This window comes from Pantoea sp. BL1 (genome assembly GCF_000963985.1).
Lineage (GTDB): Bacteria > Pseudomonadota > Gammaproteobacteria > Enterobacterales > Enterobacteriaceae > Pantoea > Pantoea rwandensis_B.
In genome coordinates this window covers 1-40,429 of the sequence record NZ_JZRH01000063.1, presented here as the reverse complement: position 1 = coordinate 40,429, position 40,429 = coordinate 1, and the positions used below count along the sequence as shown (strand labels likewise).

33 protein-coding genes are annotated in these 40,429 nt (G+C 54.0%); 14 read left to right on the top strand and 19 right to left on the bottom strand.

The window, feature by feature from the left end; genetic code table 11:
* Window positions 1-38: 38 nt before the first annotated feature.
* Complete coding sequence (locus tag VH86_RS23560) at window positions 39-764, bottom strand: pirin family protein (RefSeq protein ID WP_045834296.1); 726 nt, start codon at window positions 762-764, stop codon at window positions 39-41.
* A gap of 122 nt (window positions 765-886) precedes the next feature.
* Here VH86_RS23560 and VH86_RS23555 point away from each other — a divergent pair, with 122 nt between their 5' ends.
* Window positions 887-1,765 (top strand): LysR family transcriptional regulator, encoded by an 879-nt coding sequence (locus VH86_RS23555; RefSeq protein ID WP_045834295.1) that lies wholly within the window; start codon window positions 887-889, stop codon window positions 1,763-1,765.
* A 296-nt stretch (window positions 1,766-2,061) separates the two neighbouring features.
* Here the strand turns inward: VH86_RS23555 and VH86_RS23550 are convergent, their stop codons facing one another.
* From VH86_RS23550 to VH86_RS23530, 5 genes are all read right to left on the bottom strand, one after another.
* The gene (locus VH86_RS23550) at window positions 2,062-3,297 is read right to left on the bottom strand and encodes an MFS transporter (protein ID WP_045816148.1); all 1,236 of its coding nucleotides are present in this window, start codon (window positions 3,295-3,297) and stop codon (window positions 2,062-2,064) included.
* Between the two features lie 228 nt (window positions 3,298-3,525).
* A complete protein-coding gene (locus VH86_RS23545) occupies window positions 3,526-4,461 on the bottom strand; it encodes an ROK family protein (RefSeq protein WP_045834294.1) in 936 nt (311 codons plus the stop codon).
* Complete coding sequence (locus tag VH86_RS23540; protein WP_045834293.1) at window positions 4,458-5,324, bottom strand: ABC transporter permease; 867 nt, start codon at window positions 5,322-5,324, stop codon at window positions 4,458-4,460. Before VH86_RS23540 ends, VH86_RS23545 begins: the two co-directional genes overlap by 4 nt.
* Window positions 5,324-6,244: an ABC transporter permease gene (locus VH86_RS23535; protein WP_045816151.1), complete on the bottom strand. Its 921-nt coding sequence runs from the start codon at window positions 6,242-6,244 to the stop codon at window positions 5,324-5,326. Before VH86_RS23535 ends, VH86_RS23540 begins: the two co-directional genes overlap by 1 nt.
* A gap of 3 nt (window positions 6,245-6,247) precedes the next feature.
* On the bottom strand, window positions 6,248-7,783 hold the full coding sequence (locus tag VH86_RS23530; RefSeq protein WP_045834292.1) for an ABC transporter substrate-binding protein: 1,536 nt from the start codon (window positions 7,781-7,783) through the stop codon (window positions 6,248-6,250).
* A gap of 201 nt (window positions 7,784-7,984) precedes the next feature.
* Here VH86_RS23530 and VH86_RS23525 point away from each other — a divergent pair, with 201 nt between their 5' ends.
* From VH86_RS23525 to VH86_RS23515, 3 genes are read left to right on the top strand one after another with little or no spacing between them, the layout of a single operon-like run.
* Entirely contained in the window at window positions 7,985-9,118 is a 1,134-nt protein-coding gene (locus VH86_RS23525; RefSeq protein WP_045816153.1) for an ROK family transcriptional regulator, read from the top strand.
* 10 nt (window positions 9,119-9,128) lie between these two features.
* On the top strand, window positions 9,129-10,571 hold the full coding sequence (locus VH86_RS23520; RefSeq protein WP_045834291.1) for a M81 family metallopeptidase: 1,443 nt from the start codon (window positions 9,129-9,131) through the stop codon (window positions 10,569-10,571).
* Window positions 10,568-12,358 (top strand): ABC transporter ATP-binding protein, encoded by a 1,791-nt coding sequence (locus tag VH86_RS23515; protein ID WP_045834290.1) that lies wholly within the window; start codon window positions 10,568-10,570, stop codon window positions 12,356-12,358. The genes VH86_RS23520 and VH86_RS23515 overlap by 4 nt, the downstream gene beginning before the upstream one ends.
* Window positions 12,359-12,404: 46 nt before the next feature.
* Here the strand turns inward: VH86_RS23515 and VH86_RS23510 are convergent, their stop codons facing one another.
* The 3 genes from VH86_RS23510 to VH86_RS23500 form a co-directional block, all read right to left on the bottom strand.
* Window positions 12,405-12,980 carry a PIN domain-containing protein gene (locus tag VH86_RS23510; protein WP_045834289.1) on the bottom strand — a complete coding sequence of 192 codons (576 nt, stop codon included), beginning with the start codon at window positions 12,978-12,980 and terminating at the stop codon, window positions 12,405-12,407.
* The gene (locus tag VH86_RS23505; RefSeq protein ID WP_045834288.1) at window positions 12,980-13,441 is read right to left on the bottom strand and encodes a helix-turn-helix domain-containing protein; all 462 of its coding nucleotides are present in this window, start codon (window positions 13,439-13,441) and stop codon (window positions 12,980-12,982) included. The genes VH86_RS23510 and VH86_RS23505 overlap by 1 nt, the downstream gene beginning before the upstream one ends.
* 166 nt (window positions 13,442-13,607) lie before the next feature.
* Window positions 13,608-14,066, bottom strand: a complete 459-nt coding sequence (locus VH86_RS23500; protein WP_045834287.1) for an acyltransferase — start codon at window positions 14,064-14,066, stop codon at window positions 13,608-13,610.
* Between the two features lie 188 nt (window positions 14,067-14,254).
* Here VH86_RS23500 and VH86_RS23495 point away from each other — a divergent pair, with 188 nt between their 5' ends.
* Window positions 14,255-14,956, top strand: a complete 702-nt coding sequence (locus VH86_RS23495; protein ID WP_045834286.1) for a GNAT family N-acetyltransferase — start codon at window positions 14,255-14,257, stop codon at window positions 14,954-14,956.
* A 127-nt stretch (window positions 14,957-15,083) separates the two neighbouring features.
* On the opposite strand, the gene VH86_RS23490 is transcribed toward VH86_RS23495, so the two are convergent.
* Entirely contained in the window at window positions 15,084-16,253 is a 1,170-nt protein-coding gene (locus VH86_RS23490; RefSeq protein WP_045834285.1) for an ROK family transcriptional regulator, read from the bottom strand.
* A 261-nt stretch (window positions 16,254-16,514) separates the two neighbouring features.
* Here VH86_RS23490 and VH86_RS23485 point away from each other — a divergent pair, with 261 nt between their 5' ends.
* Genes VH86_RS23485 through VH86_RS23465 form a run of 5 tightly spaced genes read left to right on the top strand, consistent with a single transcriptional unit; the run spans window position 16,515 to window position 21,545 of the window.
* Window positions 16,515-17,762, top strand: coding sequence for an extracellular solute-binding protein (locus VH86_RS23485; protein ID WP_045834284.1), 1,248 nt, complete (start codon window positions 16,515-16,517; stop codon window positions 17,760-17,762).
* Window positions 17,763-17,771: 9 nt separating this feature from the next.
* On the top strand, window positions 17,772-18,680 hold the full coding sequence (locus VH86_RS23480; RefSeq protein ID WP_045816160.1) for a carbohydrate ABC transporter permease: 909 nt from the start codon (window positions 17,772-17,774) through the stop codon (window positions 18,678-18,680).
* A complete protein-coding gene (locus tag VH86_RS23475; RefSeq protein WP_045834283.1) occupies window positions 18,670-19,509 on the top strand; it encodes a carbohydrate ABC transporter permease in 840 nt (279 codons plus the stop codon). Before VH86_RS23480 ends, VH86_RS23475 begins: the two co-directional genes overlap by 11 nt.
* An 8-nt stretch (window positions 19,510-19,517) precedes the next feature.
* Window positions 19,518-20,459 carry a carbohydrate kinase family protein gene (locus tag VH86_RS23470; protein ID WP_045834299.1) on the top strand — a complete coding sequence of 314 codons (942 nt, stop codon included), beginning with the start codon at window positions 19,518-19,520 and terminating at the stop codon, window positions 20,457-20,459.
* 3 nt (window positions 20,460-20,462) lie between these two features.
* Complete coding sequence (locus tag VH86_RS23465) at window positions 20,463-21,545, top strand: ABC transporter ATP-binding protein (RefSeq protein ID WP_045834282.1); 1,083 nt, start codon at window positions 20,463-20,465, stop codon at window positions 21,543-21,545.
* 189 nt (window positions 21,546-21,734) lie between these two features.
* Here the strand turns inward: VH86_RS23465 and bamA are convergent, their stop codons facing one another.
* The gene (gene bamA / locus VH86_RS23460; RefSeq protein ID WP_045834281.1) at window positions 21,735-24,173 is read right to left on the bottom strand and encodes an outer membrane protein assembly factor BamA; all 2,439 of its coding nucleotides are present in this window, start codon (window positions 24,171-24,173) and stop codon (window positions 21,735-21,737) included.
* Window positions 24,174-24,378: 205 nt separating this feature from the next.
* A complete protein-coding gene (locus VH86_RS23455; RefSeq protein ID WP_045834280.1) occupies window positions 24,379-25,788 on the bottom strand; it encodes an MFS transporter in 1,410 nt (469 codons plus the stop codon).
* Between the two features lie 116 nt (window positions 25,789-25,904).
* Here VH86_RS23455 and VH86_RS23450 point away from each other — a divergent pair, with 116 nt between their 5' ends.
* Entirely contained in the window at window positions 25,905-26,759 is an 855-nt protein-coding gene (locus VH86_RS23450) for a helix-turn-helix transcriptional regulator (RefSeq protein WP_045834279.1), read from the top strand.
* Window positions 26,760-26,866: 107 nt separating this feature from the next.
* Here VH86_RS23450 and VH86_RS23445 read toward each other — a convergent pair whose 3' ends face one another.
* Window positions 26,867-27,769: a LysR family transcriptional regulator gene (locus VH86_RS23445; RefSeq protein ID WP_045834278.1), complete on the bottom strand. Its 903-nt coding sequence runs from the start codon at window positions 27,767-27,769 to the stop codon at window positions 26,867-26,869.
* A gap of 95 nt (window positions 27,770-27,864) precedes the next feature.
* Here VH86_RS23445 and VH86_RS23440 point away from each other — a divergent pair, with 95 nt between their 5' ends.
* A complete protein-coding gene (locus VH86_RS23440) occupies window positions 27,865-28,872 on the top strand; it encodes an NAD(P)-dependent alcohol dehydrogenase (RefSeq protein ID WP_045834277.1) in 1,008 nt (335 codons plus the stop codon).
* A gap of 230 nt (window positions 28,873-29,102) precedes the next feature.
* Here VH86_RS23440 and VH86_RS24745 read toward each other — a convergent pair whose 3' ends face one another.
* The 4 genes from VH86_RS24745 to VH86_RS23420 all read right to left on the bottom strand — a co-directional run bounded on the left by VH86_RS24745 (window position 29,103) and on the right by VH86_RS23420 (window position 33,937).
* The gene (locus VH86_RS24745; RefSeq protein WP_052696644.1) at window positions 29,103-30,113 is read right to left on the bottom strand and encodes a fimbrial protein; all 1,011 of its coding nucleotides are present in this window, start codon (window positions 30,111-30,113) and stop codon (window positions 29,103-29,105) included.
* Between the two features lie 17 nt (window positions 30,114-30,130).
* Window positions 30,131-32,647, bottom strand: a complete 2,517-nt coding sequence (locus VH86_RS23430) for a fimbria/pilus outer membrane usher protein (RefSeq protein ID WP_052696643.1) — start codon at window positions 32,645-32,647, stop codon at window positions 30,131-30,133.
* A 22-nt stretch (window positions 32,648-32,669) separates the two neighbouring features.
* Entirely contained in the window at window positions 32,670-33,350 is a 681-nt protein-coding gene (locus VH86_RS23425; RefSeq protein WP_045834276.1) for a molecular chaperone, read from the bottom strand.
* A gap of 71 nt (window positions 33,351-33,421) precedes the next feature.
* Entirely contained in the window at window positions 33,422-33,937 is a 516-nt protein-coding gene (locus tag VH86_RS23420) for a fimbrial protein (protein WP_045834275.1), read from the bottom strand.
* Window positions 33,938-34,450: 513 nt separating this feature from the next.
* On the opposite strand from VH86_RS23420, the gene VH86_RS23415 reads away from it, so the two are divergent.
* Entirely contained in the window at window positions 34,451-35,062 is a 612-nt protein-coding gene (locus tag VH86_RS23415) for a LuxR C-terminal-related transcriptional regulator (RefSeq protein WP_045834274.1), read from the top strand.
* 20 nt (window positions 35,063-35,082) lie between these two features.
* Here VH86_RS23415 and VH86_RS23410 read toward each other — a convergent pair whose 3' ends face one another.
* Window positions 35,083-38,703, bottom strand: a complete 3,621-nt coding sequence (locus tag VH86_RS23410; RefSeq protein ID WP_045834273.1) for a transporter substrate-binding domain-containing protein — start codon at window positions 38,701-38,703, stop codon at window positions 35,083-35,085.
* Window positions 38,704-38,706: 3 nt separating this feature from the next.
* Entirely contained in the window at window positions 38,707-39,330 is a 624-nt protein-coding gene (locus VH86_RS23405) for a response regulator transcription factor (protein WP_045834272.1), read from the bottom strand.
* 622 nt (window positions 39,331-39,952) lie between these two features.
* On the opposite strand from VH86_RS23405, the gene VH86_RS23400 reads away from it, so the two are divergent.
* A complete protein-coding gene (locus VH86_RS23400; protein WP_045834271.1) occupies window positions 39,953-40,267 on the top strand; it encodes a hypothetical protein in 315 nt (104 codons plus the stop codon).
* Window positions 40,268-40,429 lie beyond the last annotated feature (162 nt).

Here is a 40,429-nt window from a genome sequence, read left to right as displayed (position 1 = left end):
TTAAGGGGTTCACTTCATTTAAGACGCCCTGACTTTAATTAACGCTGTGGATGATTCACTTCGAGCGGACGCAGATCAAACAGTAATACTTCGGCATCATCACCTTTGCTGAACTGCAGTGCCGTTTCGTTACGCACGCGCGCACCGTCACCTTGTTTGAATTTTACGCCGTTCACTTCGATGCTGCCGCGTGCCACATGAATATAGGCATAGCGATCGGTATCCAGCGCGAAAGTCTGCTGCTCTTCACCGTCAAAGAATCCTGCATAAATGCGAATATCCTGACGTACGCTCAAGCTGCCCTCTTCCCCTTCTGGCGAGATAATCAAACGCAACTGGCCGCGTTTCTCACGCTCTGGCACGGAAATCTGCTGGTAACCCGGCTGAGTGTTGCGCTCGCCTGGAACAATCCAGATCTGCAGGAAGTGCACGTTATCGCTTTTCGAGTGGTTGAACTCGCTGTGCGTGACGCCGCTGCCCGCGCTCATTAACTGCACATCACCCGGGACGATCACCGAACCGGTGCCCATCGAATCTTTGTGCTCCAGCGCCCCTTCCAGCACATAGGAGATGATCTCCATATTATTGTGCGGATGCGCACCAAAGCCACGTCCCGGAGCAACACGATCATCGTTGATAACCAGCAAATCGGAGAAGCCCGTTTGTTTTGGATCCCAATAGTTGGCGAAAGAAAAAGTGTGATGCGAATTCAGCCAACCGTGGTCACCCACTCCGCGTTGTTCTGACAGACGTTGTTCAATCATGGTTTGCTCCTCAAATATGCTGTGGTAGGCGTTTGCCCTTCCGAATGAGGATCAGTATACGTAAACTGATTTGCTCAACAATGCGCTAACCTGACAATGACTGTCACCAATAAGTGGACAATATGCAGATAGAAGATCTTCGGATTTATGTCGCTGTAATCCAGGCCGGCAACTTTACCGCCGCCGCCGAGCAACTGATGCTGTCGAAGCAGTACGTTAGCCGTCGTATTGCTGCAATGGAAGAATCCCTCGACGCACGCCTTTTGAATCGCAACACACGCAAGCTATCGGTCACCGACAACGGTCAGGTGTTTGCCCAGCACGCGCAACGCATTCTTGATGATGTGCAGGAAGCCGAACTGGCGGTGTCCGGGCGGCGCCAGGTGTTGCAAGGCAGCTTCCGACTCAGCGTGCCGATGTCGTTTGGTATCAGCCATTTGTCGCCCTATATCGCTGAATTCCTTAGTCAGCATCCCGGATTGCAGTTTCAGGTGGAGTTGGCGGACCGCTACGTCGATATGGTCGGTGAAGGCTTTGATATGGCAATCCGCATTGGCACCCTGCCCGACTCCAGCCTGATCGCCAAACGCCTCGGCGTATTTCGCCGCGTGATCTGCGGCAGCCCGTCATACATTCAGGGCGCGGGCGCACCACGTGAACCGGAGGATCTGCTCAATCACGCCTGTTTACGCTATGGGCGTGAAAGCCAGACCGGTTGGGAACTGTTTAACGGCGACAAGCGCAAGGTGATGGCGGTGCAAGGCCCGATGGTGAGCAACAATGGCGAGATGTTGCGTGATGCGGCGGTGGCCGGATTAGGCTTGATTCTGCTGCCGGAGTTTATTGTGGCACCAGCCTTAGCCAGCGGTGAGCTGATGACGGTGCTGGATGAGTGGCAGCCTTCCTCACTCAACCTGAACGCGCTCTATCCACAGCATCGACAGCGCAGCGAAGTGAACAGAGTTTTTATGGCGTTTCTGCAGGAAAAGTTGGCAGGATGAAGCAGCTTTAACCCCAACCTGCTGAAAAGCACAATGACGTGATGTTAAAAATGGCACCCTGCTTATGGCTGGAGCCCCTCTGCGGCTGCCGGGCTATCCGCAGCGCAGAGGCTTTTACGTTGGGCCAGGAGACAGTCGCAGGGATGCGACTGTCAGTTCGGGTTGGCCAGGACGGCCTTACCCGGACGATCCGTCGGAACGGCGTGGAAGGTGATGGCACCGCGTCAGCGGCGCGAGGACGCCCGCTAGCCGCAGAGGGGCTACGGGCCCACGTTCAAGCCTACCTAGAAGGGCCGTTAAACCCCGCCCTCATGCGCAAACGTAATCGACTTTCTCCGTGCATCGCGCACGGCGACACCGTGGATCAGCAAACCCAACACCGCCAGAATCGCACCGACCCAACCCGTAGACTGCCAGCCAAGGCCCGCTGAGATGGTCACGCCGCCCAGCCATGCGCCGAGCGCATTCGCCAGGTTAAACGCGGAATGATTCAACGCCGCCGCCATGGTTTGCGCATCGCCTGCGACATCCATCAAACGGATCTGCAGTACGCTCGCCAGTGCCACCATGGTGCCGACCAGCATCACATTCAGTGAACCGGCAAACGCATAGTGCGCGGTGAACACAAAGGCGCTCAGCACCAACACCGACCAGATCAGCACCATACGAATGGTTTTCTCCAGCCCGCGATCAGCCAGACGCCCCCCCACTACGTTACCGATGATCATGCCGAGGCCAAACAGCGCCAGCACCGCCGGGATCCAACTCACCGGCATCTGCGCCAGCTCAGTCAGCGTGGGTTTAACGTAGCTGAACACGGAGAACAGGCCACCGCTGCCGATGGCGCCAATCGCCAGCGTCAGCAGTACCTGCTTACGCGTCAGCGCCGACAGCTCTCGCAGCGGACTGGCCGTTTTATCACCGGCCACGTTTGGCACCCACAGGCCCACCAGCACCATGGTCAACAGCGCTAACACGCCAACAATCGCGAACGCTTCACGCCAGCCAAAAACCTGCCCAATGGCTGTCACGGCGGGCACGCCGAGCAAATTCGCGATGGTCAATCCAAACAGCACCATCGACACCGCCTGGGCACGCTTTTTGCGCTCCACCAGTCCGGCCGCCACCAGCGCCGCCACGCCAAAGAAAGTGCCATGTGGGAAGCCAGCGAGGAAACGTGCCAGCAGCATTGAGTAGTAGCCCGGCGCCACTGAACTAAACAGGTTACCCGCAGCAAACAGGCCCATCAGCGTCATCAGGAAATTGCGACGAGAGGCACGCGCGCCGAGCACAGCCAGCAGCGGTGCGCCGATCACGACACCCAGCGCGTAGATACTGATCAGGTGGCCCGCGGTGGGAATGGAAACATTGAGACCGGTGGCAGCATCGGGCAGCAGGCCCATAATGACGAATTCGCCGGTACCAATGGCAAAGCCACCGGTGCCGAGCGCAAACAGCGCTTTCAGCACACTGGCGCGCGGCAGCGATGCCTGTTCCGGCAGCTGATTAAGTTGAGGTTGTGCAGATGACATGGTTTTCCAGTAACGCAGGTGAAGAATCCAATCACAATCGTGGCGGCATTGAAGGCCACCATCGTTGAGACTGAAAGGATTTAGCTGCTTATGATAACTGATTTGGATGAGAATTCGATGGCAGAGAATTATGTGGCCGCTAATTAATTGTCAATCAGCCGCTTTGCGCCCATCACGGCGCAAAGCAAGGGCATCTTTACTGACATCGCTGCAGAGTGACGATGTTCCTTAAGCGATCTGTCGCGCCAGCAGCGCCGCTCCGATCATCCCACCGTTATGTGCAAATGCCCCTGGCACCACCAACGGATGCAGAGTGCTGCGCAGCACATAACGCTGCACTTCCTCATTTAACGCTTCCATCAGCGGCTTAACTGAAGCCAATCCTCCGCCCACCGCCACCCGCGAAGCGCCAGTGATATTAATGGTGTAGGCCAGCGGCTGGCTCACGAGTTGTAGCCACACCTGAAGGGTGCGTTTTGCCTTGTTTTCCTGCTGTTGCCAGCCGGTGATAATGTCGATGCTGCTCGCATTGACGTTATGCAACGTGCGATGGAGATTCTCCAGACCGCGTGCGCCGCCGTAGCTATCGAGACAGCCTTTTTGACCGCAGGGACAAGGCTGGCGCGGCAAGCGTATTGTCTCGCCTTCAATGTCCACTTCGGTCAGCGTAATCGGACCATGGCCCCATTCACCCGTCAGGCCATTTTGCCCGGTGATGATTCGCCCATCCGCCACCAAACCGCCCCCCACACCGGAACCAAGGATGGCACCAAACACCACTTTATGCCCTTTGCCGACGCCAGCGTGCGCTTCCGCGAAGGTGAAACAGTCGGCATCGTTATGCACGATCACGTTGCGTTGCAGTAACTCGCCCAGCGACTGGCTGAGATTGCGTTGGTGAAAAGCCGGAATATTGCTGGCAAACATCTCTCCGGTATCGGGTGCAACGATGCCTGCGGTTGAAATCGCCAGCGGTGAATCCGTGCTGAAATGCTGCTGATGTTGCTCAATCAGGCGGCCGATCAGCGCGGTAAACGCTGCCCAGCTGTCGGCGGGAATTTTTTGCTGATCGAGAAGCGTCAGCTGCTGCTGCGCATCCATCACGCCCAGTTTGACAAAGGAACCGCCCAGATCGAGGCAAATCACTGTCGGGGTTGTACTCATAAACGTTTATCCATCACATCGCGCAGGCCGTCGCCCAGCACATTAAAGCCGAGCACGGTAATCAAAATCGCCAGACCGGGAAACAGCGACACGTAAATATTCAGCCCAAGGAAATTGCGACCATCACTCATCATGGTGCCCCACTCCGGCATCGGCGGTTGCACGCCTAAACCCAGAAAGGACAGACTCGCCGCCGACAGCACCACTGCGCCCGCTGTCAGCGTCGATTGCACAATCAGCGGACCAATGGCGTTGCGGAGTATGTAATGGGTAATGATGCGCGGGTAGCGCACACCCAGCATATGTGCCGCTTCGATGTACTCCATGTTCTTCAGGCCCAGCGTTAAATTGCGGCTGAGACGCGCATATACCGGAATCGAGAACAGCGAAATCGCGATTAACATATTCGCCAGGCCTTCACCCAGTACGCTGACAATCAGGATGGCTAATACAATGCCCGGAAAGGCAAAGATGATGTCCATCACCCACATAATCAGCGCATCGATTGTACGCCCGGCCAGACCGGAAACGATACCGAGCGGAATGCCAATCACCATGGATAGCGCGACGCTCAGGGCGACTTCAAATAACGTGATACGCGCACCGTAGATCACACGGGAAAAAATATCTCGTCCATAGTCGTCTGTACCAAACCAGTGCGCAGCAGACGGGGCCTGTAACGTATTCAGCAGATCCTGCTCGATCGGATCCCAATGGGTCAGCAGCGGTGCCAGCGCTGCCGCCAGTACCACCAACAGCACTAACCCGCCGCCCATCGTGATTGACGGATTGTTCAGCAGGAAACGCAGAAGCTGGCGACCGCGCGACTGCGCAGGCACTAAAGCGGAATCAAGGCTGTGCATCAGTCGAACCTTATTTTTGGATTGAGCAGGCCAATCAATATTTCACCCAACAGATTCATCAGTACCACGCCCGTGACGGCGACCAGCGTAACCCCCTGAATGACCGGGTAATCGCGGTATTTCACCGAGTCCACCAGCAGGCGACCAATTCCGGGCCAGTTAAACACCGATTCCGTCACGACTGCGCCACCAATCAGGCTGCCAAAGTTGAGCGCAACGATGGTGACAATCGGGATCAAGGCGTTGCGCAGCGCATGTTTCCAGTGGATATTCGCCGACGATAATCCTTTGGCTTTGGCCGTGCGGATGTAGTCCTGACTCAGCACATCCAGCATGCTGGATCGCGTCATACGGGCGATCATCGCCATCGGTAAAATCGCCAGCGTGACGGTAGGCATCACGTAGTTTTTCCATGAGTCCGCGCCCAACAGCGGCAGCCAGCCGAGTTCCACCGCAAAGTAGTTCATCGCCAGCAGCGCCAGCCAGAAGTTGGCTATCGACGCGCCCGCAATGGTCAGCACCATCACGATTTGATCGGGAATCCGCTGGCGATAAATCGCCCCAGTCATACCCGCAGGTACGCCGATGGCAATCGCCAGCAGATACGCCAGCGCCGCCAGCGATAAGGTGTAAGGCAAGCGCTCACTGATTTCGGTGATGACAGGACGTTGCGACTGCAAAGAGTCACCCAAATTCCCGTGCAACGCTTCAGTGGCAAACTTGACATATTGCAGCGGCAGCGGCTGATCCAGCCCCAGCCGGATGCGCATGTTATCCACCGCTTCCTGCGGTGCTTCCGGTCCCGCCATCAGGCGCGCCGGATCGCCCGGCAGCGCGCGGATGGCGATGAATACGATGATCGAGACACCGAAAATAATCAGCGGCAGCGAGAGCACCTTTTTCGCAACGTACGCTTTCATCAATCAGTTCTTCACTGCATCACGAACCACAATCTGTCCGCCTGGCTGCATGGTGACGCCACTGATGTTTTTGCGCGAGGCATAGAGATCATCCTGATAGAACAACAGCACCTGCGGAGCCAGCCCGCTGATCTGTTTCTGTGCCTGGAAGTAGAGATCTTTGCGTTTCGCATCGTCGAGCGTGGAGGCGGCGGTATCGATCAGGTCATCAGTTTGCTTATCGCTGAAGAAGCCGAGATTCGCGCCGCCCGGTGCAAAGCTGGCGCTGTGATACAGCGGGCGCAGTTGCAAATCGGAACCGTATAAACCGGAGGACCACGACGCCAGCACCGCATCGGTGCCCTGCTGGGCTTTCTCTTTGGCATCCGCGAAGGCGGCTTTGGTCCAGACGCCGCTTTCCATCTGGCGCACATTCAACTTCACGCCGATTTTAGCCCATAGCCCCTGCAACACCTGCGCGGTGCGCGCATCCGGTGCCTGAACAGCAATTGACATGCTAAAGCCATCCGGGTAGCCCGCCGCTTTCAGCAAGTCTTTGGCTTTCTGCACATCGTAAGGGTAATCCTTCAGGTTCTTATCGTAGTTGGCATCGACCGGTGCCAGTGAAGAGTTAGCCGGCTGCGCATAGCCAAACATGATGGCTTTCACCAGCGCCTGCTGGTCGGTAGCAAAGTTCAGCGCCTGACGCACACGTACGTCGCTCAACGCTTTGCTTTGCGTATTGAGATCCACCCAGAACACGGCCGCCCCCGGCGACTGTTTGAGATTCACGTTGGCATTGTTTTTCAACATACCGGCGAATTGCGGCGGTACCGGATTAATAATATCGACCTGGCCGGATTGCAGCGCCATATTCATCACGGAAGGCTCGCTGCTCCACGTCCATTTAATTTCATCAGGACCGTTTGATTTACCCCAATAATCACTGTTCTTTTTCTCCAGTACATATTCGCCAGATTTATATTGCTCCAGCTTATACGGCCCGGTGCCGTCCGACTTATTATTTATAATGCCCGCTTTATCTGCGGTAGGGCTGACCATTAATCCGGGTCCCGATGCCAGCACGGTTAAAAAGGCCGGATTGATTTTTTTCAGCTCAAACTCAACCGTTAAATCATCGGTTTTCTTCACATCCTGAATAAAGGTGCGGACTTTACCGCTGCCCGCCAGGCCGCGTTTGGTATCCAAATGGCGCTGGAAGTTTTCCACTACCGCATCGGCATTAAACGGCGTGCCGTCGTGGAATTTCACATTAGGGCGAAGCTTGAATGTCCAGTGTAATCCGCTGCTATCCGCACTCCAGGAGAGCGCCAGCGCGGGGATAATCTTGCCATCATCACCCAGACGCGTCAGGCCTTCATACATGGGATCGAGCACCGTGCCGGTAAAGGTAGCGGTCTGGTTGCCCGGATCCATGCTGCGTGGCGGTTCGTTTTGCATAATCACCAGCTGGCTGGCCATTGCCGCCGAGCTTGCCAGTGACGCCATGATACAACCGGCCAGCGTCAGTACCTTTAAATGCTTGAATGTGCTTTGCATGAAGGCCCTCAATGAATCATTGAAATGTTCGGTGAAATAACAACGCTATATAAGGCACACTCTCTGAACAAAAGCCAATACGTAAGTTCATATATTTTACTTATAGTTAGATCTGCGTTCAGAAAATTAACTAAATATCGTTGAATTTGTTTTCCAGCCTCATTATTGTCAGGTCATATCGCTAATGCAGTGAGAACCAACATGCTCAATGCCCATCAGCAGCAAATTTTGCGTCTGCTTATTGCCTCGCACGGCATGAGCCGGACTGCGATTGCGGAAAATATGAAGTTGAGCAAAGCCGCGATTAGCCCACTGGTCAAAGAGATGCTGAATGCCGGATTGCTGGAAGAGAGCCTGGCGGAATCCAGCGGCCAGGGTCGCCCATCGGTATTATTAAAAATGCGTGCTGACAGCGCCTATTTTCTCGGCGCTTCGCTGCTCGGCGAGCACGTCGTTTTAGTGCTGATTGATATGCATGGATTGGTGCTGGCGAGCACGCACATGCCACTCAATCCTGATCCCCAACAGCTGAGCGCGACGCTGGCGGCAGCGATTCCCGATTTGATTGCGCAGAAAGGCATTTCAGCCGATCAATTGATTGGCCTGGGCGTTACGCTCTCCGGATTTGTCGATGAAAATCAGGCAATTTGCGTGCAATCAGCGCTGCTGGGCTGGAAGAATGTCCCGCTGGCCGACATGCTCAAACAGCAAACCGGCCTTGATGTCTCGCTGGAGAACGATGCCAAAGCGCTGGCCGTCAGCGAGAAGATCTTCGGCGTGGCGAAAAAAGCGCGCAACTTCACGCTGATTTCACACGGCGACGGCATTGGTTCCGCACACTTCTTCCAGGGCCAACTGCATCGCGGCGCACACGGCGGGGCCGGTGAAATCGCCCACTGCACCATCGAACCCGGCGGACGACCTTGCCGATGCGGCAAACGCGGCTGTCTGGATACTCTCGCCTCGCTGACTGCGATTCGCGAGAGCATGCGCGATAAAGCGCTGGAGAGCCAAACCATCGCCGAACTGGAAGCGCTGGCGGTGAAAGGCAACAGTGCCGCCATCGCCATTCTGCATCAGGCTGGCCACGCGCTGGGCCTCTCGATCGCCAACATTATTCAGATGAACGATCCCGAATTGATCGTCATCGCACATCAACCCGATGCTTTTGACGGCTTACTGAAAACCGTGGTGATGCAATCCATTGATAGCCACGTGTTGCCATCGATCATGGGCAAAACCCCGATTTCCAGCATCGTGATCAGCGAACAGAGCTGGGCGCGCGCCGCGGCAAGCGTGGCGGCATATCGATTCATCATTCAATTACCTGACTAGCGGAGGCTGTATGCGCATTGCTTTTGGTGGCATTCATACGGAGTGCAGTACATATAACCCGGTGCTGAACTATGCCGACGACTTCCGCATCGTGCGCGGTAACGATCTGCTGACCAATCCCTACTTTGCTTTTCTGCAGGATTACGATGCAGAGTTTTTGCCGACCTTCCACGCGCGCGCCATCGCCGGTGGTCCGGTGGCGCGCGTGACTTATGATGACTTCAAGCAGGATTTTCTCACCCGTCTGCAAGCCCAGCTGCCGGTGGATGGCGTGTATCTCGCGATGCACGGCGCAGTGTATGTCGAAGGCATGGAGGATGCCGAGGGTGACTGGATCACTGCCACGCGCGATCTGGTTGGCCCGGACTGCCCGATTACCGTGAGTTACGATCTGCACGGCAACGTCACACAGCGCATCATTGATGCCATCGACATGTTTTCGACTTACCGAACGGCACCACACATTGATGTGGAAGAGACCATGCGGCGCTCGGTATCGATGCTGGTGAAAAGCCTGCAAACCGGCGTGAAACCGGGTGTGGTGTGGGCACCGATTCCGGTGGTATTACCGGGCGAGCGGACCAGCACCGAAGATGAACCGGCAAAAAGTTTGTATGCGCGTCTGCCGGGCATTAATGACATCGACCACATCTGGGATGCGTCACTGATGGTCGGCTATGTCTGGGCCGATGAACCGCGCGCAACGGCGGCGGCGATCATGACCGGTACCGATGCTGACGTGCTGTCCGAACAGGCAGCAAAACTGGCGCTGGCCTACTGGCAGGCGCGTGATGAGTTTGTCTTTGGCTGCGTGACAGGCAGCACCGAACAGTGCGTGAAAATGGCGATAGCCAGTGAAACCGCGCCGGTGATCCTCGCCGACTCGGGCGATAACCCCACCGGCGGCGGCGTGGGCGATCGCGCCAATCTGCTGGCAGAGTTGATTCGCCAGGGCGCGCAGGATGTGATCGTCGCCGGGATAACGGATAAACCAGCCACCGATGCCGCCTTCATCGCAGGCGTTGGGGCGAAACTCACACTCACGATCGGTGCCACGCTCGATCCCGCGGGTGGCAAAGTCACCGCAGAATTTGAAGTGCTGCTGGTGAGTGATGATGCGCGTTCGTTAGCGAAACAGGCGCTGCTTAAAACTGGCGAAATCACCGTGGTGGTCGCCGACCGTCGTCGCCCTTATCACAACATCGCTGATTTTGAATTGCTGGGGCTTCATCCTGCGCAGGCAAAAATTGTGGTGGTGAAGTCGGGTTATCTGTCACCGGAGCTGGCACCGCTTGCCAACCCTAACCTGATGGCGCTATCCGAAGGCGTGGTCGATCAGTATGTCGAACGTCTGGCGCGCAAACGCAAACTGCAGCCCGCCTATCCTTTCGACACGGACTTTGAATTTCTGCCGGTCAGCACCCGTTCGGCTCGCTTTGTGGCGGCCAAATGAGTCGCGAGCCGGTTCTGCAGGTGGAAAACCTCACCGTTGCGTTTCGTCACGACGAACAGTGGCGTGAGGTGGTGAAGAACGTTTCGATGACCATCAATGCCGGTGAAACGCTGGCGATTGTGGGTGAATCGGGCTCGGGCAAAAGCGTCACCTCAATGGCGATCATGCGTTTGCTGAATATGCGCCATGCACGTGTGACAGGCAAAGTGCTGCTCAACGGTGTGAACCTGTTGAATCTGAGCGAAAAAGCGATGCGCGATATTCGTGGCAACGCCGTTGCCATGATATTTCAGGAGCCGATGACCAGTCTGAACCCTTCGTTTACCATTGGTCACCAAATCGCTGAAGTGCTCATCAATCACCGCCATATCAGCAAACGTGCGGCGCGCGAAGAGACTGTGAAGCTGCTGGAGAAAGTGCGTATTCCCAACGCGGCAAAACGTTTTGATGATTATCCGCATCATTTTTCGGGCGGCATGCGCCAGCGTGTGATGATCGCCATGGCGCTGGCGTTGCGGCCAAAACTGCTGATTGCCGATGAGCCGACGACGGCGTTGGATGTCACCATTCAGGGGCAAATCCTCGACCTGATTAAGACATTGCAGGAAGAAGAAGGCACCGCTGTATTGTTCATCACCCACGATATGGGCGTAGTGGCAGAGGTCTCGGATCGCACGTTAGTGATGTATCAGGGCGATGTGATGGAAACCGGCACCACGGCAGATATTTTCTCGGCACCTGCCGCGGATTATACCCGCACATTAATTGCTACCGTGCCGCAGCTCGGCGCGATGCGAGGGCTCGCCGGGCCACTGAAGTTTGCGCTGAAAGGCGATGAGGTGGCATTACCACCGGAGCGCCCTGGCGCCACACAGCCGCTGCTGTCAGTGAAAAATCTCAGCACCCGGTTCAGCATCCACGAAGGTTTGTTAAGCCGCAAAACCGGCGCGGTACATGCGGTGGAAAATATCTCATTCGATCTGATGCCCGGCGAAACCTTGTCGCTGGTCGGCGAATCCGGCTGTGGCAAATCCACGACCGGTCGATCACTCACCCGGCTGGTCAAAGCCGATGCCGGCGAGGTCGCCTTTGATGGTTATGACGTGCTGAATCTCTCCACCAGCGAACTGCGTCAATTACGTCGGGCGATGCAGATGATATTTCAGGACCCGTTCGCCAGCCTTAATCCAAGGATGTCGATTCTCGAAGCCTTGACTGAGCCTTATTTGCAACATCGGCTTGGCAGTAAACAGGCTGCACAGGAGAAGGCGGCGGGCTTGATGGAACGTGTGGGCCTGTCAGCCGCCATGATGAAACGCTATCCACATGAGTTTTCCGGCGGCCAGCGTCAGCGTATCTGCATCGCGCGTGCGTTGATGCTCGATCCCAAAATGATCATCGCCGATGAGTCCGTCTCTGCGCTGGATGTCACCGTGAAGGCTCAGATTATTAATCTGCTGTTGGATCTGCAAACCAGCCTCGGGCTGTCGTATCTGTTTATTTCGCATGATATGGCGGTGGTAGAACGCATTAGCCATCGCGTGGCGGTAATGCTACTGGGTGAGATTGTTGAAATCGGTCCGCGCGCGGCTATCTTTGAGAATCCGCAACATGACTATACGCGCAAGCTATTGTCATCCGTCCCGGTTCCCGATCCGGCGCGACGCCACCTTAAGCGACATATGGAAGTCAGCGAACTCAAAAGCCCGGTGCGCGCACTGGGATTTGTACCGGAAACACGGCGCTATCGCGAGGTGAGCGCCGGGCATTGGGTGATGGAGAGTTAAAGATATCGCAGCGTATTAATGAGTGAAACTGCCTACATAACGTGAGCTAAATCATGAAGCGATAAGCTTCTAAAGCCCTTACCGTCATTGGCAATCCAAGCTTTAACAATGAATTAAGATATTCCTCTGCACCGATTGCTGGATTTTTAAGGCTTATACGCTGCTCTCGCACCGCCTTCAAAACCAGCGCTCGATTCAGATCGATCAAATCTAAAATAAATTCATCTGGATGCATCGCCTCAATCTCCAGCGCATCCAAATCCTCGCCCGGGAAATCTTTTAAATTGAACGTGACGATGACTTCTGCATTACATTTTATTGCCGCAGCGACCACATGCCTGTCATCTTCATCAGGCAGTGATAACCCAGAAATCAGCGGTTCAAAACCCGTCACAAGAGCATCAGGAAGCGCTTTGTCCATTAGCAATTCTATACGTTTTACCCTGTCCGGTGTGACTTCTGGCATATTTTTAACTAAGTTTCGTTGCCATTCATCATGGATAGTCGCAGTCCACTTAGGCATGTACAAACCACTTAATCCAAGACGCATAAGCAGATCTCGCAGCATGTTTGGATAAATAACGCAGGCATCAAGTACAACCGGATAAGGCGAGTGAATCATTAGTAAAGACCGAGTCCTTGGCTTAAATCAGCCAGCTCCTGCATAGCATTATTACTTTCACTTTCGCGCTGAGCTTTATAGCGCATCAGATCGGCAAAAAGCACACGGCGATGGCGGCCAGTTTTATGATATGGCAGCTTCCCTTCTTCCAATAGTTTCACCATGTGAGGCCGTGAGACATTGAGGATATTGGCTGCTTCCTGTGTGGTTAATTCAGCATGAACCGGAACGACCTGCACCGCATTTCCTACAGCCAGCTCCCCCAGCACCTTCATGAGCAACATTAAAGCTGAGGTTGGCAACTCGATTTGGTGAGTTTCGTCGTTCGCATCCTGAATGGATATGACTTGTGTCTCCATCTTTGTGGAGAGAAAAGTCGCCAGTTCTCTTTGTCCACGTAGAGCGGCCTCAATTTCCTTCTGAGCCGGAAGGCTGACCTTGTCCAGAATTGAGTTTATCATGAGTATTTCCAGTTTCTTAGTTCGTGAATTACAGCGCTTTAATACTAATCGAAACAAACGAAACAAACAACATACGAAATAAACGAAACGCATGGAGTGTTAAAATCCAGCCTATTCGATTAAGCTGGCCTCAGGACTCCTATTTCCTCCCTGCCTGTTCCAGGTGCTATAGCAACCGCAACAAACGCGCCGGGTTGCCTGCGTATACGCCCTTCTGCGTGATGTCTTTCGTCACCACGCTGCCCGCGCCGATCACCACACCATCACAGATGTTGACCGCCAAAATGCTCGCGCCACTGCCGATTGAAACGTTATTACCGAGCATGATGCGCGCCCAGCTTTCTCGGTCGGCATTGGGTTCGCCATCACGGAACATATCGTTGGCGAACATCACGCCATGACCAATAAAACAGTTTTCACCTACGGTGACGTATTCACAGATAAAAGTGTGTGATTGCACCTTTGTGCCACGTCCAATTACCGTATGTGCCTGAATTTCGACAAACGGGCCGATGAAGACATCGTCTTGTAAGGTGCAGCCATAAACATTCGCAGGCTGGTAAATTGTGACGTTACTGCCGATTTCAACGTTTTTGACTGCGACTTCGCGAAGGTTTGGCTGCATGCTGTCTCCATCATGATGTATTGGATCATTAAATTAGCGTTTAGCGACACGATTTATCATGAGGTCAACGATAATTCGCAATGAAATGAGTGGGTTAATTATATGAAAATTTTGATTTCGTGATATTGATCCATCTAAGGTTTTGTCATTAAACCGTTTTTAAAATTCAACTCAACCAGGGACAGACGATGACGCAACTGAATCAATATGGTCAGCCAGTGGGTTTTGCTCTGCCAGATTGGCAGCCGCTAGCCTCGCCACCTGCTGTTCCGCTTAATGGCCGCTTCTGCACGCTTGAACCGCTAAATATTGCTCACAGCGCCGCCTTGTTCGATGCCTTCTCAAACGCACCGGACGATCGGGACTGGACCTGGCTGGGCGCAACAAAACCCGCTTCGCTAACCGAGATGGAGAAGTGGGTCAGCGGAAAGTGCCAGGATGGCGCGCTGGTAAGTTATGCTGTGCTCGACCATCGCACTCAGCAAGCCGTGGGTGCCGTTTGTTTTGCCAATATTGAGGAGCAGAACGGTGCGATTGAGATTGGCCATGTCACCTGGTCACCACTGATGCAGCGCAACGTGCTGGGCAGTGAAGCGATCTACTTGTTACTGCAACAGGCATTTGAGCTGGGTTATCGCCGGGTTGCCTGGCGTTGTGACTCGACTAACCTTGCCTCACGTCGGGCAGCGGAACGTCTGGGCTTCACCTATGAAGGGCGTTTCCGCCAGGCAATGACGCGCAAACAGCGCAATCGCGATACCGACTGGCTGTCGATCATTGATGCCGAATGGCCGCAGGTGAAGCATGCGATATCGGCCTGGCTGGCAGCGGATAATATGGATGAGCACGGGCGGGAGCAGCAAAAGCTGAGCGCATTTTTCGCCGGTTAAATCCAGACAAATCACCGGCCGCAGCCCAGACGTCAGGAACGGTACTCTGGCAGATGGCAAGTCAGGATTTCCGTTGTTTCAACGTCATTCAAGGGCAGGAATGGGCCTTGACCGCGCATTCTTGCCCTCATTTCATCAACACCTGAAACTGCGGATTAAACTCATCAAAAATCGGCAACGCCGCCGCCCCCAACGCAGCGGTATCACTGCCGGTTAAGCCGGTTTTCAGGCGTGAGCCGGTGAGATAGCGCCCGCGCACCGACTGATAGAGCGGTGGTAAGCGCTGAATGATCTTATCCAGTAGTGCCGCAGGCATCATGCCGCCGATGATCACGCTCTCCGCATCGAAAATGCACTCCAGCATATTGATGCCCTGGCGCAGCGGTGTTAGCACCGTATCAATCCATCGGTCAAACACGGCGGGATCGACGTCCAGCAGATCGTCCGGCAACGCGGTCATCGGGTCCAGCCCACAGAATTCATAGGCAGCCTGCAGTGATACATAGCGTTCGAGGCAACCGTGATTGCCGCAATAGCATTCACGTCCCCCCGGTTCCACCACCACATGCCCGATTTCACCAGCATTGTGCGCATGACCGCTGTACACATGGCCATCCATGATGATGCCAGCGCCTAATCCCGTACCAATGTAGAGATAAATAAACGAGTTGAGATGGCGCGCAACGCCGTGGAAACGCTCCCCAATCGCCGCCACCGTGGCATCGTTCTCCAGCGTAACCGGCACGCCGCTCATTTCGGCCAGTCTTGCTTCGATATCGACCAACTCCCAGCCGTGCAAGGTAGTGGGACCCACCGAGGAAATCCCCTCAACGCCAAACGGCCCCGGCATCACTACGCCGATCCCCAGGACTTTCTGCCAGCGGGCACCGAGCTGCGTTTTAATCTCTGCCAGTACCTCTGCAATGCGCGCTAAGGTGGCATCAGGTTGCGGTTTTTGCACCAGGATAAGGCGACGGAAGTGAATCTCACCGGTGAGATCCACCAGCACAATCAGCAGTGTTTGGTGATCGAGATGAATACCAATGGAGAACGCACTGGCCGGATTCAGGATCACCGGAATCGCCGGTTGTCCGCGCCCCTGCTTGCGTGGTTGACGGCTGGTGAGCAGTTCGGCGGCCTCCAATTCAGCCACGATATTAGATACGGTTTGCGGGGTTAACGCAGTGAGTCGCGCCAGCTCGGCCCGCGTCAATTCTCCGTGCAGGCGGATCGCTTCAATGATCACACGACGGTTGTGCGCGCGCGCATGCTCCAGATTGGTTCCTGATGTTTTCATCCCGCTTCCCTCTTCTCACGCCCGCGACTGCCAGCGCATCAATATCTATGATCGACGACACAATTTACAACCTGTTTACCTGACAGCAGCAAAAATCTGTGCAGAGTAGTGTCCAGCGGCAAACACGTTTTATGCCCTGGCACGTCACTTGCTTAAGCTATCTGATGTCAGCAGCAGCAATCTGACAACCTGTGCGCGTTATTAAATCAATCAAATTGATTTAATTAAACACCCTCTTCTTGCATCAAGGCGGAAAATGTTATGAAAATCCGGTTTTCGACCACATTGAAAGGCTGTGCCATCGCGGTGATGTTAGCCAGCGCCGGTAGCGCGGCAGCCGCAACCACCCTCAATGCGCTGTTTATGACTCAGGCGGCTTATAGCGAGAATGATATTCGCGCCATGACGCAGGAGTTCCAGAAAGCGCACCCGGATGTGCAGGTCAATCTGGAGTTTGTACCGTACGAAGCGCTGCATGACAAAATTGTCGCGGCGCGTGGCGCAGGCGGTAATGGTTATGACGTAGTGCTGTTTGACGCCATCTGGCCAGCAGAATTCACAAAGTTTGATCTGCTGCAGGACGTCAGCAGCCGCATCGCTGCCGATGAAAAAGAGAAGATCTTCCCCGGCGCAATGAACACCGTGGTCTATAACGGCAAAACCCTCGGCATGCCGTGGATTCTGGATACCAAGTACCTTTATTACAACAAAGCGATGCTGGAGAAAGCCGGGATCACCACCCCGCCGCAAACCTGGCAGCAGGTGATTGATGACTCGCGCATCATCAAACAGAAGAACATCGTCAAATATCCACTGGTGTGGAGCTGGTCACAGGCGGAAGCGCTGGTGTGTGATTACACCACGCTGGTATCTGGCTTTGGCGGCAAGTTTTATAACAACGGCAAGCTCGATTTCTCCAGCCCGGCATCCTTGCAGGCGGTCAAGCTGATGAAAAGTTCGCTGGATGAAGGGCTGAGCAACCCCGCTTCACGCGAGTATCTCGAAGAAGACGTGCGTAAAGCCTTCTCCAACGGCGATGCCGCCTTCGCGCTGAACTGGACCTACATGTACAACATGGCTAACGATCCGAAGCAGAGCAAAGTGGCCGGCCAGGTCGGGATCGTTCCGGCACCGGGGGATGCGCCAGGTAAATTTGGTGCGGTGAACGGTTCGATGGGGCTCGGCATTGCCAAAGGCAGCACCCACGGTGACCAGGCGTGGCAATACATCAGCTACATGACTTCGCAACCGGTGCAAAACAAATACGCCACCCTGAGCCTGCCCATCTGGAAAAGCTCATATCAGGATCCTGCGGTGCTGAAGAATCAGGAAAGCCTGATCGCGGCGGCGGACAAATCATTGAACGTGATGCTCTCGCGCCCGGAAACCGCTGATTATTCGCGTCTCTCTAACACCTTGCAGCAGCAATTGCAGCAAGTGCTGGTGGGCAGCGCCACGCCAGACGCGGCCATGCAGGCAGTGGATAGAAGTGCGGCGCGTTTACGTTAAGGGGTCAGCATGCTGAGTTTGCGTCAACGCGAACAACGGCAGGCATGGGTGCTGTTAGCACCCATGTTGCTGGTGATGCTGTTGCTCACCGCCTGGCCGCTGCTGCGCACCATCTGGCTGAGTTTCACCGATGCTGCCCTCATTGGCAGCGGCGAAGCACCAGCCTGGGTAGGTGTGGAGAACTATTTGTTCGCCATCACCGATCCCGATTTTCAAACTTCGCTGTGGCGCACGCTCTACTTCACCGTGGTATCGGTGGCGTTTGAGGGCATCATCGGTGTGTTAGTGGCGCTGCTGCTCAATCAGAAATTTGCCGGGCGCAATATCCTGCGCGTGCTGGTGATTCTGCCGTGGGCGCTCCCGACGATCGTCAATGCCATGATGTGGCGCCTCAACTTTAACCCCGATTACGGCAGCATTAACGCCCTGCTGACTCAATTGGGCATTATCGATGGCTATCGTAGCTGGCTGGGATCGCCGGATTCAGCATTAAATGCGGTGATGTTTGCCGATATCTGGAAAAACTATCCGCTGGTGACGTTGCTGGTACTGGCTGCGCTGCAATCGATTCCCGACGATCTGTTTGAAGCCGCACGTCTGGATGGCGCATCCGCCTGGCGACGCTTCCGTGCCATTACCTTCCCGGCCATTGTCGGTCCGCTCAGCGTCGCGCTGGTGCTGCGCACCATCGATGCTTTCAAGATTTTCGACATCATCTATGTGATGACGCGCGGTGGTCCGGTCGATAGCACTAAAACCCTGAGTTTCTACGTTTATCAGGAGTCGTTCAGCTATCTGCGCGCGGGCAGCGGTGCGGCGTACGCGATGCTGATGACCTTGCTGTGCGCCGTGCTGATCACTCTGTACATGTTGTTATTGTGGCGTCAGCGCCGCAAAGGGAGCGCGTATGAAGGCTAGATTACGCAACACGGCCAAATATGCCGCCGCGCTGCTGGTGGCGATTTCCGTACTCGCGCCGATGGGCTGGCTGTTTCTGATGAGCGTCAGTGCCACCAGCGATCTCACGCGGGTTCCGCTGGAATGGTTGCCGCGCCAGTGGGACTTCAGTCGCTACGGCCGATTGATCTCACTGGAACCCGGTCAACCCGGCACGTTGTTCCTGCATGCGTTGGGTAACAGCCTGTTTGTGGCAACCGGGGCGACGATTATCTGTCTGCTGCTGGCCATTCCGGCGGCGTTCAGTTTCTCCCGTTACCGTGGTCGCGATGGCTGGCTGTTTGCCTCGCTCGCCATTTACATGGTACCGCCGGTGGCGTTTGTGCTGCCACTCTACTTCCTGCTGCAACAGTTTGATCTGCTTAATACACGCCCCGGTTTGATCATCGTTTATTGCTCGCTAATCCTGCCGTTCCTGACGTGGATGCTGAAAAACCAGTTCGATGCCTTACCGCAGGATATTGAGCAAGCGGCGCGGCTGGATGGCTTGCGCGTCTGGAAGGTACTGCTGCGCATCACCCTGCCACTGGCGAAACCGGTATTGGGTGCAGCGGCGCTGTTTGGCTGGTTGCTGGCGTGGGATGAATTTTTCTATGCGCTGTTGTTCACCAGCAACATCGCGGCACAAACCTTGCCAGTGACGATTGCAGGCTTTACCGCCGGGCGCGCCACCGATGATGGTTTGATCGCGGCGGTCGGGATTCTGGCCTCGGTACCGCCACTGTTGATTGCTATCTGGCTACAGAAAACGCTGGTGAGCGGCCTGGCCAGTGGTGGGAGCAAAGGATGAAGATGAAAATGGACTCTACCGCCACGCTGTATGTGGTCGGCAATATTAACGTTGATTTGATCATGGGCACCCTCGACCACTGGCCGCAACGTGGCACCGAAGTGATGATGAATCACAGCGAGCTGCGTCCAGGCGGATCGGCGGGCAACTGCGCGTTAGCCCTGGAAGCGATGCAGGTAAGGCATCGGGCGGTGGCGAATCAGGGCGATGATGGATTAAGCGCCTGGCTGGGCAGTTACTTCCCACACAGCGTCGCGCACTGGACACGCTACCACTGTGAAACGTCGCTCACCGTGGGTGTGACGCATTCCGATCACGAGCGTTCCTTCCTCAGTAATCTCGGCCATATCGTGCGCCTCACTGCCGAAGATGTGCTGAATCAACTGCCGCTGCGCGCCAGTGAAGGCGATATCGTGCTGCTGTGTGGCACCTTCTTATGCCTGCATCTGTACAACGAATACCCGCTGTTGCTGAGTGAGTTGCAGCAGCGCGGTTATATCACCGCTGTCGATACCGGCTGGCCACCGCAGGGTTGGACCGAGGAGGTTCGTCAACATACTGCGCAGTGGTTGCCGCTGTGTGACTGGTTGCTGCTCAATGAAGTCGAGACGCTGGGCTTGATGAACGCGGAGGATCTCAACCTGGCCGCAACCCAACTCGCTCAACAACTCAGCGGGCGTGGCGCTTGCGTAGTGAAATGCGGAGCGCAGGGGGCGGGTTGCTGGCAATCGCAGCAGCACATCATCCAGCCCGCCAGGCCCGTCACTGTGGTGGATACCATTGGCGCAGGTGACAGTTTTAACGCCGGTTTTCTCACCGCATTGCTGCATCAGCAGAATATCACCACCGCGCTGCAATGGGGCATCGCGGTGGCTTCACTGGCAATCAGTACCCAGCCGCGTCGCTATCCCGACTGGCATCAACTGCAACTTTCCGCACAGGAGCGCTAAATCATGGCCAGTGTTGAACTCGTAAAAGTGGCTAAGCGCTACGGCAAACAATCGGTTCTGCATCCGCTCGATCTCACCATTCCCGACGGCAGTTTTACCGTGCTGGTCGGCCCGTCCGGCTGCGGAAAATCCACGCTGCTCCGTCTGCTAGCCGGGCTGGAGAGCCTGTCAGACGGCGCGATCATGATGGATAAAGTCCAAATCAACGATCGCGACCCGGCCGATCGTGATATCGCCATGGTATTTCAAAGTTATGCGCTTTATCCGCATCTGACGGTGGCAGAGAACCTCGCATTTCATATGCAGGTGAAGAAAGTAAAGCGCGAAGAGCAACAGAGTAAGATCGAACGCATCGCCGGGATTCTCGGCATTGATAAGTTGCTGGGGCGCTATCCGCGTGCGTTGTCCGGCGGGCAGCGCCAGCGCGTGGCGATGGGCCGCGCGATGGTGCGCAATCCGCAAGTGTTCTTGTTTGATGAGCCGTTGTCCAACCTCGATGCACAGCTGAGGATGGAGTTACGGGCAGAGATCAAATCACTGCACCAGCGCTTCAAAACCACCATGGTGTATGTCACGCACGATCAGGTTGAAGCCATGACGCTGGCCGACCAAATTGTGGTGATGAAAGAGGGTCGCATTGTGCAGCAAGGTGCCCCGCTGGCGATTTATGATCGGCCAGCGGACACGTTCGTGGCGCGTTTTATCGGATCTCCGCCGATGAACCTGTTACCTGCACAGTTGATCACGCGCGATGGCATTCCGGGTGTGCAGTGCCAGGATTTATGGCAACCGCTACCCTTGCGCTGGCAAGCGGCGGCACGTGAATGCGATGGCGCGCAGGTGACGCTGGGTGTGCGTCCTCACGATCTCGTCGAGGCTGACACGCGCGCGCTCGCCACGGTAAAAGTGGTCGAAATCACGGGTGAATCCACGTTATTGCATCTCGATTGGCACGGCCATGCGATGCACATGCAGATCGCCGGGCGCCATGCTGCAGTGAGTGGTGATCAGATCCGCATTGGATTCAACGCCGAGAAGATTCATCTGTTTGACGCGGAAAGCGGATTACGCCTGAGCGAAGGGTAAATAATTTAAAAAAGCCACCCAAATGGGTGGCGAAATATATTGATAGAAAATGCATAACAACGATGGTGGCAGGCACTCATTCCATAAGCACCGTACCCTGACTATTTTACGCAAGTGGCTATTTTATTCTGTTCTCTCTGTTTAAAGATAACGTAAATCTTACTTCTTTCTTTAACAGAGAAATAACCACTACCAGGTTTTCCCGATATTAAACTGGAACTGCTCAGACTTATCGCCTTCATATTTCTTGATCGGCAAGGCATAAGAGAACACCAGTGGACCCAGTGGTGATTGCCATTGCAGTGCCAGACCGCTAGAGACACGAATTTCACTGGGATCACCATAATCCGGAATGCCCGCCGCACGCGTTGCAGCGGTATTTTCCCATTTGGTATCCCAAACGGTACCGGTATCGACAAAGAACGAGGTGCGCAGTGAATCCGCATAACGATCGCTCACAAATGGAGTCGGGACGATTAACTCCGCGCTCGCCACAGCCATCGCATTACCGCCCACCGCATCATCCGATTTATTCACCGAACAGTTGCCATAGCTGCTTTCGCTGCCGGTGCAGCTGTAATAAGCCGCTTTTGGTCCGATGGTATTGGATGAGAATCCGCGCACGGAGCTGGAGCCGCCGGCGTAGAAGTTGTCGTAGAACGGCACTTCTTTGCCACCGAACCCATCCGCATAGCCCGCTTTGGTGCGGCCCATCAGCACCCAGCGATGGTCACTGCTCAGCGGTAAGTATGCGTTGGCACTCAGCGTACTTTTGTAATAGCTGTTGGTTGATCCCGGGATCGTCACTTTGGTGTTGAAGCCCGCTGAAACCCCGGAGGTCGGGAAGAAGCCGCGATCTAACGAATTGTAATTCCAGCCAATGTTCCAGAAGAAGTCATTGGCGACAAACTTCTCATCGCTGGTGGCGTAATCATCGTCATCATCTTCATTGGTGGTGATGACTTTCGGATGGATGCCCTGCGATCCCAGATAGCGCCACATGGAGACCTGCGGTGCCATATTACTGACGCGGTTGTAGGTGTAATCCAGCCCTGAGCTCAGATTACTGTTTTCGCTGATCGGGAAGCTTAATGTACTGCTGGCACCAAAACTCTTCAGCGTGTATTCAGACAGGTCATTATCTTCGGCGCTGTAATCGTTGTAGAACAGTTTACCGCCAAGACTCACGCCATCCACGGTGAAGTACGGATTGGTGGCGGCAATCTCAACATAGGTTTGATAACTGTTTTTCGTGCCGCTAAAACTCACGGTATTACCGGTACCCATCCAGTTATCCTGGCTGACGCCAAGCTGGTAACTGATGCCGCTGTCGGTGCCGTACCCAAGACCGACGTTGAAAGTGCCGGTGTTACGCTCTTTCACCTTGTACACCACATCCACCTGATCAGGGCTGCCGGGCACACGCTGGGTATCAACATCGACGCTTTCGAAATAGCCGGTACGATTGAGACGGGCCTTACCTAGATCAACAGCATCGCTGGCTAACCACGATCCTTCCATCTGGCGCATTTCGCGACGTAACACCGAATCCTTCGAGGTGTCATTGCCGCTGAACTTCACCTGACGCACGTAGAAACGATGTCCCGCTTCAACATTCACATGCAGTTTAACGGTTTTGTCTGCATCGTTAATTTCAGGCTGAGAACTGACTTGCGGGAAAGCATAGCCGTAGCGACCGAGCAGCGCTTTGATCGCGCCTTCGTTCTCGGTAATTTTGGCACCGCTGTATAAAGCCCCTGACGGTATATGGGCCAGTTTCTCAATTTCTGCGGAGTGTCCCGCCATATCGCCGTTCAGGATAACTTCGGAAATATGGTAAACATCTCCTTCATGAATATTGACTGTCAGATAAATACTTTTCTTATCGGGCGTTAAACTCACTTGCGTTGAATCAATATTAAAACGTGCAAAACCGCGATCGAGATAATAGCTACGCAGTGTTTCTAAATCGCCGGACAGTTTTTGTTTCTGGTATTTCTGATCGGCAATAAAATTCCACCACGGCACATCATCACGCAATTGGAAGTGCGAGATGAGTTCATCAGACGAGAAGGCATGATTGCCGACAATATTGATCTGTTGAATCTTCGCAGATACACCTTCGGTAAACACGAACTTCAGATCGACACGATTGCGTGGCAACGGCGTGACCACAGCTTTGACGCTGGCAGTGTATTTACCCGCGCTGTAGTAGAAATCTTCCAGCCCTTTTTCAATATCCGATAATGTGGTGCGATCCAGCGCTTCGCCGACCCGCACGCCGGTGGCGTCGAGATTTTGCTTCAGCTGATCTTCTTTGATTGCCTTGTTGCCGGAGAAGGAAATGCTGGCAATGGCCGGGCGTTCTTTCACACGAATAAGCAGCGCATCGCCATCGCGCAGCACTTGCACATCTTCAAAGTTGCCCGTGGCAAATAGCGCACGAATGGTGTTACGAATATCGTCATCCGTGACGCGATCGCCCACGCGCACGGGCATACTCAGCATTGCCGCACCCGGTGCGACGCGCTGCAAGCCGTCAAAATGAATATCCCTGAGGGTGAAATCGTCTGCACCAAAGGCTGTGGTGGTTACCATGAAAAGTAACCCGGTTAACATCTTTTTCATCTGCTATGAGCCTGCCGTTTTTCCATTCAACGCATTTCTGCCGCACCACAAAAAAACGGGCTGAACACGCGGTTCAGCCCGTTAGTTGCGGCGATATGTTCCGGAAAAAAGACCACTGCGCCAAAGGTAAATTCAGCGCAATTGAGGGATTTTCGCTTACCTTACAGTAAGCTGAAAAGCCGCTGCAGAAATGACAGCATAAGGATTACCCTTCTGCCGTCACCGGCTGGAAAGTACGACGGTTCAGACTGGTCAAAATCACCAGTGTCACCATCATCAGTAACTCCACGCCAAGGGTGCCGGAGATGGCCGCCAAATGATTGCCATGCACGTTTATCTGTGTGAACACGCCTCCGAGCAACATCGGGCCCAGGCCAAGTGCCGATTGTTGTACGGTGGATAACACCGCGCTGCCCGCGCCCGCCTGATGATGCGGTACACCGCTCATGCCGATACGGTAGAAGGTACTAACGATAAACGACTGACCAAAGCCAATCAGTATGGTGGCCGGCATCAGGGTAAAGACACCAACCTCTGGCCAGGCAAGCTGGAAAGTGGCGATGAGGGCGATCAAACCGATCATCTGGATGCCACAACCGGTCAAGAGCGTGGTGCGCTTACCAAAACGTTCCACCATGCGTGTCGAACGCATCGCGCCAATGAAGTAGGCGGCACCCAGTGCGATAAACGCATTACCGGACTGAAATGCGGTTAAACCGATACCCGACTGCAACGTCAGCGCTACCGCAAACATAAAGCCGCTCCAACAGGAGAAGAACAACACCGCCAGGGTTAAACCAAAGCGAACGCTTGGCAGACGCAGCAGCGAGGGGGGCAGCAACGGCGAACCACCTTCTGCTTCCAGACGGAGTGAACTCTGACGCAGACGGTGCAACAACACCGGGAACAGCACCAGCAGCAGAATGCAGGGCCACGACCAGTGCAGCAGCGGACCCAGCGCGAGCGCCAGCATCAGGCAACCAATCGCGCCCGCTAACAGCAAGGTACCGCTGACATCGACCGGCACGCGCTGGTTATTGTGGGTTTCAGGCACAAAACGACGCGCAGTGATCAGCACAAACAGGCAAATCGGCAGGTTGATCAGGAACACGCTGCGCCAGCCGTAACCACCGATATCCGCTTTAATCAGGAATCCGCCCAACACCTGACCAATAATAAAGGCCAGCCCGCCAATGCCGCCGTACAGACCGATGGCGCGAGCATGCTCCCTGCCCTTCATGGTGACATGCATAGTGGCGAGGATTTGCGGCACGATGAAAGCGGCGCCTACACCCTGCAATGCGCGGGCAAACATCAACAGACCGACGCTGTTAGCGATGCCGCATAATAAAGATGCAATACCAAAGATCCATACTCCTGCAAGGAACACGCGGCGACGTCCATAGTTATCCCCCAGGCGTCCGCCCATCGCCAGACAGATGGCGAATGCAATGCCGTACACGGCGACGATCAGCGCCAGCTCAATCGATGTGGCGCGCAACGTATGCGCCATGGCATCTAACGCCACGTTGACAATGGAAAAATCGATCATGGGCAGCAGTTGCCCAGCCAGCAGGACCACCAGTCCCGCGCGTTGAAGTTGCGATCTGTGCATCGTTTTGAACCTTGTTTTTAAGTGCAGTACGGCATAGCATCACCTAACCGTTAAACGGGTACCAGTTCTTATTTATCATGGTATAAATACTACCCGTCTCGTCCGGAGATCTGCTTATGAGTACGGCCACTGCGCTTGTCGCTGCGGAACACAATAATCGAAAACTGCTGGGCACTTTTTTACGTACCCGCCGTGAAAGTCTCGATCCTAATCGCCTCGGTTTGCCACCTATGCGTCAGCGTCGCACTCCAGGTTTAAGACGCGAGGAAGTGGCGCAGTTAGCGGATGTGGGCGTGACCTGGTACACCTGGCTGGAACAGGGACGCGATATCAAAGCCTCGCCAAAAACCCTGACGGCGATTGCCACAGCGCTGCAGTGCAACGATGTGGAAACTCAGCATCTGTTCTCCCTTGCCGGGCACTCATTGCCTTCGGTGCGGGTGGCGGCCGCCTGCTGCAAAATCGCGGCGCATAATCAGCAGATGCTGGATGCGATTCAGTTACCGGCGATTATCGAAACACCCCGCTTCGACATTCTTGGCTACAACGCCGCCTGGTGCGCATTGATGGGCGTGGATCTTGCGGAAATCGCCGTGGAGGATCGCAACTGCATCTGGCTGGCGTTTAATCACCCCGGGTGGCGCAAGGCGATTAATGATTGGGAAGATGTCATGCCGCAGATGGTAGCCATGTTTCGTGGGCAGATGGGCGAGCATCTCGGAGACCCGCATTGGGAGAGCTTCCTGGCTCGCTTGCTGAATAGCTCGGATGAATTTGCCCAAACCTGGCAACGCTATGAACTGGGCAAGGTGGAAAATCGGCTGAAGCGTTTTTACCGCGATGAAGTCGGTGAAATGACGCTGCGCCAGAATAACTGGTGGTCTGCTTCACGCAACGGCGACCGCCTGCTGGTGTATGTGCCGGATGATGAGCAGAGTGCGGCATCGCTGCAAAAATTGGTGAAGCTATAAAATCGGCCACCAGCGCAACAATGCTGCACTTCCATTGAGGCAGCCAGCGCTAACAGAAGGAGCGGCCTGCAGACCCGCCACCTCCGAATGACACCTGGGTTTCGACGCTACCAGCGCTTTTCGGCAAACCATCTGACCAGCCATTCAGTTAAAGCGCTGATTTTTGCCGACTGAAGTTGGCTGGACGGTTTCATCAACCAGACGCCATCCTCACCGATAGCCTGCCAGTCGGATAAAACGGCAACCAGCGAGCCCTCAGCCAGCTCCTTTTGCACCAGCCAGTTGGCCGCCAGTAATACGCCCATGCCTGCCTGGGCTGCCAGCACCAGTGCATCCATCTCGTCGCTCTCAAAACGCGTTTGCACTGGCACCGCGATCTGATGACCGTCTTTCTCCAGACGCCATTCCGGCCAGCTGTGCATTGGGGTAAAACCCAGACAGTCGTGCTGGCGGAGATCCTGAGGCTGGTTTAACGCGGAATGACGACCCAGATAATCGGGTGACACGCAGAGCAACCGACGGGTATCTGCCAGCTTGCGTGCTATCAGTCGGCTATCCGTAAGCACACCAATACGAATCGCCATATCAAAATTATCCCCCAATAAATCGACATAACGATCGCTGCAATTCAGCACAATGCGAACATCAGGATAAGCCTGCAAAAAGCCGGGTAACGCCTGTGCCACCCAACTACGACCGAATGATGCTGGCACGGTTAAACGGATGGTTCCCGCCGGGCGAGCGGCCAATGCTCGTGCCTCCTCCTCCGCCTCACGCAGCAACTCATCGGCCAGTTCGATTTTCTGGCGGTAGCGCTGCCCCTCCTCCGTAGGACGAATGCGTCGCGTGGTGCGCTCGATCAGGCGAATTCCCAGCCGATTTTCCAACGCAGCAATGCGGCGTGAGACCACAGAAACATCGCGTCCCAGTTCACGCGCGCCCGCACTGAAGCTGCCTGCACGTACCACGGCTAAAAACGCTTCGCGCTGGCGAAAATCGTCATCCTGCATTATTGCTCCCTGTGCAACAGTCATTTGGTTTAAGCATCGATTATAGCGCCTGTTTTCACGCCACACTAAACGCACATTGAACACAGGAGAATACGATGCAAGCTATCCAACTGACTGCCCCGAACATTAATGCCCTGACAATCAGTGAACTGCCCCGCCCACTGCCTGGCCAGGGCGAAGTGCTAATACGGCAACATGCGGTGAGCCTGAACTACCTCGATTTGGCGCTGGCAACGGGTCAGTTTAGGGACCTCCCACAGCCAATTATTCCGGGTGCAGACAGCGCGGGGGAGATCGTGGAATTAGGTGCGGGTGTGCATGGCTGGGAGATTGGTGAACCTGTGATACCCGGAATGATGCACAGCTGGCATGCGGGTTTGATTCGCGCTGAACATCATCATGCCCTACGCGGCGTGACGGGCAATGGTGGATTGGCGGAATTTGCCGTAGTGCCGGCAGCTTCATTGGTGCGCATTCCTGAATTCCTTAGCTGGCAGCAGGCCGCCACGCTGCCGATCGCGGCAACAACGGCCTGGAATGCCATCGTGCGCGGTAAGGTTCAGCCTGGTAGCACCGTGCTGTTGCTTGGGACCGGTGGCGTAAGTCTGTTTGCGTTGCAATATGCTAAAGCGGCGGGCGCGCGGGTGATTATGCTCTCCTCTTCCGATGAAAAACTGGCGAAGGTGAAAGCCCTGGGTGCCGATGAAGGGATTAATTACCGCGATGAACCCGAGTGGGATAAACGGGTGCTGGCGCTTACGCACGGTCAGGGGGCGGATTTGGTGCTGGAGTCAGTCGGTGCGGCAACATTTGCAAAATCGATCAGCGCAGCCGCTTATAACGGAACGATTTTTGTGATTGGGTTTGTGGGTGGTGCGGAGTTGACCGTGCCGGTACTGCCAATCATGCAGAAGATGTTAAATATTGTCGGGAATAACACAGGCTCAACGGCGGACCTGCGTCAGGCGGTGAGAGCGATTGAAGTGTCTGGGATTGTTCCCGAGATTGATCGCGTGTTTGCCTTTGCGGAAACGCAGCAGGCTTATCGTTATCTGCAATCTGCCGGACACGTGGGGAAAGTGGTGATTGATTTGAAAGCCTGAAAACCGGCGGTTTAGCTGCATGTGCGATGGGCCGCTGCACATCAATGCTTACAGATCATTGCAAGGTCGCCAATGACGGCGACCAACATGCCTCTAATAACGGTTTTAAAATTCAGGCCGCATTTAGAATCTGTAGCGCTTCACGATTAAAAGCTAGCAGGTCATCAGTGCATCTTGCTCCTCGATGTCAGGGGAAAAGGCCATAAGATGCATTAAAACCCCATTGTGCTTTACTGGTATGTCATGGTGAACGTCGCACTGGCATTAGCCTGACCTGCCGTGATATTGGCACCCGTCTGAATGTACTGCGCCTGCAGCGGCACAGCATAGTTACCGTCCGTGCTGGTCGTGCCGATACGCATCATGCGACCAAACTGTACAGGCACGCCCTGAGACAGGATTTGCAATCCAACACCACTTGCCGTCTGCCCCGCCGAGGTATCCAGTTTCAGGATGCCCGTAGTACTGTTCTCAGCCCCTGCAGCGCCCGGATCGATGGTGACGTTGACGTTAGTTGAAGCGTCACAATCCAGGTCTATCTGGAAATCTGTCTTGCCCGCCGTTCCGCCGCTCTTTCTGAAATCCGTGGCGTTAGCCTGGTTCATGTTGACCTGAATGTTCGTGTTCTTCACTGAGCAGGCAACGGTAGTGATTTTCGAGGAGGACAGGTTCGTCGTGAACACGCGACCTTCGCCGTTCGTGAATCCTCTTATCATAACCTCGCCGGGAGTTATCGCGCCACTGGCCGTTTTTCCCGTTTTTACCAGCTCAATAATATTATAACCGTTGGTGGAGTTGCCCCAGGAACTCTGTGCACAGAACCTGTTTGTTGTGGTTGAATACGAACACCATGTATTGCTGGACCTTGGCATACTATAGGTGTTAATTCCCCTGACCCGGATGGCGATGCCCGGCACGCCGGTTTCAAACAGCTGCTGACCGTTAAAGTTTACGCGGCTGAACTCGCTGCCGACATCAATGGTGGCAGCATATCCCCCCGTGCGCGGGCAGTCAGCAATATTTCCCTGACTGAGATAGCGCTGCCAGAGATTGATGGAGCCCAGCACGGTCCCTACTGGCGCATCCCGCTGGATAATGATGTCGCCAAAGCTTACCGTTTCTGAACCCTCGGCTCTCCCTGAGACAAAATGGCAGTTTACCAGTGCAAAACTGTTCAAGCTCAGCAGAGACAGCAATGAGGCCAGTACGATACGCACGGCTTTAAACTTAAAATTTTTCATCTTTTATTCCGAATCCATTAACGACAGACTGCAGCGATATCAACCAGCGACTGAGCGGCGTCAGGTAAAGTAAACGCGGCGGTACACTGCTGCCCTGACGCATTACCCCATTTGACGTTCAGCTGCCCTTTCTTGCTCAGACCGCTGAGGTACACTTCGCCCTGGTCGCCGACGATCGCCGCGTTATTCCCGTCCTCTCCGTAGCTGACCGTGGCGCCGAACGGTACGGGTTTGCCGTCAGAACGTTTTAAGGTGATCAGCGCGCGCTGACCGACTTTTGCACTGAAGGTGGCGCGCACCAGGGCACCACGTGTCGGTACCACGTTCCGGCTGGTTACATCCACATCCACGTCGTCCGGCATGGTTTCCGTGCTCAGCTCCAGTTCGTTATTACGGTAAGGGCTGACGAACGGAACCAGCGCGTAGCCGCGGTAATCGGTTTTTACGCCCGACTGGTTATTAATGCTCACGCCTGATGCACCGGGCACTTTCACCAGCGCCAGGGTTTCGCCGCCGCTCTGCCCCGCCGTAATGCCGTCTCCGTGGATCGCAATCGTACCCTGCGCGCCATAATTGACGTTGTGCCCCTGCGTGTTATAGCTGTAGGCGCCGTTGAGCTCTCCATAGGTGCCTTTGTAATTTGCACGGCTGTAACCTGTATTCCCTTGCGCCTTATTGCCGTAGCCCTCTGCCACTGACCAGCTTAGGCTGTTTCCTTCCAGCGCGGTTCCGCTCAGGGAGACGTTCTGGTTTGTGCCGCCAGCCTGACTGCTGCTGAAGTTATATCCGGCGTAGGTCGTGCCCGATAACAGGTTCAGCGAAACGCTCAGGGACAGCGAAATAAGACGGTCGGACTTATTCTGCTGAGACGCCGTAACGTCTTTATTAAAGGCGTAATTGAGGCTGTAACCCACGCCACGGAAACTGTTGGCGTAGCCCAGCGACCAGGAGTCTGTTTTACGGTTGCTGCCCCAGTAATCCTGGCGCACCACCGATGCAGAAACGTATCCGGCATCATCACCAAGATTCTGCGTTAACGTCAGCTCGGCCCGGTTACGCCTGCGCTCCTGATAATAAAAATCACTGCTGCCGTAACGGGCATCCAGCGCATCATTGAGCGTGTAAAAACCAGAGGTTGAATAGCGGTAACCGGCAATCGCGATATTCGTGCCTGTGGCGGCGAGGCTTTTGCTGTAACGCGCACGCATCGACTGCCCGCGCGCGGTATCACCCTTCTTCGTCGTGTTTACCGACTGAGTCACATCGGCGGATATGGCCCCCCAGTCACCCAGGTTTTTACCGCCTCCCAGAGAGGCTGAGCGGTAGTTGTCAGCAGCCTGCATGCCGCCGTACAGCGTGAAGCCGGCAGGAAGGCCATAAATCAGCGTGCCCTGTAAAATACGGCTGTTTTCAACCCTGTTTTCATAGCTGCGGTACTGTCCCGCGCTGAAGGCATAGCGCAGATGGCCCGCGCGCTGCAGGATGGGAAGCGAAGCAAAAGGCACAATCTGGTGCTGCTCGCTGCCATCGCTTTCCCTGATGGTCACATCCAGATCCCCGCTGCCGCCGGTGGGGTACAGGTCAGAAATCTCAAACGGGCCCGCCGGTAAAAACGACTGGTAAATCACAAAGCCGTTCTGACGAATGGTCAGCTCCGCGTTATCACCCCGGGCAATGCCGCGCACCACGGGCGCATAGCCGCGAAGGCTCTCGGGCACCATTTCGTCGTCCGAAGCGAGCTGCGTGCCCCGGAACGATACGCTGTCGAAAATCTCGCCGGGCGTACTGGTATCTCCCAGTGTCCACTGAGCTTTCAGCGACGTGATGCCGCGCTGCGCATAGGTATAAGCGCTCTCCCAGCGGCCGCTGTCACCCGAGCCACGAAGGTATGTTGAATAGTTACGCAGGCGCCAGGCGCCCACGTTGAGCCCCGGTCGCAGACTGGCGTACTGTGTTGAGCCGCTGTTGCCCTTGCCATTGCGGGCAAAACTATCGCTCGATGAAAGGCTGTAGTTGATGATGGCTGCGGTCAGTCCGTCATCCCATTTGTCTGGTGACACGTAGCCACGTACCGGGCTTGCCAGTGCGGCCTGCGGGACGCTGATGCGCAGCGCCTGCGCCCGGAAGTCCAGCGTCGCAGACGCTTCAGGAATCCCTGACAAATCAACGCAGCTCTCCCCTGAACTCTCGTCGCGGGTTAACGCCCCGGTGCGGATACCGTAACGTTTGAGCATCTCTGCCGTCAGGCAGGGAGAGAGACGTGCATTGTCATCCGGGCTTTTTCTGAAGCTGACGTCGGCTGAATCGACGTAGATATCGTTGACGTAGATTTCAACGTAGTAAGACCCCTCGGCCTGGCCGCCCGACTCAAACTGTTTCAAATCCGGCGTGTCACCGGCTTCGCTGACGCGCTCAAGCAGTGCAGGGTTAAAATAATCAGAAGCGTAAGCCTTCGAAATAAATGGCGCTAACATCAGCATTAATGCCAGGGGCTTAAATTTAAGCTTGATTTTTTTCTCCGGTATACTTTTCATCTTATTCTTTCTTAACCTGCATTCAGAAGCTGAATTTAAATGTCTGGCTCGGTACGCCATAGTCGTTAAATACTTTCCATTCCACGGTTCCGCTTGTCTGTTTTGAATTCATGACAAAACTTTTGCTGGAATCAGGCGCCACGTAGGTCACATTCTGAAGCTCGCTGCCGTTAACCACGACGGAAGAAAAGTTCATGTAATAAGGCGTGCTGTTTTTTACTGTCAGCGTGTTGCCGGACTGGCTCCATTTAAGCTTGTCAGCTGCGTCAGTCGGGCTGGTTTTCGCCAGGCTGGCCGGGCGATAAATTAATTTGATTCGGGTCTTGACGGCCAGTTGCAGCTGATTGGTTTCAGCGGGCTGGCTGCCTGAAGGAATGGCTTTCACGTTAAGCCAGTAAAGCGTTTCACGATCGGCGGCCAGTGCTGCCCCGCGAAACAGAATGCGTAAGGCATTATTCTCTTTTGCGTCCAGCCTGAATAAAGGCGGCGTAACCGCGAAGGTTTTGTCAGGCGTGCCTGACTCCGATTCTGTCCAGGACTGAACCAGAAAAGCTTTATCATCAGGATTGCGCAGCTGAATCGACACTTCCTTCTCTTTCTCGTTATAAATGACGCGCGTGCCGCCAATCTGAACGCCCGCGAATGAATCCAGAGAATTCAGTGAAATTGCTGACAGCAGCAGGGCCTGAGTTAATTTTTTCATGGTGTTCGCTCGTCGTTATAAAAGGAGAAGGCGATGCCTGCGCCAAATAACAGCGCAGACATCAGGACAAATCAGTTGTAATTAACGGTGAAGTTAACTGTTGAGTTTGCATCACCCGCAGTAACCGTCGCGGCGGTAGAAATGTAGGCCGCGCTGAAGTTGAGTGATGCATTGCCTGCATTAATCGCTACAGGTTTTGAGTCTGTGAACAGTGGCAAGACTGAACCATCTGCATCACGCAGCTGAATACCAACGCCTTTTGCCTGAGTACCTGTGTTAGTTAAAGCCAGGACCGCCGGATTACCGCCGTCTGGCGTGCCGTCGAACTTCACATGAAGATTGGTGTGAGTTGCAGGGCAGTTGCTCATTACCACAGTGAAACCAGTGGCGGCTGAAACAGTTCCTGGTGCAGTAAATGAGTCGCTGCCAATGTTGCCCAGTAAAACGTTTTGAGTTTTAGATGCAGCTGAAATATCGCAGGTATCATCGGTGATGGAGCCGACAAAATTAATGGTGCCATCAGCGGCCTGGGCTGATGCGGCAAACAATGAAGCGATAACAGCTAAGGCGAGAATATTGGTTTTCATAATGTATCCAGATTTAAGTTTGTGCAGCTGATAATGTGACTTATTGCAGTCTGAATAAGTCGTTCCCCATAACCAGACATGTCATCAGTTCATGTCATCGGTCTCAGAATATTCATCCCCTGACCTGCCCGGGATGTGGTCTATGATGCGCGGATATCCGTCCTGAATCATTCGGACGAGGGAGAGGGATGTGTCATCAATTAACACCCGATCTGTAGTCCTTTTCCTCCATCGGTGTAGGGCAAGCACCCGCACAGGTTGTAAAAGCTAAGGCCGTAAGAGATTAATCGGATGAACAGCCTGAAATGGATAACGTACTTTCTGCATCGCTAATGAGAATCTGACTTTGTTTTTCGCTGACCGCGTTAATTACGGTTCTGTACTCTTCGTCAGCTCCCTGTAAGAATTAATATCTGAACGCACTGTCGGCTCAGGACTACAGAAGGCGGGGCGTACTCCTATTTTATTGCCGGACAGACAGGTTTTATTCTTGAATATTTGAAGGGTATTAAAATGATAGCCATTCTGTCTTCCAACAGGTATTTCAATGCCGGCGTTAAGGCGATATTTCAGGCCATTCGCGCAGAAGTCAATTTCTGCGAACCATCATCATTATCCGCGTCCCCGTCTTTATTTCCGGAGATTGCGCTGATTATTATTGATATTCACGGGCTGAATCTTAACTTTGAAGAGACGCTTACCCTGCTGGGCAGATTAGCGGCGCGTCACCGTACCGCCAGGATAATGCTGATTACAAACCGCATCAGCCAGGTCACGGTTAACACGCTGAGACGGTATCACGGGGATATGCTCGTCGTGGCCTCCCGTCATTTTTTCTCGCACGCTGCAGTCAGATTCCAGGGAATCCCGGATAACCGCTCCATCAGAACCTCTCCGCTGTCTCAGAATGAACAATCAGGATCAACTGAACGATTAACAAAGCGTGAAATACAGGTTCTGCGGCACCTGTCCAAAGGAAAATGCCTGAAGAAAATTGCCAGCGTCACCAACCTCCATGCGAAAACCATCAGCCACTACAAATGTTCGATCATGAAAAAATACGGCTGTGCCAGCGTCAGTGATTTAAAAACCGTGATTGAGCAACTGGGCTACCACACTTACTGAAAAGAGGGGGATAAGCCCCCTCACTGAGTCGAGTGTTTAAGCCACATCTCAATGCATTCATTCAGCCGTCCGACATCCCCGGATGCTTTTTCCCAGGCCAGAGACACCATTTCAGACGTCGCAGAGGCGTCCAGACAGAGCGTTTCCAGTGCTCTGCAGCTCTGCTCCGCGCTGCGTGCGCCGATAATCTGTGCGGCACCTGACATCCGGTGAATACACCTTGCCAGCTCTGGCCAGTCCTCCAGTTCGTATAAGTCCTCTGCAAGCTTCTGATCTTCCCGGTTGCTTTTGAGCGTCACGGACAGCAGTTCGGCAAGCATGGCTGAATCATTGTGTGTGAGCGCTGACAGGTCCTTTAAGCTCAGCAGATCACTTAGCTGCACGCTCGGTTCGTCGGGGATAATCAGCTGATCGGTAATATTATTCAGAATGCCCTGTAGCTGAGGAAGCTGAAGCGGCTTGAACAGGCAGTCATCCATGCCCGCCGCCATACACTTATTCCGTTCCTCCGGCCACGCATTCGCCGTCAGACCCAGAATAGTGACGTGCCCGGACTCATGCTGACGGATAAGTTTTGTCAGCGCGATGCCGTCCATTCCGGGCATACTGCAGTCGGTAATGACGGCATCAAACGGTTGTGTCTGCCATTTTTCCCAGGCTTCCTGTCCGTCTTTCGCCTCCGTCACGTTATGGCCGAGATGCAGGAGCTGATGCTTCATAAGCATGCGGTTGGCGGGATGATCGTCAACCGCAAGAATGTGTAATACCCTGCGTGCTGAAACCACCTCCGGAAGCGGTACTTCTTCAGCCTCTCTCCGCTCCATGTGAACGTCAGCGGGAATGTCAAACGTGACGGAAGTGCCCTTACCCTGCTGGCTTTGCATCCTGATATCGCCACCCATCATCCGGACCAGCTGCAGACAGATTGCCAGGCCAAGACCGGAGCCATTCTGGCTTTTACCCGCACGAGCCTGAACCCAGGGGTCAAATATGTCAGACTGCTCTTCCTCTGAAATCCCCTTGCCGGTATCACGTACGCTGACGCACAGCGAAACGCGGCCGCTGTCTCCGGAAGGCAGAATATCCAGATCGACGTCAACATGTCCTTTTTCGGTAAACTTAATGGCATTGCTGACCAGATTTGATAAAACCTGCCGGAAACGCAGCGGGTCAACAAAAACCTCATAAGGTAATACGGCAGGGAGTGAGCTTTTCAGCTGCAGGCTTTTCTGTCTCGCCAGTCCCTCAAAAACGCGGAGGATCGGAGGAAGCAAATCCGTGGTCCGGACCCACTCAGGTGCCAGCTCCAGACGCCCTGATTCAATCCGCGCCATATCCAGAATATCGCCAATAAGCCCCATCAGGCTTCTGGCCGATTCCCAGGCGACCCGTATCGTGTCCTCTTTGTCTTCGTCTGACTGCGTGGTTTTCACGGCCAGTTCCAGCAGGCCGATGATAGCGCTGACCGGGGTGCGGATTTCATGGCTCATGGTCGCCAGGAAAGTGCTCTTGGCCCGGTTAGCCTGTTCGGCCCGTTCACGGGCATCCATAAGGGCGCTGTTCAGCTCTTCCTGCTCACTCATATCCATCCAGGTACAGATGAAGCCGCCCGGCAGACCGGCACCGTCGGTGAAGGCCACAGCGTAATGGATCACGCTGCGTTCTTTCTCGCCATCAAACACCTGCTCGTACCTGACGTAAGGATGTAAGGCCTCCCCGGACTCACCAATCTTCTGCGTCACGTTACGCCAGAGCATGTGCAGCGGATGCGTTTCTTCGCACAGCGCCTCGTCAGAGAAGGCGTGATCCGATCCGGCAAAGAAATTATGCATCGCCTTATTATAAAGCCGCAGATTTCCGTCCAGATCGGTCACGTAAACCGGCAGCGGGAGCGTGTTAATCAGCGTCTCATTAAAACGCAGCTGATCCTGCAGGCCTGACTGCGCTTTCTTTCTGGCCACAATTTCCCTGCGCATGTAAAACACCCAGATAAGTGAGGTGAACACAATAATCCCTGCCACACCGGAGACGAGCCAGAACTGTTTGCGATATAGCTCCCAGGTGTTGAGACGAATATCAGGGCGTATCTGCCACTTTTTAATGATGTCACTGATATCTGAAGGCGAAATATTTTCCAGACTTTTATTGAGGATCCTGAGAAGCTCCGGCTGATTCCGGGATACGGCAAAACTTATCTCCCCATCCGGGGCGTCAATACTGTCCGTTATTTTCAGCTGCCCCTGGAAATAACGGTTAATCATGTAACTGGCGCCATAGAGCGTGTGAACCGCCATATCCGCATTACCTTCAGCCACGTTCTGCATGGCAACACTCGCGTTTGGCGTTTCAACCAGTCGCGTGCCCGGGTGTTCACTGAGTAGCTTTAATGCCAGCGGGTTACCTTTCACCAGCGCAACACGTCTGTCATTAAGCTCCTCCGTATTTTCGCTGGCGCCTTCTTTCATCACCGTAACAAAAGGGGATTTGAAGTAGGGGCGCGAGAAAAATAAATTATCATTTCGCTCATCGCTGTGGCTGAGCGCACCGATAAATAGCGCCTCTCCCTGCTCGATTTGCTGCTGCATGGCCTTCAGGGACTTTGCCGGAACGGGAATAAAATCAATGCCCGTTCTCTGACTGATCAGCCGGAGAATATCGGCCGTCACGCCGTAAAAATTTCCGGCAGCGTCCGTCATCGTGAAGGGGGCATAAAATGCGTTGATCGATACCTTTACCGTGCGATGCCGGGCAATCCATTTCCGCTCCCGCTCCGTAAACGACACCGGTTTACGGAGACGCCACATCTCCGTTCCTTCGCTCCACTGCTGCATGATGACCTGTGACTGTGCCGCAGGAATAGCGTTCAGAGCGGCATTGAGCGTACGCAGCAACACATCTTCATCCCGTCTGACAATGAAGCGGGTACCTGTATCCCGCTCAGGATAGACGTTCTGAAAGGCCAGATAATTGGTGTAATTAAGATCAAGCAGATAGGAGGTTGTAACAAGATTGCCAATAAAGAAGTCATTTTTCTGAAACGCAACCGATGCCAGCGCCTGTTCATCAGTGTCAAAGTGCATGATCCTGACGCCGGGGAAATTTTTATTAATCCATGCATCATCAACGTACCATCTTGCGATGGCGAGCCTCATGCCGGGCTGATAGCTGAACGTTTTTTCCGGCTGCTGCTTTTTATGAACAAGAACGGGGTGATCGGGGATAAATCTCTGACTGAAGCTCAGCTCACTGTGAAATGGCGGGGTTTTACCTGATGCATCGATAATCGTATCCACTTCACCGTTGCTCAGCGCGTTGAGAGCGGTTTCGCGGTCAGGGTAACCTGAAATCTCAGTGCCAAGCCCCAGAGAGCTCGATACCAGCATCAGGTAATCGGCGGTCATGCCTTCATACTTACCATCCTGGCTAAACATACCGATGGGGGGAATTTCGGGGCGCCAGACGCCGACCTTCAGTAACCGCTTTTTGCCGAGCCAGCGCCAGTCTGCATCAGCAATGTGAAAAGCGCGGGGATCGTATTTTTCTCGGCTCAGCATCTGCAGGGGGTCAGAAGGAGGAGAAACGTCGGCACCGGCCACGGATGAAAAACAAAAGAAGAGCGTAATAAGGAAGAAGCGTTTCACTTTTCAGTCCAGATTGTGTCGGCGGGCAAATTCAACGAGTTCGAGCGTTGTGCTGAGTTCCAGCTTGGAGAGGATGCGGGTTTTATACGTACTCACCGTTTTATTGCTGATGTGCATCTTTTCAGCAATTTCAATCACCTTAGCGCCCCGAGCCAGATACTGCAGAACCTGTAATTCCCGGTTAGAAAGAGATTTTATGATCGAAACTTCACCTGACGGCAGTCGGGTCTGACCGGAATCCTTTCGGTTAAGCGGAAAATAGCCGTATCCCCGGATGACTGCACGAACAGCATCCCCGAGTTCCTCAAGGTTGTTTTTTTTCCCCACAAATCCGTCCGCACCTGTGCTCATACAGCGGCTGAGATAATGTTCGTCGTCACGCGCGGTAAGCACCAGAATGCCACCCCGATAATCATGCGCTCTCAGTTTACCAATCAGCTCAATTCCCCCCAGGCCGGGCATATCGAGATCGACCACAATCATGTCGGGATTTAATTCTCTGATAAGCCTAAGCGCTTCATAGCCCTCACCTGCTTCCGCGACTATGCTGTGTCCGTCTTTCTCAAGCAGCATGCGCACGGCAAGTCTTGCCACCGGATGATCGTCTATTATCAATATGTTAGCCATGGTTTTCCTGCGTGCTGATTCTGAGGATAATGCCACGATAGTAAACAATTGTGGGATAACAACAATCGGATACGCTCTCTGGTTTACAGCAAAATGTAGTACTTGGACTACATACAAACCAGAAATACCCTACAGGCGCCAGCAATTTTTAGCGTGTGATAATGCAAGATAATCCGACAAAGTATTCCAAAGCCTGCCAATCATTTCGCGTAGTCCTTTTCATACACATCATCACCTGCCATCTCATGTTCTCGTTCCGGTCAGTCCGGCAGAATAGATTTAAGAAAACATGCGAACCGAATTTATATTCCCTTTTATTCAGGAAAGAAAAATGAAAGTTTCAAATCCAGAAACAGTCAAAAACAAATCGCTAGACCTTCGCTCAACCACCTGGCTTGCAATACTGACCTGCTGTTCAGGCTTATGGATGTTAATTGCACTTTTTGTGTCGCTTTACTGAACACGGCATTGATGTAAATCACACGGAAATCATTTTCTGGTCCAAACAAGATCACTGTTCAACCAATTGTTTTTAATGGTAAAGATGAGGTTAATCAAAATAAATTAATGCAATCCTAATTCCCACCGATACTGATATTAATCAAGTACGGGGGATGCATTCATGAAAGTAATAAACATTGGTTCAGTGATTTCAGCGATCTGTTTTTTACTCATAGCTCAAAGCAGCCACGCCCAAAAAGAGGCGTCGCTAACAGGTAAAATCAGTTTTGAAGGTGCTATTGTGAATGAAACTTGTAATGTGAGTTTTGAACAACACAGCATTGTCATGCTTTGTCCGGCATCGAACTCTTCAGCCGTCAGATACCCGAAAACAAATAGTCCTGTTCAAGTTAAAGCTTTCAATAATGAGAAGGTAGCCTTTGACTGGCTAGATGAAAGAAGAAAAATTGGCACGATGATTATCACCATGCAGTGATTTCTAAAGGAACACTAGTCCCAACCGGGAATGGCATATTAACTTTCCGGTTAAGACTCAATTTTTCGCCCCTTAACGTAGCGCCAGAAGGCGTTCCGCCGTGAGATCTAAGCGTGCACCTGAGCGATAAACACAAGCCGATATCTTCAGCGATAGGCTGTG

What these genes read in the sequence shown, in the direction of transcription:
- VH86_RS23560 (WP_045834296.1), bottom strand. Translation starts at nt 764, where the DNA reads ATGATTGAACAACGTCTGTCAGAACAACGCGGAGTGGGTGACCACGGT.
- VH86_RS23555 (WP_045834295.1), top strand. Translation starts at nt 887, where the DNA reads ATGCAGATAGAAGATCTTCGGATTTATGTCGCTGTAATCCAGGCCGGC.
- VH86_RS23550 (WP_045816148.1), bottom strand. Translation starts at nt 3,297, where the DNA reads ATGTCATCTGCACAACCTCAACTTAATCAGCTGCCGGAACAGGCATCG.
- VH86_RS23545 (WP_045834294.1), bottom strand. Translation starts at nt 4,461, where the DNA reads ATGAGTACAACCCCGACAGTGATTTGCCTCGATCTGGGCGGTTCCTTT.
- VH86_RS23540 (WP_045834293.1), bottom strand. Translation starts at nt 5,324, where the DNA reads ATGCACAGCCTTGATTCCGCTTTAGTGCCTGCGCAGTCGCGCGGTCGC.
- VH86_RS23535 (WP_045816151.1), bottom strand. Translation starts at nt 6,244, where the DNA reads ATGAAAGCGTACGTTGCGAAAAAGGTGCTCTCGCTGCCGCTGATTATT.
- VH86_RS23530 (WP_045834292.1), bottom strand. Translation starts at nt 7,783, where the DNA reads ATGCAAAGCACATTCAAGCATTTAAAGGTACTGACGCTGGCCGGTTGT.
- VH86_RS23525 (WP_045816153.1), top strand. Translation starts at nt 7,985, where the DNA reads ATGCTCAATGCCCATCAGCAGCAAATTTTGCGTCTGCTTATTGCCTCG.
- VH86_RS23520 (WP_045834291.1), top strand. Translation starts at nt 9,129, where the DNA reads ATGCGCATTGCTTTTGGTGGCATTCATACGGAGTGCAGTACATATAAC.
- VH86_RS23515 (WP_045834290.1), top strand. Translation starts at nt 10,568, where the DNA reads ATGAGTCGCGAGCCGGTTCTGCAGGTGGAAAACCTCACCGTTGCGTTT.
- VH86_RS23510 (WP_045834289.1), bottom strand. Translation starts at nt 12,980, where the DNA reads ATGATTCACTCGCCTTATCCGGTTGTACTTGATGCCTGCGTTATTTAT.
- VH86_RS23505 (WP_045834288.1), bottom strand. Translation starts at nt 13,441, where the DNA reads ATGATAAACTCAATTCTGGACAAGGTCAGCCTTCCGGCTCAGAAGGAA.
- VH86_RS23500 (WP_045834287.1), bottom strand. Translation starts at nt 14,066, where the DNA reads ATGCAGCCAAACCTTCGCGAAGTCGCAGTCAAAAACGTTGAAATCGGC.
- VH86_RS23495 (WP_045834286.1), top strand. Translation starts at nt 14,255, where the DNA reads ATGACGCAACTGAATCAATATGGTCAGCCAGTGGGTTTTGCTCTGCCA.
- VH86_RS23490 (WP_045834285.1), bottom strand. Translation starts at nt 16,253, where the DNA reads ATGAAAACATCAGGAACCAATCTGGAGCATGCGCGCGCGCACAACCGT.
- VH86_RS23485 (WP_045834284.1), top strand. Translation starts at nt 16,515, where the DNA reads ATGAAAATCCGGTTTTCGACCACATTGAAAGGCTGTGCCATCGCGGTG.
- VH86_RS23480 (WP_045816160.1), top strand. Translation starts at nt 17,772, where the DNA reads ATGCTGAGTTTGCGTCAACGCGAACAACGGCAGGCATGGGTGCTGTTA.
- VH86_RS23475 (WP_045834283.1), top strand. Translation starts at nt 18,670, where the DNA reads ATGAAGGCTAGATTACGCAACACGGCCAAATATGCCGCCGCGCTGCTG.
- VH86_RS23470 (WP_045834299.1), top strand. Translation starts at nt 19,518, where the DNA reads ATGGACTCTACCGCCACGCTGTATGTGGTCGGCAATATTAACGTTGAT.
- VH86_RS23465 (WP_045834282.1), top strand. Translation starts at nt 20,463, where the DNA reads ATGGCCAGTGTTGAACTCGTAAAAGTGGCTAAGCGCTACGGCAAACAA.
- bamA (WP_045834281.1), bottom strand. Translation starts at nt 24,173, where the DNA reads ATGAAAAAGATGTTAACCGGGTTACTTTTCATGGTAACCACCACAGCC.
- VH86_RS23455 (WP_045834280.1), bottom strand. Translation starts at nt 25,788, where the DNA reads ATGCACAGATCGCAACTTCAACGCGCGGGACTGGTGGTCCTGCTGGCT.
- VH86_RS23450 (WP_045834279.1), top strand. Translation starts at nt 25,905, where the DNA reads ATGAGTACGGCCACTGCGCTTGTCGCTGCGGAACACAATAATCGAAAA.
- VH86_RS23445 (WP_045834278.1), bottom strand. Translation starts at nt 27,769, where the DNA reads ATGCAGGATGACGATTTTCGCCAGCGCGAAGCGTTTTTAGCCGTGGTA.
- VH86_RS23440 (WP_045834277.1), top strand. Translation starts at nt 27,865, where the DNA reads ATGCAAGCTATCCAACTGACTGCCCCGAACATTAATGCCCTGACAATC.
- VH86_RS24745 (WP_052696644.1), bottom strand. Translation starts at nt 30,113, where the DNA reads ATGAAAAATTTTAAGTTTAAAGCCGTGCGTATCGTACTGGCCTCATTG.
- VH86_RS23430 (WP_052696643.1), bottom strand. Translation starts at nt 32,647, where the DNA reads ATGAAAAGTATACCGGAGAAAAAAATCAAGCTTAAATTTAAGCCCCTG.
- VH86_RS23425 (WP_045834276.1), bottom strand. Translation starts at nt 33,350, where the DNA reads ATGAAAAAATTAACTCAGGCCCTGCTGCTGTCAGCAATTTCACTGAAT.
- VH86_RS23420 (WP_045834275.1), bottom strand. Translation starts at nt 33,937, where the DNA reads ATGAAAACCAATATTCTCGCCTTAGCTGTTATCGCTTCATTGTTTGCC.
- VH86_RS23415 (WP_045834274.1), top strand. Translation starts at nt 34,451, where the DNA reads ATGATAGCCATTCTGTCTTCCAACAGGTATTTCAATGCCGGCGTTAAG.
- VH86_RS23405 (WP_045834272.1), bottom strand. Translation starts at nt 39,330, where the DNA reads ATGGCTAACATATTGATAATAGACGATCATCCGGTGGCAAGACTTGCC.
- VH86_RS23400 (WP_045834271.1), top strand. Translation starts at nt 39,953, where the DNA reads ATGAAAGTAATAAACATTGGTTCAGTGATTTCAGCGATCTGTTTTTTA.